The 56,089-nt window shown below is 63.6% G+C and carries 50 protein-coding genes and 1 tRNA gene (2 of these 51 cut by a window edge); 27 read left to right on the top strand and 24 right to left on the bottom strand.

Annotated features, from left to right (window positions below):
* The 5 genes in view from Q5H92_RS05955 to Q5H92_RS05935 are tightly spaced (at most 34 nt apart) and all read left to right on the top strand, a layout consistent with a single transcriptional unit that may run on beyond the window.
* Positions 1-2,041, top strand: the 3' portion of a protein-coding gene (locus Q5H92_RS05955; RefSeq protein ID WP_305010581.1) for a cytochrome P450. The gene continues 218 nt to the left of window position 1, outside the view; 2,041 of the gene's 2,259 nt are visible here — the last part of the coding sequence; its start codon lies beyond the left edge, outside the window; it ends in the stop codon at positions 2,039-2,041.
* A complete protein-coding gene (locus tag Q5H92_RS05950; protein ID WP_305010580.1) occupies positions 2,041-3,291 on the top strand; it encodes an ABC transporter ATP-binding protein in 1,251 nt (416 codons plus the stop codon). The genes Q5H92_RS05955 and Q5H92_RS05950 overlap by 1 nt, the downstream gene beginning before the upstream one ends.
* Positions 3,279-4,358: a hypothetical protein gene (locus tag Q5H92_RS05945; protein ID WP_305010579.1), complete on the top strand. Its 1,080-nt coding sequence runs from the start codon at positions 3,279-3,281 to the stop codon at positions 4,356-4,358. The genes Q5H92_RS05950 and Q5H92_RS05945 overlap by 13 nt, the downstream gene beginning before the upstream one ends.
* 13 nt (positions 4,359-4,371) lie before the next feature.
* Positions 4,372-5,442, top strand: coding sequence for an acyltransferase family protein (locus Q5H92_RS05940; RefSeq protein WP_305010578.1), 1,071 nt, complete (start codon positions 4,372-4,374; stop codon positions 5,440-5,442).
* Positions 5,443-5,476: 34 nt separating this feature from the next.
* On the top strand, positions 5,477-6,604 hold the full coding sequence (locus Q5H92_RS05935; protein WP_305010577.1) for an acyltransferase family protein: 1,128 nt from the start codon (positions 5,477-5,479) through the stop codon (positions 6,602-6,604).
* Here Q5H92_RS05935 and Q5H92_RS05930 read toward each other — a convergent pair.
* Entirely contained in the window at positions 6,593-7,066 is a 474-nt protein-coding gene (locus tag Q5H92_RS05930; RefSeq protein WP_305010576.1) for a type I restriction enzyme HsdR N-terminal domain-containing protein, read from the bottom strand. The genes Q5H92_RS05935 and Q5H92_RS05930 overlap by 12 nt on opposite strands.
* A gap of 120 nt (positions 7,067-7,186) precedes the next feature.
* Between Q5H92_RS05930 and Q5H92_RS05925 the strand changes: the two genes are divergently transcribed.
* Together Q5H92_RS05925 and Q5H92_RS05920 are read left to right on the top strand one after the other, a co-directional pair.
* Entirely contained in the window at positions 7,187-7,957 is a 771-nt protein-coding gene (locus Q5H92_RS05925) for an AMP nucleosidase (RefSeq protein WP_305010575.1), read from the top strand.
* Positions 7,958-8,151: 194 nt separating this feature from the next.
* Positions 8,152-9,819: an amidohydrolase gene (locus Q5H92_RS05920; RefSeq protein ID WP_305010574.1), complete on the top strand. Its 1,668-nt coding sequence runs from the start codon at positions 8,152-8,154 to the stop codon at positions 9,817-9,819.
* Between the two features lie 154 nt (positions 9,820-9,973).
* Here Q5H92_RS05920 and Q5H92_RS05915 read toward each other — a convergent pair whose 3' ends face one another.
* From Q5H92_RS05915 to Q5H92_RS26785, 5 genes are all read right to left on the bottom strand, one after another.
* Positions 9,974-10,483: a DinB family protein gene (locus Q5H92_RS05915; RefSeq protein WP_305010573.1), complete on the bottom strand. Its 510-nt coding sequence runs from the start codon at positions 10,481-10,483 to the stop codon at positions 9,974-9,976.
* A gap of 53 nt (positions 10,484-10,536) precedes the next feature.
* Complete coding sequence (locus tag Q5H92_RS05910) at positions 10,537-11,964, bottom strand: MFS transporter (RefSeq protein WP_305010572.1); 1,428 nt, start codon at positions 11,962-11,964, stop codon at positions 10,537-10,539.
* Between the two features lie 83 nt (positions 11,965-12,047).
* Positions 12,048-12,599, bottom strand: a complete 552-nt coding sequence (locus Q5H92_RS05905) for a GNAT family N-acetyltransferase (RefSeq protein WP_305010571.1) — start codon at positions 12,597-12,599, stop codon at positions 12,048-12,050.
* A gap of 49 nt (positions 12,600-12,648) precedes the next feature.
* Positions 12,649-13,470, bottom strand: coding sequence for an HNH endonuclease family protein (locus tag Q5H92_RS05900; protein ID WP_305010570.1), 822 nt, complete (start codon positions 13,468-13,470; stop codon positions 12,649-12,651).
* A 7-nt stretch (positions 13,471-13,477) separates the two neighbouring features.
* A complete protein-coding gene (locus Q5H92_RS26785; RefSeq protein WP_501991675.1) occupies positions 13,478-14,842 on the bottom strand; it encodes an AAA family ATPase in 1,365 nt (454 codons plus the stop codon).
* A 224-nt stretch (positions 14,843-15,066) separates the two neighbouring features.
* Between Q5H92_RS26785 and Q5H92_RS05890 the strand changes: the two genes are divergently transcribed.
* Positions 15,067-18,600, top strand: a complete 3,534-nt coding sequence (locus Q5H92_RS05890; RefSeq protein ID WP_305010568.1) for a DUF7948 domain-containing protein — start codon at positions 15,067-15,069, stop codon at positions 18,598-18,600.
* Between the two features lie 146 nt (positions 18,601-18,746).
* Positions 18,747-23,513: a choice-of-anchor D domain-containing protein gene (locus Q5H92_RS05885; protein ID WP_305010567.1), complete on the top strand. Its 4,767-nt coding sequence runs from the start codon at positions 18,747-18,749 to the stop codon at positions 23,511-23,513.
* 93 nt (positions 23,514-23,606) lie between these two features.
* Here Q5H92_RS05885 and Q5H92_RS05880 read toward each other — a convergent pair.
* Together Q5H92_RS05880 and Q5H92_RS05875 are read right to left on the bottom strand one after the other, a co-directional pair.
* Positions 23,607-23,694, bottom strand: a tRNA-Ser gene (locus tag Q5H92_RS05880).
* 119 nt (positions 23,695-23,813) lie between these two features.
* A complete protein-coding gene (locus Q5H92_RS05875) occupies positions 23,814-24,899 on the bottom strand; it encodes an asparaginase (protein ID WP_305010566.1) in 1,086 nt (361 codons plus the stop codon).
* A 122-nt stretch (positions 24,900-25,021) separates the two neighbouring features.
* On the opposite strand from Q5H92_RS05875, the gene mqo reads away from it, so the two are divergent.
* The 6 genes from mqo (at position 25,022) to Q5H92_RS05845 (ending at position 30,065) form a co-directional block, all read left to right on the top strand.
* A complete protein-coding gene (gene mqo, locus Q5H92_RS05870) occupies positions 25,022-26,527 on the top strand; it encodes a malate dehydrogenase (quinone) (protein WP_305010565.1) in 1,506 nt (501 codons plus the stop codon).
* Positions 26,528-26,752: 225 nt separating this feature from the next.
* Positions 26,753-27,202, top strand: a complete 450-nt coding sequence (locus Q5H92_RS05865; protein ID WP_305010564.1) for a MarR family winged helix-turn-helix transcriptional regulator — start codon at positions 26,753-26,755, stop codon at positions 27,200-27,202.
* Positions 27,203-27,251: 49 nt separating this feature from the next.
* Positions 27,252-27,683, top strand: coding sequence for an organic hydroperoxide resistance protein (locus tag Q5H92_RS05860; protein WP_305010563.1), 432 nt, complete (start codon positions 27,252-27,254; stop codon positions 27,681-27,683).
* Between the two features lie 140 nt (positions 27,684-27,823).
* The gene (locus tag Q5H92_RS05855) at positions 27,824-28,369 is read left to right on the top strand and encodes a GNAT family N-acetyltransferase (RefSeq protein ID WP_305010562.1); all 546 of its coding nucleotides are present in this window, start codon (positions 27,824-27,826) and stop codon (positions 28,367-28,369) included.
* Positions 28,370-28,495: 126 nt separating this feature from the next.
* Positions 28,496-29,221, top strand: a complete 726-nt coding sequence (locus Q5H92_RS05850) for a hypothetical protein (RefSeq protein ID WP_305010561.1) — start codon at positions 28,496-28,498, stop codon at positions 29,219-29,221.
* A gap of 70 nt (positions 29,222-29,291) precedes the next feature.
* Positions 29,292-30,065, top strand: coding sequence for a hypothetical protein (locus tag Q5H92_RS05845; RefSeq protein WP_305010560.1), 774 nt, complete (start codon positions 29,292-29,294; stop codon positions 30,063-30,065).
* Between the two features lie 81 nt (positions 30,066-30,146).
* Here Q5H92_RS05845 and Q5H92_RS05840 read toward each other — a convergent pair whose 3' ends face one another.
* On the bottom strand, positions 30,147-31,016 hold the full coding sequence (locus Q5H92_RS05840; protein ID WP_305010559.1) for an SDR family oxidoreductase: 870 nt from the start codon (positions 31,014-31,016) through the stop codon (positions 30,147-30,149).
* A gap of 93 nt (positions 31,017-31,109) precedes the next feature.
* On the opposite strand from Q5H92_RS05840, the gene pncA reads away from it, so the two are divergent.
* Positions 31,110-31,721, top strand: a complete 612-nt coding sequence (gene pncA / locus Q5H92_RS05835; protein WP_305010558.1) for a bifunctional nicotinamidase/pyrazinamidase — start codon at positions 31,110-31,112, stop codon at positions 31,719-31,721.
* A 91-nt stretch (positions 31,722-31,812) separates the two neighbouring features.
* Here the strand turns inward: pncA and Q5H92_RS05830 are convergent, their stop codons facing one another.
* Positions 31,813-34,740: an endo-beta-N-acetylglucosaminidase gene (locus Q5H92_RS05830; RefSeq protein WP_305010557.1), complete on the bottom strand. Its 2,928-nt coding sequence runs from the start codon at positions 34,738-34,740 to the stop codon at positions 31,813-31,815.
* A 142-nt stretch (positions 34,741-34,882) separates the two neighbouring features.
* Between Q5H92_RS05830 and Q5H92_RS05825 the strand changes: the two genes are divergently transcribed.
* From Q5H92_RS05825 to Q5H92_RS05815, 3 genes are all read left to right on the top strand, one after another.
* Positions 34,883-35,242, top strand: coding sequence for a hypothetical protein (locus Q5H92_RS05825; protein WP_305010556.1), 360 nt, complete (start codon positions 34,883-34,885; stop codon positions 35,240-35,242).
* A gap of 37 nt (positions 35,243-35,279) precedes the next feature.
* Positions 35,280-36,215 carry a helix-turn-helix domain-containing protein gene (locus Q5H92_RS05820; RefSeq protein ID WP_305010555.1) on the top strand — a complete coding sequence of 312 codons (936 nt, stop codon included), beginning with the start codon at positions 35,280-35,282 and terminating at the stop codon, positions 36,213-36,215.
* 102 nt (positions 36,216-36,317) lie between these two features.
* Positions 36,318-37,028 carry an SDR family oxidoreductase gene (locus Q5H92_RS05815; RefSeq protein ID WP_305010554.1) on the top strand — a complete coding sequence of 237 codons (711 nt, stop codon included), beginning with the start codon at positions 36,318-36,320 and terminating at the stop codon, positions 37,026-37,028.
* A 71-nt stretch (positions 37,029-37,099) separates the two neighbouring features.
* On the opposite strand, the gene Q5H92_RS05810 is transcribed toward Q5H92_RS05815, so the two are convergent.
* Positions 37,100-37,933, bottom strand: a complete 834-nt coding sequence (locus tag Q5H92_RS05810; RefSeq protein ID WP_305010553.1) for a phosphatase PAP2 family protein — start codon at positions 37,931-37,933, stop codon at positions 37,100-37,102.
* Positions 37,934-38,089: 156 nt separating this feature from the next.
* Complete coding sequence (locus Q5H92_RS05805) at positions 38,090-38,857, bottom strand: hypothetical protein (RefSeq protein ID WP_305010552.1); 768 nt, start codon at positions 38,855-38,857, stop codon at positions 38,090-38,092.
* A gap of 168 nt (positions 38,858-39,025) precedes the next feature.
* Here Q5H92_RS05805 and Q5H92_RS05800 point away from each other — a divergent pair, with 168 nt between their 5' ends.
* Positions 39,026-40,327, top strand: a complete 1,302-nt coding sequence (locus tag Q5H92_RS05800) for a zinc dependent phospholipase C family protein (RefSeq protein ID WP_305010551.1) — start codon at positions 39,026-39,028, stop codon at positions 40,325-40,327.
* A gap of 29 nt (positions 40,328-40,356) precedes the next feature.
* Here the strand turns inward: Q5H92_RS05800 and Q5H92_RS05795 are convergent, their stop codons facing one another.
* Positions 40,357-40,833, bottom strand: a complete 477-nt coding sequence (locus Q5H92_RS05795) for a hypothetical protein (protein ID WP_305010550.1) — start codon at positions 40,831-40,833, stop codon at positions 40,357-40,359.
* Positions 40,834-40,955: 122 nt separating this feature from the next.
* Between Q5H92_RS05795 and Q5H92_RS05790 the strand changes: the two genes are divergently transcribed.
* Complete coding sequence (locus Q5H92_RS05790) at positions 40,956-41,708, top strand: TPM domain-containing protein (protein WP_305010549.1); 753 nt, start codon at positions 40,956-40,958, stop codon at positions 41,706-41,708.
* A gap of 100 nt (positions 41,709-41,808) precedes the next feature.
* A complete protein-coding gene (locus tag Q5H92_RS05785) occupies positions 41,809-42,486 on the top strand; it encodes a TlpA family protein disulfide reductase (RefSeq protein WP_305010548.1) in 678 nt (225 codons plus the stop codon).
* Between the two features lie 34 nt (positions 42,487-42,520).
* On the opposite strand, the gene Q5H92_RS05780 is transcribed toward Q5H92_RS05785, so the two are convergent.
* From Q5H92_RS05780 to Q5H92_RS05770, 3 genes are all read right to left on the bottom strand, one after another.
* Complete coding sequence (locus Q5H92_RS05780; RefSeq protein ID WP_305010547.1) at positions 42,521-43,123, bottom strand: GrpB family protein; 603 nt, start codon at positions 43,121-43,123, stop codon at positions 42,521-42,523.
* A gap of 125 nt (positions 43,124-43,248) precedes the next feature.
* A complete protein-coding gene (locus tag Q5H92_RS05775) occupies positions 43,249-44,055 on the bottom strand; it encodes a serine aminopeptidase domain-containing protein (RefSeq protein WP_305010546.1) in 807 nt (268 codons plus the stop codon).
* Positions 44,056-44,324: 269 nt separating this feature from the next.
* Positions 44,325-46,958, bottom strand: a complete 2,634-nt coding sequence (locus Q5H92_RS05770) for an MGH1-like glycoside hydrolase domain-containing protein (RefSeq protein WP_305010545.1) — start codon at positions 46,956-46,958, stop codon at positions 44,325-44,327.
* 501 nt (positions 46,959-47,459) lie between these two features.
* On the opposite strand from Q5H92_RS05770, the gene Q5H92_RS05765 reads away from it, so the two are divergent.
* Both Q5H92_RS05765 and Q5H92_RS05760 read left to right on the top strand, forming a co-directional pair.
* Positions 47,460-47,705 (top strand): hypothetical protein, encoded by a 246-nt coding sequence (locus Q5H92_RS05765; protein ID WP_305010544.1) that lies wholly within the window; start codon positions 47,460-47,462, stop codon positions 47,703-47,705.
* On the top strand, positions 47,706-48,197 hold the full coding sequence (locus tag Q5H92_RS05760) for a hypothetical protein (protein WP_305010543.1): 492 nt from the start codon (positions 47,706-47,708) through the stop codon (positions 48,195-48,197). It begins immediately after the preceding gene.
* Positions 48,198-48,345: 148 nt separating this feature from the next.
* Here the strand turns inward: Q5H92_RS05760 and Q5H92_RS05755 are convergent, their stop codons facing one another.
* From Q5H92_RS05755 to hutU, 7 genes are all read right to left on the bottom strand, one after another.
* The gene (locus Q5H92_RS05755) at positions 48,346-48,945 is read right to left on the bottom strand and encodes a hypothetical protein (protein ID WP_305010542.1); all 600 of its coding nucleotides are present in this window, start codon (positions 48,943-48,945) and stop codon (positions 48,346-48,348) included.
* A gap of 183 nt (positions 48,946-49,128) precedes the next feature.
* Positions 49,129-49,347 carry a hypothetical protein gene (locus Q5H92_RS05750; RefSeq protein ID WP_305010541.1) on the bottom strand — a complete coding sequence of 73 codons (219 nt, stop codon included), beginning with the start codon at positions 49,345-49,347 and terminating at the stop codon, positions 49,129-49,131.
* 124 nt (positions 49,348-49,471) lie between these two features.
* Positions 49,472-49,873 (bottom strand): type II toxin-antitoxin system VapC family toxin, encoded by a 402-nt coding sequence (locus Q5H92_RS05745; RefSeq protein WP_305010540.1) that lies wholly within the window; start codon positions 49,871-49,873, stop codon positions 49,472-49,474.
* Positions 49,855-50,076: a hypothetical protein gene (locus Q5H92_RS05740; protein ID WP_305010539.1), complete on the bottom strand. Its 222-nt coding sequence runs from the start codon at positions 50,074-50,076 to the stop codon at positions 49,855-49,857. Before Q5H92_RS05740 ends, Q5H92_RS05745 begins: the two co-directional genes overlap by 19 nt.
* Positions 50,077-50,234: 158 nt before the next feature.
* Entirely contained in the window at positions 50,235-50,969 is a 735-nt protein-coding gene (locus Q5H92_RS05735) for an NADPH-dependent F420 reductase (protein ID WP_305010686.1), read from the bottom strand.
* A 118-nt stretch (positions 50,970-51,087) separates the two neighbouring features.
* The gene (locus Q5H92_RS05730) at positions 51,088-51,663 is read right to left on the bottom strand and encodes a DUF6985 domain-containing protein (protein WP_305010538.1); all 576 of its coding nucleotides are present in this window, start codon (positions 51,661-51,663) and stop codon (positions 51,088-51,090) included.
* A 174-nt stretch (positions 51,664-51,837) separates the two neighbouring features.
* Positions 51,838-53,607 carry a urocanate hydratase gene (gene hutU, locus Q5H92_RS05725; RefSeq protein WP_305010537.1) on the bottom strand — a complete coding sequence of 590 codons (1,770 nt, stop codon included), beginning with the start codon at positions 53,605-53,607 and terminating at the stop codon, positions 51,838-51,840.
* A gap of 140 nt (positions 53,608-53,747) precedes the next feature.
* On the opposite strand from hutU, the gene Q5H92_RS05720 reads away from it, so the two are divergent.
* Entirely contained in the window at positions 53,748-54,020 is a 273-nt protein-coding gene (locus tag Q5H92_RS05720) for a hypothetical protein (RefSeq protein ID WP_305010536.1), read from the top strand.
* Between the two features lie 129 nt (positions 54,021-54,149).
* On the opposite strand, the gene Q5H92_RS05715 is transcribed toward Q5H92_RS05720, so the two are convergent.
* A complete protein-coding gene (locus tag Q5H92_RS05715; RefSeq protein WP_305010535.1) occupies positions 54,150-54,968 on the bottom strand; it encodes a DUF4097 family beta strand repeat-containing protein in 819 nt (272 codons plus the stop codon).
* Between the two features lie 287 nt (positions 54,969-55,255).
* Here Q5H92_RS05715 and Q5H92_RS05710 point away from each other — a divergent pair, with 287 nt between their 5' ends.
* Together Q5H92_RS05710 and Q5H92_RS05705 are read left to right on the top strand one after the other, a co-directional pair.
* Positions 55,256-55,912: a DUF2975 domain-containing protein gene (locus tag Q5H92_RS05710; protein ID WP_305010534.1), complete on the top strand. Its 657-nt coding sequence runs from the start codon at positions 55,256-55,258 to the stop codon at positions 55,910-55,912.
* A 25-nt stretch (positions 55,913-55,937) separates the two neighbouring features.
* Positions 55,938-56,089: the 5' portion of a helix-turn-helix domain-containing protein gene (locus Q5H92_RS05705; RefSeq protein ID WP_305010533.1), read on the top strand. The gene runs 82 nt beyond the window's last position; 152 of the gene's 234 nt are visible here — the first part of the coding sequence; its start codon is at positions 55,938-55,940; its stop codon lies beyond the right edge, outside the window.

Genomic DNA, 56,089 nt, shown 5'->3' with positions numbered 1-56,089 from the left:
TGAGCGCATCAGCACGCAGCTGCTGGGGGGGCCGTCCATCATCGACAATTTCACCGGGCTGCCCGTGCCGGACTTCTTCGCCGATGAGGCCCGCCTCATGGTGACGAGTGTGGTGATGCAGATGGCCCTCGTGGACTTGTGGCTGGCCCAAGGGGTGCAGCCCACCGCCGTACTGGGCATTAGCGCGGGCGAAGCGGCGGCCGTATATGCCGCCGGAGGGCTGAGCCTGACGGATGCGATGCGCGTATGTCTGTGCTACTGCGCATTAGGCCAGGCAACTACCCGCAACTACGCGCTGCTGGTGGTGCAGGGCGACGCGGCGACGGTGGGCCGGCTGGCGGCGGGTTGCCCCACCGAGCTGTTCGTGGTTTTGGTGCTGAACGCCGGCAGCTGCCTGGCTTTTTGCCCCCAGCCAGCCGTGGAAGTGGCCCGGCAGTACCTGGCGGCCCACGCCATTGCCAGCACCGCCCCGCCGACCCGGCCCATCTGGCCCTACCATTCGCCGCACCTGGCCTGGCACCTCGACGCGCTGCGCGAGCCCCTGCTGGGGATGCAGCCCCAGCCCCTGGCCCTGCCCTGCTACCTGGGCGGGGCGGGCGGCCGGGTCCCCGTTGGCACGGTGCTGGGCATCGAGTACTGGCTGGCGGTGATTCAATATCCGGTGAATGCCCACGGCGCTTTAAATGCAGCGTTGACCGATGGCTTTTCGCTGTTCTTGCCCATCGGGGCCGACCCTTTCCCTTTCCTGACGGAGCCCGCGCAACGCGCCGTCCTCCAGGCGGTGCAGGTCCTGCCGGCGTTGCGGCCAGATGAGCCGGAGCGGAACACGCTGGCCGCCTGCCGGCAGCAACTGACTGAGCACAAGCTATTGGCTTCCAAAGCGCTGACCCGGCCGGTGCTCAGCCCCACCGATTTTGTGGGCCAGTTTTCGCTCCGGGCGCTGGCCTCCGCGGCCGACCCCTATCCTGCTTTTGCGCATTTGCAGCAGTTGGGCAGCCTGCATTTTGCGCCGAGCGAAGGCGGCTGGCTGGTGCTGAGCGTGGAGCTGGTGAATGCCGTGCTCCGCGAGCCGACGGTATTCTCAAGCACTATCAATTCGGATTTCGATACGGAGCTCATCGGGGCCGACCCGCCGCTGCACACCCTCAACCGGCAGCTGCTGCAATCCTTCTTCGCGCCTAAGGAGCTGGCCGCGCTTCGTGGCTTCACCGAGGGCATGGTGGCCGAGCTGGCGGCGGCAGCGCGGGGCCGGCCCTCCTTCGATTTTGTGACGGAACTGGTGATTCCGCTGACGCAGGCGGTGAGTGCCCGGCTGCTGGGGCTCGGCACCGCCGAACGCCAGCAGCTGCAAGCCAGTCTGCCCGGCCCCACCTATGCGCTGGGCTACGTGGCGGAGCTGAACAGCTATCTGGCTAATTACTTCGAGCAGAAGCAGCCGACGGACGCGCCCCTGCTCCTGAACTGCCTCCTGCTGCTTATCCGGGACGGCCAGACGACGGCCGCGGTGGCCGTGAGCCTGGCCCAAACCATGTGGATGGCCAGCATCACCACCACCAGCATGCTGATTAGCAACGTGGTGCACTACCTACTCACCCATCCCGTCGTAGCCGACCAGCTGCGCGCCCAGCCTGAGCTCATTGATGCGTTTATTGAGGAAATTCTGCGCCTGGAGCCGCCGCTCGGGGCCCTGTGGCGCACCGTCACCCAGCCCGTGACGCTGGGCGGCCAGGAAATTCCCGCCGGGGCCTCCGTGGTATGCAGCATCGTGGCCGCCAACCGCGACCCCGCCCGCTACGCCCGCCCTGATGAGCTGGACCTGCACCGCCGCCCCGCGCGGCACCTGTCGTTTGGGGGCGGCGTGCATGCCTGCCTGGGCGCCCACCTGGCCCGGCTGGAGGCGCGGGTGGTGGTGGAGTGGCTGCTGGCCCACGGCCCGGCCCTGCGCCTGACCAACGCCTCGGCCCCGCCCGAGTACTTCCCGACCCAGCATTTCCGGGCCCTGGCCACCCTGCCCCTCACCTTACAGACCACCACCGCCTGATGGCCGCCTCCACTACCCCGCCGGACGCCGTGGTTACGGTGCGTAACCTGTCCAAAAAATACTGCCGCCAGCTGCGCACCTCGCTCTGGTACGGGCTGCGCGACATCGCCGCGGAGGCCTGGCCGGGCGCCCGGCCGCCGGCCCGGCTGCGCCGCGACGAGTTCTGGAGCCTGCACGATTTGTCGTTTGAGCTGCGGCGGGGCGAAGCCCTGGCCATCATCGGGGCCAACGGGGCCGGCAAGAGCACCCTGCTCAAGTTGCTCAACGGCCTCATCAAGCCCGATGCCGGCAGCATCCGCCTGCGGGGCCGGGTGGGCGCCCTCATCGAGCTGGGCGCGGGCCTCGACCCGGTGCTGACCGGCCGCGAAAACATCTTTTTGCGGGCGGCGCTGCTGGGCGTGGGCCGGGCGCAGGCGCTGCCGCTGCTGCCGGCCATCATCGAGTTTACGGGCCTGGGCGAGGCCATTGAGATGCCCGTGCAGTTCTACAGCTCGGGCATGGTGGCGCGCCTGGCCTACGCCGTGGCCGCCCACCTGCACCCCGACGTGCTGCTGGTGGACGAGGTGCTGGCCGTGGGCGACTTCGACTTCCAGCGCAAGTGCATTCACCACATGATGAGCTATTTGGCGGCGGGCGGCTCGCTCATTCTGGTTTCGCACCAGCCCCACCACATTCAGGCCGTGTGCCGCCGCGGCCTGGTGCTGGAGAAGGGCCGGTGGGCGTTTGAAGGCACGGCCACCGAGGCGCTGGACTATTATTTTTCCCGGCAACTGGCTGAGGCTGACCGCGCCGCGCAGGCGCAGCCCGTGCCGGCGCTCGACGCGGCGCGGCCCGTGGTCATTGAGGAGCTGACGATAACGGGGGCCGGGCCGGCGGTGCTGGCCGGCGAAGGCACGACGGTGACCCTGACCTACCAGGCGCTGCAACCGCAGGAAAATACCTGCTGGGGGTTTTTCTTCTACACGCCCGATGGCAGCGTGTGCATCACCGGGGCGTCCTCCCCGTCGGCGCGGCTGGCGGCCGGGCGGCATGCGCTCACCTGCCACCTCCCGCGCCTGCCGCTCACGGCCGGCGAATACCTGGTAAAATCCATGATAGTCGAGCTGGCAGCCTTGCAGCCCCTGGCCATGCGGGGCTGGGAAGACGCGCCCACCCGCCTGCGGGTCGAAACCCCGGAGGCCAGCATGCAGGCCAACGCGCACCGCATGCTCCAACAACTCACCACTTTGGAAGTAGAATGGAACCACTAACCACGTCCTCCGTCGCGCCGGCACCACCCGCGGCCATCGCGCAGGCCCTTGCCCGGGGCGTGACCTATTTGGAGCAGCACCAGTACCCCAACGGCGAGTTTTGCAGCTACTTCGCGCCCGACGACGCCATCCAGGGCTGGTGCCTGCCCGACAGCGCCGTGTTTCCGGCGGCCCTGGTAGCGGGCTGCCTGCTGTGGCTGCCCCTGACGCCGCAGGTGGATGGCATCCTGACGCGCGCCACTACTTTTTTTGAGCACCAGATGAACCACGGCGGCTTGTGGAACCACTTCACGACGCTGCACCGCTGGCGCCACACCTGCCCGCTCGACGTGGACGACACCGCCTGCGTGTCGGCCATTCTGCGGGCCCGGGGGGTGGCCTGCCCGCGCCCCAGCAACGTGCCGCTGCTGCTCGCCAACCGCAACAAGCAGGGGCTATTCTATTCCTGGTTTTTGCTGCGGCTGCGCTGGAACCGCAACCGCACCTACTGGCGCGTGACGCTGCCGGAGCTGCTGCGGCCCGTGCAAAGCCTGCTGTTCTGGTTCAACGTAGAGGCCAGCCGCAACGACGTGGACGGCGTGGTGAATGCCAACGCCCTGTACTACCTCGGCCCCGGCCCCGAAACCCAGCCCATCGTGGACTTCCTGCTGCGCATCATTGCCGAAAAGCGGGAAGCCGACTGCGACCTCTGGTACCGCGACGCGCATTTCGTGTACTACTTTTTTACCCGGGCCTACCACAGCGGCGTGCCGGCGCTGGAGCCCCTGCGCCAGCCCATTATCGACCGCATCCGGGCCCGCGCCCGCCCCGACGGCCGCCTGGGCGACACCCTGGCCGACACCGCCTGGGCCGCCTGCAGCCTGCTCAACCTCGGCAGCCACCCGCCGGAGCTGGCCGCCGCCATCGCCTACCTGCTCCGGACCCAGGAAGCCGCCGGCAACTGGCCGCGCTGGCTGCTGTACTACGGCGGCCCCAAAAAGCGCATGGGCTGGGGCTCGGAGGAAATGACCACCGGCTTCTGCCTCGAAGCGCTGGCCCGCTACCAGGCCAGCCGGCCCACGACGTAACCCCTTCCGGCTGATGGAACCCCTTTCCCCGGTGCCCGCCAACCGCTATGCGGAGCTGGATTTGCTGCGCTTTCTGGCGAGCCTGGCCGTGGTGCTGCTGCACTTCACCTACAGCATGCCGCGGGTGGCGCACATCGGCCCGACCTTTCCGGTGCTGGGCGGCATTTTCCGCTACGGCTACCTGGCGGTCGACCTGTTCTTCATGATTAGCGGCTTTGTGGTGGTGAAATCGGCCCGCCCCAAAGCCCTCCCGCAGTTCGCCGTGGCGCGCATCACGCGGCTCTACCCGGCCTACTGGCTGAGCTGTGGGCTGACCTTTGTGGGCCTGCATGTCGTGGGCAGCGGCGCGGCCTCCTGGCGGCAGCTGCTGTTCAACCTGACCATGTTGCAGGAGTTTTTTGGCCAGCCTCACCTCAACGGGGTGTACTGGTCGCTCACCTACGAGCTGACGTTCTGCTTTTTGGTGGCCCTGCTCATTGCCGGCCGGCTCTGGCGGCTGCATTTCCCGGTGCTCCTCGGCTGGCTGGCCTACACGCTGGTAGCCGGGCCGCTGCCGCCGGCTCACTTGTTCAGCTACCTTTTCATTCCCAAGCACAGCGCCTATTTCATCGCGGGGATGCTGTTCTACGTGCTGCAATCGCGCCGGCACGCGGCCTGGCAGGTGCACCTGGCCTTATTTGCCGCCCTGGCGCTGGCCCTGCGGAGCGACCGCGCCGAGCGGCAGCTGGCCCAGCAGTTTTATCACGATGCCCCGCTCAATGGGGTGCTGACGGCCGGCCTCATCGTCCTGTTTTTTCTGGTGCTCTATTGCATTCTGGTGCGGCAGTGGCGCTTGCCGGCCCACCCGGTCTGGGGTTGGCTGGGCAGCCTCACCTACCCTTTGTACCTGCTGCATGGCACCGGGGCCGCCGTGCTGGGGCCGCTTGCGGGCCGGCTCAACAGCTACCTGCTGCTGGGGGGCGCCCTGGCCCTGGTGCTGCTGCTGGCCGGGGCCGCCCACGCGCTGGTAGAGCGCCCCCTGAGCCGGCGGCTGGGCCCTTGGCTCGCGCAACTGCTGGCGACTGCGCGCCTGCGATACATATAGCTGCATACTAATATTTTGCCACAAATTATTACTCATGCCCCAACACCTCGAAAAAATTAATGTGCTGCGCGGCGTGGCCATTATGCTCGTGTTTGGCTACCATTCCCTGCTGGTTGTCTTTGGGCAATACGAAATCTACGAGTACAGTCCGTCCGGGCTCTGGATTGATTTTGCCCGGTATGCCCCGGGTCGAATCGTGCTGGGCCTGACGCCTCCGGGCCTGGGCGCGCAGGGCGTGACGCTCTTTCTGGTTATTTCGGGCTTCCTCATCCACTGGGGCTTCCTGAAAAGTGGGGCCACTTTTCGATTCGGCGAGTTCTTCAACAAGCGCTTCTGGCGCATCTACCCGCCCTACCTGGTGGCGGTGGCCGTGTTCGGCCTCAGCCTCGGCACGGGCGGGCTGTTGAGTCTGCTCACCCACATCACGCTCACCCACAACCTGTTCGAGCGTACCTTTTTCACCATCAACCCTTCGTTCTGGTCGCTGGCTCTCGAAGCGCAGCTGTATGTCCTTTATCCGGTGTTTTTGCTGCTATGCCGCTGGTTGGGAGGCGTGGGCAAGGCCACGCTGGCTGTGGCGGCACTCACGGGGCTGGCCATGGCGTTAGAAGTCGGCTTACAAACCCGCTCCCCAACTCTTTGGCTTTCCGTAACCAATCTCTGGATTGTGTGGGTGCTCGGGGCGTATTTTGGCGAACGTTTTTTCTACGGCAAGCGCATTTTCACGCGCGGCGCCGGCTACCTGGCGGGCGCCTACGGGCTGCTTACCCTATCTGCACTCACGCCAGTATATGCGTTGCTGGGCCGGGTGCTGTTCAGCCTGTTTTTCATTTGCCTGATGGATTGGTACCTGTACCTACCCGCGCCGGCCACCTCGGCAATGGGCCAGGCGCTGACGCGCCTCACGGCACGGGTGGGCCTTTATAGCTACAGCATCTACCTGTTTCACCAGCCCTTTCTGGCCAACATCATTCAGTTCTTCAGCTTCGGGCAGAAGAGCAAGCCGGTGCTGGCCCTGGCCGTGGCCGCGGCGTTTGCGCTCCTATTCATCATTGCCCACTTCACCTACCGCTGGCTCGAGCTGCCGGCCATTCGCTGGGGCAAAACGCTGTACATCCGGTCGCACCGGCCCGTGCCTGCCGCAGCCGTTTCAAGGGGTTGATTTTAGCTTCACCGCGTCGGTAAAGGCGGGAATTTCGGCCAGCCGCTCGTTTGTGCGCGTCTCGAAATCGACGCGCCAGCAGTAGTGCACCAAGCCGTTGGTGAGCAGCAGCAGCGGCGCGCCGATGGTCTGGTTGTAAGTGGCCGCCTGCCGGGCCACGGCCGCATCGATGGCCACGCTGGGCGCCTTGCACTCCACCAGCAGCAGGGGTTGGCCTGCCGGGTTGAGGGCCAGCAGGTCGGTGCGTTTCTGGCGCTGGTTGTAGCGCAGGCCGCGCTCCAGGGCCAGCAGGCCGCGCGGGTAGCCAAGGTCGTTTATCAAATAATGGACGACGTGCTGGCGCACCCACTCCTCGGGCGTGAGCACGACGTGTTTGCGGCGGAGAATATCCCAGATAAGGGGTTGATTTGTGGCCGATTTCGTAAGTTTGGCCTCGAAAGGCGGCAGGTCCAGGGCTTGCATCACCTCCAAAGGTAGGGGTCTGACATCGAGTGACTGAGCAACTGAGTGGCTAAGTGACGCCGAAACGCATACCCTTTTCTCACTCCCGAACTTAGCCATTCAGCCACTCAAAACCCCTTTATGAAGACCAAAGAAGAAATCGTCAATAACTGGCTGCCACGCTACACCGGCGTGCCTCTGAACGAGTTTGGGCAGTACATCCTGCTCACCAACTTCAGCAACTACGTGTACATGTTTGCCGAGCAGTTTGGCACCGAAGTGCGTGGCACCGACAAGCCCATGCAAACGGCCACCGCTAACGGCATCACCATCATTAACTTCGGCATGGGCTCGCCCATGGCCGCCACGGTGATGGATTTGCTTTCGGCCATCAAGCCCAAGGCGGCGCTTTTCCTGGGCAAGTGCGGCGGCCTGAAAAAGACCAAGCTGGGTGATTTGGTGCTGCCCATCGCGGCCATTCGCGGCGACGGTACGTCGGACGACTACCTGCCCAAGGAAATTCCGGCTCTGCCCTCCTTCCGGCTGCAACGCGCTGTATCGTCGATGATTAAAAAGCACGAACTGGACTACTACACCGGCACCGTGTACACCACCAACCGCCGCGTGTGGGAGCACGACGCCGAGTTCAAGGACTACCTGCGCCGCGTGCGCGCCCTGGCCGTGGACATGGAAACGGCCACCATTTTCGTGTGCGGCTTTATGAACGACATCCCCCACGGCGCCCTGCTGCTGGTGAGCGACAATCCGATGACGCCCGAAGGCGTGAAAACCTCGGAATCGGACTCGAAAGTGACCACCAATTTCGTGAAGCAGCACCTGCAAATCGGTATCGAGTCGCTGCAGGAGCTGCAGTTCTCGGGCGAGTCGGTGAAGCACATGCGCTTTGAATAAGGACCGCAGATTTTAACGGATTTGACGGATTTCGCAGATTCGACGGTCTGCAATTAGCACGTCATGCTGAGCGCAGTCGAAGCATCTCGCGTGTGGTAGTAATTCTTTTCTGGCGATTGGATTTACTATTGCACGCGAGATGCTTCGACTGCGCTCAGCATGACGTTTTTTATTGCCATCACCAATCCCAGCTCATGAACTTTACTGCTTCTACTTTTCTTCCCAAACTCGCCGCGCCCATGCTGGCCCTGGCGCTGCTCAGCAGCTGCGGCACCAAGCGCGAAGCGGTGGATTTGCTCGTAACCAATGCCACGGTTTACACCGTCGATTCGACCTTCAGCAAGGTCGAAGCCTTTGCGGTGAAGGACGGCAAGTTTGTGGCGGTGGGCCCGGCCGCTGACCTCAAAGCGAAGTACCAGGCGGCGCAGGAAGTGGATGCGGGCGGCAAGTTCATCTACCCTGGCTTTTACGACGCGCACTGCCACTTTTACCGCTACTCCCTGGGCCTGAGTTACGCCGATTTGGTGGGCACCACTTCTTGGGAAGAGGTGCTGCAAAAGCTACAAATGCACCGCCAGAAGTATCCGCAGGCGACTTGGCTACTGGGCCGCGGCTGGGACCAGAACGACTGGCCCGACAAGCAGTTTCCGACCAAAGACAAGCTGGACCAACTGTTTCCCGACGTTCCGGTGGCCCTGATTCGGGTGGATGGCCACGCGGCCATTGTCAACCAGAAAGCCCTGGACCTGGCCGGTGTGACAACCCGCACGCCCATCAGCGGCGGCACCATCACACGGGACGCCCAGGGCCGCCTCACCGGGCTACTCGTTGACAATGCCCAGCGCCTGGTGGGCAAGGACATCGCCGAACCATCGCCGGCCGAAGCCACGCAGTTGCTGATGCAGGGCCAGCAAAACTGCCTGGCCGTGGGCCTCACCAGCCTTGCCGACGCCGGCCTCGATAAGGCCAACATCGACCAGATGGCCGCCCTCCAGCAGCAAAAGAAGCTCAAGCTGCGCCTCTACGCCATGCTGACTCCCACGCCCGAAAACCGCGCCCACTACCTCAAAAATGGCCCGGTGCTCACCGACAACCTCACCGTCGCGTCCTTTAAGGTGTACGCCGACGGGGCGCTGGGCTCGCGCGGGGCCTGCCTCGTGAAGCCGTATGCCGACCGGCCCAAGGAAACCGGCTTCCTGCTTTCCACCGTGAAAGAATACCGCACCCTGGCCAAGGAATTGGCCGCGTCGAAGTTCCAGATGAACACCCACGCCATCGGCGATTCGGCCAACCGCATCATCCTCAACATCTACGGCGAAGCCTTGAAGGGACAGAAGGACCGCCGCTGGCGCATCGAGCACGCCCAGGTCATCACCCCCGCCGACATGCCCAAGTTCGGGCAGTTCGGCATTGTGCCCTCGGTGCAGCCCACCCACGCCACCTCGGATATGTACTGGGCCGGCGAGCGCCTCGGAGCCGAACGCCTGAAAACGGCCTACGCCTACAAAGAATTGCTGAAGCAGTACGGCCAACTGGCCCTAGGCTCCGACTTTCCGGTGGAAAACATCAACCCGCTGTTCGGATTCCACGCCGCCGTGGCCCGGCAGGATGCCAAGAACTACCCCGCCACCGGCTTCCAGATGGAAAACGCCATTTCGCGCCCCGACGCCCTGCGCGGCATGACCACCTGGGCCGCCCACGCCGCCTTCGAGGAGAAGCGCAAAGGCCAGATAAAGCCCGGCATGCTGGCCGATTTCGTGGTGCTGGACACCGATTTGCTGACCGCGCCCAAGGAGCAGCTGCGCGGCGCGCAGGTGCTGCAAACGTGGATTGGCGGGGAGAAGGTTTTTGGGAGGAAGTAGCAGTTCCAACAAAAGCAAAAAAGAACGTCATGTTGAACAGAGCCAAAGCATCTCTACTGCAATAGTAACCCACCATTAGGATTAGTTACGCGGTAGAGATGCTTCGACTTCGCTCAGCATTACGTTCCTTTTGATGCCTTGCAAACCAGGCAGCCTATTTCTCGTCGGCGCTCGGCCCGTACAGGCCGGGCACCGGAATGTCGAGCAGCCGCAAATACACCGTGAGTTGACCGCGGTGATGGATGCTGTGGTTGAGGCCCATGATGCGGATGGCGGCGCCTTTGGGCATCTCCATGATGGTGTGCTCGCCGCGGTGCAGCTTGAAATTGTGAGTTAGCTTCTCGTCGTCAGTTTGCTGAAGCTCCTTTTTCAGCGTGGCGCTGTACTCATCGAAGCGGGCCAGTAGTTCCTCCAGGCTGGTGGGCGTGGGGCCGGGCTTGGGCGCGTTGGGTTCGAGGAAATCACGCGAGTCGTGCGTGACGAACAGCGTGTTGAAGGCCAGCAGGTTTACCACGTGCGTGGCCAGCTGCCACAAACTCATGCTCTTGGGGTGGGGCTTGTAGTCAGCCTTGTCGAAGGGCACACGCTCGATGGTTTTGCGGGTCTGGGCCAGCTCGTGGTCGAGCTCGGCGAGGATGTTTTTTTGGATGGAGGAGGTGTACATGGAGCGCTGAAATGGGTGAAAATTTCGCTGCGAAGTACGCCAAAAACCACCAGCTACCGCGCCATCGGCGCGCCCATCTCAGCCGCGGCCGAGGCGGGCGGCGGCCCAGGGAGGGAAATGGGGCCCAGCGAGTCTTCGCGCAGCTTCTTGCCGCGCAGCTGGAGCAGGAAAATCAGCCCCAGGATGAAGAACACAATCAGGGCCAGCAGGCTGTTGCGCATCGAACCCGTGATTTGATTGATGATGCCGAACGTGGCCGTGCCGATGACGATGCTCAGCTTCTCGGTCACGTCGAAAAAGCTGAAGAAAGCGGCCGAGTTGGGGGTGTTCTCCGGGATGATTTTGGAGTAGGTGCTACGGCTCAGACTCTGGATGGCACCCATCGTGAGTCCGATGACAGCAGCCAGCGCGTAGAAGCTCCAGCCGGCCTGCACGAAGTAGCCGGCGATGCAAATCAGCATCCAGATGAACACCGACCAGCTCAGGGCCCGCGTGTTGCCGATGCGCTCGGAGAGCTTGGCGAACAGGTAGGCGCCCGCGATGGCCACTACCTGCAGCAGCAGAATGGTGAGAATGAGCGCCCCCGATTCGAGGTGCAGCTCATCGGTGCCGAAGAGCGTGGCCACGTACATCACTGTTTGCACGCCCATGTTGTAGGTGAAGTAGGCGAGCAGGAATTTCTTCACGTTGGGCAGCTGCTTGAGCTGGTCCCACACCTTGCCCAGCTCGTGGAAACCGTTGAGCAACCAGCCACCTTTGGCTTCGGGGGCGTCGGCCGGGCGGCCGCGGTCGGGCGGCAGGGTGGCGAAGGGAATCTGGGCAAAACCGGCCCACCACAGGCCGGTGAGCAGGAAGGAAATCTGGGCGGCGCGCTCGGCATCAATGCCTATTTTGTCGTGAAACTGGTTTATCACCAGGCAAATGATGAGCAAAATTACCGAACCGATGTAGCCCATCGAAAAGCCCTTGGCCGAGAGCGAATCGAACTTCTCTTCGCTGCTGATTTCGGGCAAATACGAGTTATAGAACACGATGCTGCCCGAAAAGCCCACCGTGGCCGCCACAAAAATGAATGTGGAGAGCGTGAGCGTGGCCGGCGAGAAGAAGAACAGCCCCGCGCACGAGGCCGCCCCGATGTAGCAGAAGATTTGCAGAAACAGCTTTTTGCGCCCCGAAAAGTCGGCCAGCGACGTGAGGAAGGGGCTCACGATGGCAATGAGCAGAAACGACACCGAGATGGCGTAGTTCAGCAGCGACGAGCCCGGCACCATCATGCCCAGGAAGCTCACGGGGCTCTGGCCGCTGTCTGTGTGCGTAATCTCCTTGATGACGCTGGACCAATAGATGGGGAAAATCGAACTGGTAATCACCAACGGGTACACCGAGTTGGCCCAGTCGTAGAAGGTCCAGCCGGTGGTGATGCGCTTGTTGTCTTTCTCGAAGCCGGGATTGGCCGCGGCGGGAGTCGAAGTTGGGGTCATATCGGGTGGCGCGGGGTTTGGGGAGTGACGCCGGGAAGGTAACGGGTTTTTACGGTTGGGGTTGGCTGAGGCGGCGGCATGTCCTATTCTAGCACCCGAATCTGGGCCGGGTCGTAGCGCGCGGCCCACTCGCGCCGCAGGATGCCGTAGAGCCGCTCGTCCTCAAACTCACCCCGCTCGTTGCGGCCCGACTCGCGCGAAATGCCCTCGAACACGAAGCCCGGCGTCTTCTCGATGGAGCGCCGCGAGGCCACGTTCGAAACGAGGCAACCGGTCGCTACCCGGTGCAGGCCCAGCAGCTCGAAGGCCAGGTAGAACAGGTGCGGCTTGCTGCCCGGCGTGACGCCCCGCCCGCGCATGTGCCAGAACACATCGGCCCCGGTGGAGCCCTGCAACTCCTCCCAGCTGTCCACCGATAGCAGGCTCATGCCGGCCAGCTCGCCGTGCAGCAAGGTGTAGAAGCCGAAGTTGGTGCGCCGGCCCTGCCGGTCGTGTTGCGGGAGGTAGTTCTCGTGCAGCTCGGCCAGCATCTCATCGGTATCGGGGTGGCCCTGAAAAAGGGGGGTGATGCCGGGCAGGTTGTCGTCGTTGATGAGGACGAGGGTGAGGGCGTCGGACTGCAGGGCCTTGAACATGGGCGTAAAAGGTTGGTGGCTGGGGGCAGACGAGAGGCGGCAGGCGGCCTTACACTTGCTGCAAACTGGCTCGATTGGCCCGTACCATTCCGGCAAACTCAGCCGAATCCAGCACGGCATCCTCCCAGATGCGTTTTGCTTCGGCGACTATCAACAAGCCTTCATCATACGTCAGCTTCGACGCCTGTAAATAATCTGCAATAGCGGGGTTTAGTGGCAGGCTCATTGGCAAACCGGCAACAAACTCCGCTTGCTTCAAAGCCTTCAATCTTTCCACACGGCGCTTTATTAGTTCCGGCCGGTCGAGGCCAAACACCCAAATACAGCAAGCGCCACGTTCATCCAACGGCTGCGCCGCATCCGCTATAAAAGAAAGGTGCGCGGTTGGGTCTTCGGTGGCTGGGTCGGGTAACAAGGGCGCTTCGGTTGCTAAAGAATCAGTATGTGAGCAAGCCCGGCCGGCCGGGTCAGTTAGGGGGAAATAGTTGCCTTTGAACCGCTGGTTGCAAAGCTGGCAGGCAAAATAAAGGTTGCTCCAATCGTAGGCCAGCCAATAATAGCCGGGTTTGTGCAGGGCATCGGCGGCATCCTGCTGGTAGCCGCCTTTGGGCCGGAAGTGTTCTACATCGCCATAGCTGGTGCTGCTGAAGTACGATTCGCAATAGCAGCACTTGTCGTGCTGGTCAGCCCGCAGCCGCTCTTTCACGCGGGCGTCGTTGTAAATGCCATCTTTCGACTCCAACAATTTATTATCGGGTACCAGACAGGCGGGCGGGTCGGCTTCCTGAATTTTCTGAAGCTTCCTCAAATGCCGAAGGCCACTGGTCAGGAGAGGGGCCGGCGCAGGCTGGCTTTTGCTAATCCGAATCATGGTCGCGCTATTCCAGAATGTCGGCTTTGCCCAAGTTGCGAGCCAACTGAGCCAGCAGGTCTTCGGCCCGACGCTCCGGCGCGGTGGTGCCGATGGGGGGTGCGGTCAGGGCATCAGTTAGGTGGTCCAGCTCGGCTTTTTCTTTTGCAGTCAGTTTATTTTTCAGCAGCAACTCGTTGCGGCGTGTAAGGTCAGTTTCCGTTTCGGGCGAAAGTGGAGGCGTGTTATCAAACAGCTCGCTACTGAGGATTTGCTCCAGGCGCCAGTGGCGCACATCGGGAAGGTCGCGACCCTGGTACACTTTGGTCTGGTCGTCCTCACGCTTTAGCAGCACAATGTTGGCTTCCTCATCGCCGGCGGCCTGCACCACCAGCGGGCTGTGCGCCGTGGCAATGAACTGCGTGTTCTTGAAGATGCCGCTCAGGAATCCGATGAGCTTGCGTTGCCAGCTCGGGTGCAGGTGCAGGTCGATTTCATCGATGAGGACGATGGCGGGCTCTTCCAGCGGGTTCGGGCTGTCGGGGTAGCGGATGAAGAGCTTGCTGGCGAAGTCGGTGAGCCACACCACCAGGGTTTGGTAGCCCAGGCTCATGTCGCGCAGGCGCACCCAGGTGTTGAAGAGCAGGAATTGCAGGCTTATCTGCGGCTTCTGCGGCGTGCCAGTGGAAGCTATGCGTAGCTCCGTGACGCCGGGCAGCACTGTTTTTAGCATTTCCTCAACTAGAGCGCGGGCTTTATTTAATTGGCTGGCATTCTCGCCGGCAAGCTTGCTGCCGTAGTCAATGTTTAGGAACCATTCTTCGGGATTTAGAAGGTCGGCGCGGTCATCGAAGAGACTTATATTGGTATCAGCTATTTCTGGCACATCGCCTATTACAGAATTGCCAGTTGTCCTCCCAGCACCGTACCCATTACAAATCAGCCCTAAATCATCGAAGTTCGGCAGAGATGAATGTGTTGAAAGATTACCTTGCTCGTCAGCTCTAAAACTTATTTGAATAGGTGGAGCGGCTTCAAAGTTCATGGTAGGAACTAATCCTTTGCCTTTGCCGAAGTGGCTTACCATGCTGCCTTGCTGCACACCACTTGCTCGAAATGGAACCCATTTCCCTTGTGCTAAGGTGAAATAGTTTAGCTCATATACTGTTTCATTCTCTAGGTGCATGGGAATTTTAGATGGACTAATTGCCGCCAACGCCTTCAACACCGTCGTCTTCCCCACCCCGTTATCCCCGAGAATAATCGTCCACTGCGCGGGCCGGCCATCGGGCCGGGCGAAGGAAATCGTTTGCTTCTCCCCGAAGCTGCGCACGTTTTCCAGGCTCAGCGAGAGGAAGTAGGCGGGGGGTGGCGAGGTGGTTTTGTCAGTCATCAGGTGAGGAAACGGAGCGGGCACGAAGGCCCCAAAAGTAGCAGGGCTGCCGAGGTTTTACTGAGTACGGCTCAAAACGGCAAAATCCGCCATTACCAAATCACTAACCAGGACAATATATCCGGCAATTCGCCGGAACTTTGCTCCTGGAAAGCTAGGCCCTGCCCCCAGCAGGGCTTTTCTGTGTCCGTTTGCCCTTCTTTTTTCCTCCCTTCCCCCTTTTCATGCGTCGTACCCTTACGCGTTGGCTCTGCCTGGGCAGTGCCTTATTTACTCTTTCCAATGCCGTGGCCGCGCCGGCCCCGGTGGCCCCCATCCCGGCCGATGCCCACCCGCTGCGCTTCGTACCCAACCAGCGGCAGTGGGAACAGCCCATTTTGTTTGCGGCCGATGTGCCGGCCGGGCGGCTCTTCCTGGAGCGCGGCCGCCTGCTGGTGGCCCGCTACGACGCCCCCGCCGTGGACCGCGCCCACCACGCGCCCCGCGTGAAGGGCCAGCAGGTCCGCATCGGCGGGCACGCTTATTCGGTGAATTTCGAGGGCGCCAACGCCCGGCCCGAGGTGCGCGGCGAGCAGCCCACCGGCGAGCAGTTCAACTACTTCCTTGGCAACGACCAGAGCCGCTGGGCCACCCACGTGCCGGCCTACACCGACGTGCGCTACCAGCAGCTCTACCCCGGCACCGACCTGCGCTTCTACTCGCGCGGGGCAGTGATGGAGTACGATTTCGAACTGGCCGCCGGGGCCGACGCCGGCCGCATCCGGCTGCGCTACGAGGGCCAGGAGTCGCTGACGGTGGTGGACGGTGCCCTGCACATCGGCACCAGCGTGGGCCGCGTCACGGAGCAGAAGCCGTTTGCCTACCAAGTAATTGATGGGCGGCGCGTGGCCGTGCCCTGCCGGTACGTGCTGGGGCCGCGCCACACGGTGAGCTTCGGCCTGCCGAAGGGCTACGACCACAGCAAGCCGCTGGTCATCGACCCGGTGCTGGTGTATTCCACCTATTCCGGGGCCATAGCGCGCTTCAACTGGGGCTACACGGCCTGCCCCGACACGCTGGGCAACCTCTACGCGGCGGGCATCAACTTCACGGCCGGCTACCCCACCACCCAGGGCGCCTACCAGTTCAACTACCGCGCCGCCAAGGACATCGTCATCAGCAAGTACAACCCGGCCGCGCCGGTGGGCACCAGCAGCCTGGTGTACGCCACCTACCTGGGCGGCACCGACGACGAGTACCCCCACAGCCTGGTGGTGAACCGCGCCAACGAGCTGGTGATGCTCGGCAGCACCGAATCGACCAACTTCCCGATGCCCGCCACCACCTACCGCCGCACCCTGGCCGGCGGCATCGACCTGGTGCTGGCCAAGCTCTCGGCCAACGGCAGCAGCCTGCTGGGCGCCACCTACATGGGCGGCACCTCCGACGACGGCCGCCTGCCCACCACCAGCAACCTGTACAACAACTTCGGCGACGACTTCCGGGGCGATGTGATAACCGACCGCCAGAACAACGTGTACTTCACCTCGGGCACGCTTTCGGCCGCCTTCCCCACCAGCGCCGGCGCCTACCAGACCGCCCGGCGCGGCACCCAGGATGCGGTGGTGGTGAAGCTCAACGCCGGCCTCACCGGTATGCTGTGGAGCACCTACCTCGGCGGCACCGGCGACGACGCGGCCTACAGCATCCAGCTCGATAGCCTCAACGGCGTGTTTGTGGCCGGCGGCACCACCAGCACCAACTTCCCTGGCACGGCGGGCGGCCTGCGCGCCACCTCCGGCGGCGGCCCGGCCGATGGCTTCGTGGCCCACCTCTCGCCCACCGGCACCACGCTGGTGCAGGCCAGCTACCTGGGCACCAGCAGCTACGACCAGGCCTATTTCGTGCAGCTCGACCGCAAAGCCGCCGTGTACGTGCTGGGCCAGACCAACGGCGCCTACCCCGTAACGGCCGGCTCCTACCGCAATGCCAACAGCCGCCAGTTCATCCAAAAGCTGAATTACCAGCTCACGAGCAGCGTGTTTTCCACAGTCTTTGGCAACGGGCCGGGCACGGTGAGCACCGCTAATCCCTACCCGTCGAACCTCGCGCCCACGGCTTTCCTAGTCGATAACTGCGGGCAGATTCTGCTCTCGGGCTACGGCGCGGCCAGCATCGCGGGCATGCCCGTCACGCCCGACGCCCTGCGCCTGACGGCCACCAATAGCACGGCCAGCAGCGCCGCCCAGGCCAATACCGACACCTACGGCTACCTCTACATCATGCAGCTCTCGGCCAACGCGCGGCGGCTGGTGTACGGCACCTACTTCGGCACCGGCACTACGCACGTGGATGGCGGCACGTCGCGGTTCGATAAGCGCGGCATCATCTACCAGGCTATTTGTGTGCGCGCCCAGCCGAATGGCAACCCGCCGCCCGCCATCCTCACCACGCCCAATGCCGTGGCCCGCACCATGGTGGGCAATGGCGAAACCACCAGCGCCGCCCTCAAGCTCGACATCGTACGCCTCGACGCCAGCTTCGTGCCGTCGGCCAACGGCGTGGTAAACACCCGCACCGGCTGCGCGCCGCTCACCGTCACCTTCACCCGCGCCGCGCCCTCGAACAACGGCACCACCTGGAGCTTCGGCAACGGCCAGACGTCCACGCAGCCCAACAACGTAACCGTGACCTACGCCACGCCCGGCCGCTACCCCGTCACGCTCACCGCCTACGACTCGACCAGCTGCCAGGCCGCCGTCATCGGCCGCGACACCGTCACGGTCATCGGCCTGCCCCGCGCCGCCCTCGGCCCCGACGTTACGGTGTGCCCCGGCTCCTCGGCCACGCTCACGGTGGCCGGCGCCTCGCCCGTGCAGTCGGCTCTTTATACCTGGAGCCCGGCCACCGGCCTCAACACCACCAGCGGCCCCAGCGTCGTCGCCACGCCCACGGCCACCACGCAGTACATCGTGACGGCCACCACCTTTGGGAGCGGCTGCATCAGCCGCGACACCATCGTGGTGAATGTGCGCAGCGCCGTCAGCGTGAGCATTCCCACGGCGGCGGCCCTTTGCCCCGGCACCACGGCCACCCTCACCGCCAGCGACGCCGGCACCGGCGCCACCTATACCTGGAGTCCCGCCACCGGCCTGAGCGCCACCACCGGCCGCACCGTGACGGCCAACCCCACGGCCACCACCACCTACACCGTGCGCGTGACCACGGCCGCCGGCTGCACGGGCACGACCACCACCACCGTCACGCGCCTGGGCATCCCGCAGATTCTGCTGCGCGCCACCCCGCGCCTGCCGGTCGACGGCCAGCCCGTCGTGTTTGCCGATACCCTGCAAAGCGTGCTGCCGCTCAGCAACCGCCGCTGGGACTTTGGCGACGGCCAGACCGGCACCGGCCTCACGCCCACGCACACCTACGCCGCGCCCGGCACCTACACCGTGCGCCTCAACGCCGACGTGACGGCCACCGGCTGCCCCATCACCGCCACCCTGACGCTGGTAGTGGGCGAGTCTCGCGCCTTCACATCGCCCAACGTCATCACCCCCAACGGCGACAGCAAGAACGACGATTTCCAGCCCTACGTAACCAAAGAGCCGGTTTCGGTACAAATCTTCACCCGCTGGGGCCGCAAGGTGTTCGAGCAGGACAACTATACCCAGGGCTGGGGCAGCGCCCCCGACGTGGCGCCCGGCGTGTACTATTACCAGCTGCGCAGCGCCTCCGGCCAAACCTGGAAAGGCTGGCTGGAAGTGGTGAAGTAATTTTTATTCAGCTCATTAAAAAGTCCGTTTCCGCATTGGAAACGGACTTTTTAATTTTGCCTGGTTTCGATTTTGTATTCGCTCCCCTGGTTTTATTTAGTTGCTTTTATCTTTAAAGCTGCTCTCAAACTGCCATCTCCTACCTTATGACGAAACTTCTACGCGCCACCTCCTTTTGGTCTTTTCTGCTCGTGGCCCCGCTGTGGCTGCTGGCCTGGGCCGGGGCCCGGGCGCAGGCCCCGGCTTGGCAAATGGCCATCTCGGCCGGGGCATCCGCCATCAGTACCTCCTCGGTCACCGGCACGGCCACCGATGCCAGCGGCAACGTGTACCTCGTGGGCCGCATCAGCGGCACCGTCAGCTTCGGCAGCACCACACTCTCTTCTTTTGGCTACAACGATGCCTACGTGGCCAAATGGAGCCCGGCCACGGGAAGCTTCGTTTGGGCACGAAACGCCGGCGGAAGCGCGAACGACGAGGCCCTCGGGGTGGCTGTCAGCGGGACGAGCGTGTACGTGGTGGGGGATTTCGCAAGCCAGTCCATCAGCTTTGGCAGCACGGCGCTCCCGCTCTTGGGCCGGCAAAGCATCTTCGTAGCCAAGTTCACCGATGCTGGCAGCTTCGTGTGGGCGCAGCGGGCCGGAGGCGCCGCCAACGACAAGGCGACGGCCGTGGCCGTGAGCGGAAACAACATTTACCTGACGGGCACCTTCGACAGCCGCACGTCCGCTTTCGGCGCCACTACCCTAACCAACGCCTCCAACAGTTCCTCCGGCACCGTTTTCACCGACGTTTTCGTCGCCAAGCTCATCGACGCCGGCCCCAGTGCGGCCTTCGCCTGGTCCTACCGGGCCGGCAGCACGGAGCCGGACGAAGCCGTGGCCGTGGCCGTGAGCGGCACCAGTGTGTACGTGACGGGCGGTGTGCTGGGATTCAGCGCCGCCTTTGGGCCCCTCACCATACCCGTCGACGGCAGCGACAATATTTTTGTGGCCAAGCTCACCGATGCCGGCAGCAGCGCTGGCTTTACGTGGGTTAAAAAAGTGGAGGCTAGCTTGGCGACGAGCACGGCGCTGGCCGTGAACGGAACCAACGTGTACCTGGCCGGGTACTACCTCGACGCGTCGGCCCGCTTCGACGACCAGGTACTCGGCTACGATGCCAACCCCGACAACTGCTTCATAACCAAGATTGCCGACGCGGGCAGTAGCGCCACGTTTGTGTGGGCCCTGCCCGCCTACGGCATTTACAACGGGGAAATCAGGGGGTTGGCGGTGAGCGGCACCGCCGTGTACGTGAGCGGCGGCTTCACCCGCACGGGCACGTTTGGCACCATCAACCTTAGCGGCTCCAACCTTAGCACCAACGCCCCGGACGTGTTTCTGGCCAAGATTACCGACGCGGGCCCCACGGCCGGCTTCGTGTGGGCGCAGGCCGGCGGCGGGCCGGACATCGACGTGGCCACTTCCATGGTCATCAGCGGCACGAATCTGTACTGCGGGGGCGGCTCGGTGCCGCCGGCTACCTACAGCGGCCACCTCCTCACGGGGCCTTTCAGCAGCAATGGCGTGGCGATGCTGGTGGGTACGAGTGACCCCACGCTCGCGGCGCCCGCGCCGACGCTCACCGGCTTCAGCCCGGCCAGCGGGGTCAACGGCGACCTCCTCACCCTCACGGGGACCAACCTGACGGGCACTTCCCTCATCTGCTTCGGGGGCCGCGGCCGCAATCTGGTGACGAGCGGCTTCACCGTCAATGCCGCCGGCACCCAGATTACGGGGGTAGCCGTGCCCGCCGGGGCCGTTTCCGGGCCCATCAGCGTGACCACGGCCGGGGGCACCTCCACCAGCAGCACGCCCTTCACCGTGAACACCGCGCAGCTGTTGGTGGCTCAGAATGGCCTCGTCTATCCGCCGCAAAGCCGGGTATACGACTTTGGCAGTCAGGTCCTCAACACCGCTTCGGCCACCGTCGTGTTCACGCTGAGCAACCCGGGCGCCACGACGTTGCTGGTTTCCGGGGCCAGCACCACCGGCGATTTCAGCCTCGTGGGCACGCCCACCGCCTCGGTGGCGCCGGGCAGCACGGGCACGGTGGCGGTGGCGTTCCGGCCCACTGCCGCGGGCGCGCGCTTCGGTACGCTGGTCGTGAGCAGCTCGGCGGCCGGGTTTCCGGCCTACACCGTGAACCTCACCGGCACGGGCACGCTGCCCGTGCCGGCGGGGCTGAGCTTTTCGCCCGCCAGCGGCCTGGTGGGCGCCGTGGTGTCGCTCACGGGGACCGGGCTGGCCAATGCGAGCCGGCTCACGTTTTCCGGCGTGGTGAACAACGTGGTGACCGGGGGCTTTGTCGTGAACGCCGCCGGCACGCAGATTACCAACATCGTGGTGCCTGCCGGCGCGGTGACGGGCCCGGTGACGGTGACCACGCCCGGGGGCGTCAGCGCGGGCATTCCGTTCACGGTGCCGGTGCCCCAGCTGCCCGTCATTGCCAGCATCAACCCAGGCAACGGCCCGGCGGGCACGGCCGTCACCGTTGCGGGCACCGATTTGTCGGGCGCGCTCAGCCTGAATTTTTCGGGCGGCTTCAGCGCGGCCTGCACGGTGGTCAACAGCACCACGGTGCGGGCCGTGGTGCCGGTGGGCGCCGTGAGCGGCCCCGTCACGCTCACCACCCCGGTGGGCACGAGCAACGGCGTGGCGTTCGGGGTGCCGCCCGTCATCAGTTCACTCAGCCCGTTTTCGGGCAGCGTGGGGCAGGTGGTGAGCGTGCAGGCCGCGACAGGCACGTCCGCCGTCACGGCCGTGACCCTGAACGGCTTGAGCCTGCCCTTCACGGTGAGCAGTTCGGGGGCGCTGTCTTTCACGGTGCCCGCTGGGGCCAGCACCGGCTTCGTCACCATCACCACGGCGGACGGCACCAGCAACGGCGTGGCCTTTTCGGTGGTTTCGACCGTCTTCCTGACCAGCGTGGCCCCCGCCAGCGGCTTGCCCGGCAGCACCATCAGCCTGAATGGCAGCAACCTGGCCGGTGTCACGGCGGTTGTTTTTTCCGGCACTGGCCTCAATACGGTCACAAGCGGGTTTGTCATCAACGCGGCCGGCACCCAGATTACGGGCATCGTGGTGCCCAGCGGCGCCCAGACGGGCCCCGTTACCGTGCTGACCACCCGCGGCGCTGTCATTGCCAACGGCATCAGCTTCGCGGTGGGCGCCGCGCCGCTACCCTATGCGCCGGGCTGGCAAACGGCGGCCAGCATTTCGCCGTCCAGCTACGGCGGGGCTTCCGGCGTAACGGCCACGGCCACCGATGCCAGCGGCAACATCTTTGTGGCCGGCTACTTCGCGGGCACCCTTCGCCTGGGCGCAACCACATTGGTCAGCACCGGCGTCAGCAACGCATTTATCGCCAAATGGAACCCGGGCGGCAACCGGTTTGAGTGGGCGGTGGCCGCTGGCGGCGCCGGCACCAGCAGCTACACCTACATCAACGGCCTGGTGGTGCAGGGCAGTACGGTGTACGCCGCCGGGGCCATATCGGGCACTACCACGGTGTTTGGCAACCTCACCCTGACTAATGCCGGCCCGCCGCTTACGCAGGACGTTTTCGTGGCCAAACTCACCGACACCGGCACCACCGGCACCTTTGTGTGGGCGCAGCGAGCCGGCGGCCTGAACTCAGACATCGTGGCGAGCATGGCCGTTGAAGGGGCCAACATCTACCTGGCGGGAAGCTTTGGCTACAGCGTTTATTCCGCGGCGGCGAGCACGGCGACCTTCGGCAATGTGGTACTGACCAATCCCGGGAGCGGCACGGCCGATGCGTTTGTGGCCAAGCTCACCGATGCCGGGGCCTCCGGCACCTTCGCGTGGGCATTGCGGGCCGGTGGCATTCAGAACGATGCGGCCTCGGGCGTGGCCGTGAGCAATGGCAACGTATACCTGGCAGGCCGCTTCGAAGGCCAGGTGGCCAGCTTTGGCGGCCTGACGCTGGCCAGTCGGGGGTTGGCCGACGGCTTCATCGGCAAGGTGGTCGATGCCGGCTCCACGGCGGGCTTTGCGTGGGTGCAGCCGGTAAGCGGGCACGCGACCGACGGCGTACAGGCCGTGGCCGTGGCGGGGGCCAACGTGTACGTGACCGGGGTTTTCTCCGGGCCGGTGGCTTTCGGCAGCGCCCTGCTCACGTTCGAAACGGCCTACATCACGACGGACATCTTTGTGGCCAAGCTCACGGACAACGGCGGCACGGGCACCTTTGCCTGGGCCATTCCGGCCGCCAGCGCCGGCGACGACGAGGTATTTGCCCTGGCCCTGAGCGGAACGAGCATCTACATTACGGGTCGGTTTTCGGACCGGACCCGCTTCGGAAACCAGAGCCTGACCAGTGCCGGCAATCAGGATGCGTTCATCGCCAAAGTAACGGATGCCGGCAATACGGGGGCTTTTGCCTGGGCACAGCAAGGCGGCGGGCCGGGTGCCGACCAGGGCCAAACCTTGGCCACCACGAGCAGCAGCGTGTATATGGCCGGTTACGTGAACCCGCCCGCTAGCTTTGGCAGCCTGACCATCCCCAACCCAGCCGTTACTGCCGGGGCATTTATGGGCTTTCTGGCTTCCGTCTCGCTCGGGCCGCTGGCCACCAAAGCCCCTTTGGCCACGCGCCCGGGCCTGGAGCTTTTCCCCAACCCGGCCCGCGGCACCGTGCGTGTGCGCCTGCCCAATGTTGCGGGTCCGACACGGGCCCTTCTTTCCCTCACCGATGCCTTAGGGCGCACTGTGCGAACTCAAGATGTTGTTTTGGGCCGTGACGGCCAAACGGCCGACTTGAACATCCAAGGCGTGGCCAGCGGTGCTTACGTGGTGCAGCTCAAGACCAATACCCTTACGGCTGCGTGTCAGCTGATGGTAGAATAAGTTGCGCGGGGCGCCCGCCGGCCTCAGCCGCCAGCAAGGCCCTTTCGCTTGTAAAACAAAAGCCCCGTTTCTATTCAGAAACGGGGCTTTTAGCTGAGGGGATGGGATTCGAACCCACGATGAGCTTTTGACCCATACACACTTTCCAGGCGTGCTCCTTCGACCACTCGGACACCCCTCAAGGTTGGTGGTTCGTGGGGCAAAGATAGGGCGGCTTAGCTGGCCGGGCAAGTAGAATGAAGTAGCGCGGACTTTTAGTCCGCGAACAATTTGGTTGAACTCGCGGACTAAAAGTCCGCGCTATAGCGTGATTTCACCGCGTAAGTCCGTGGCCAGCAGCTCGCGGGTGCGGGCCTCCCCCAGCCCGAGGCCCAGCACGAACATGAGCTTGGTCACGGCCGCCTCGGTGGTGATGTCCTCGCCGCCCACGATGCCCATTTCCGCGAAGCGGGCGCTGGTTTCGTACTTGCCCTGCACCACGCGGCCTTCCTCGCACTGGCTCACATTCAAGAGCCACACGCCGCGCTGGCGGGCCTCGACCAGGCAGCGCAGGAACCACTCGGCCGTGGGCGCGTTGCCCGAGCCGTAGGTTTCGAGCACGCAGCCGCGCAGGCCCGGCACGCCCAGCACGGCCGCTACCACCGCCTCGGTGATGCCCGGAAACAAGGGCAGCACGGCCACGCCGGTTTCCAGGTTGGTGTGCACTTTGAGGCGGGCGCCGGGCAGCAGGCGGATGCTGTTGTCGTCGAACTCCAGGCCGATACCGGCGCGGGCCAGCGGCGGGTGGTTTTCGCTTTTGAAGGCGGCAAACTGCTGGCTTTCCACCTTTTTGGCCCGGGTGCCACGGATGAGGATGTCGTTGAAAAACACGCACACCTCCGGCACGCGCACGGTGTGAGCGCGGGGGTGGCGCGCCGCCGCAATTTCCAGGGCCGTGATGAGGTTGCGCTGGGCGTCGGAGCGGTTGGCGCCCACGGGCACCTGCGCCCCGGTGAACACCACCGGCTTACCTAGATGCTCCAGAATGTAGCTCAACGCCGCCGCCGAATAAGCCATGGTGTCGGTGCCGTGCAGCACCACGAAACCATCAAAATCGGCATAATGCCGGCCGATAAGCTGAGCCAGATACAGCCAGTCCTGCGGCGTCACGTTGCTGCTGTCGATGGGCGCGGGCAGGCTGAGCAGCTCCAGCCGGAAAGGCAGGCGCGTAAGCTCGGGCATCTTGCGGTCGAGGCGGCCGAACTTCATGGGCACCAGCCCGCCAGCGCGGTTCATGGCCATGCCCACGGTGCCGCCGGTGTAGATGATGAGTAGGCGCGGCGCGGCGGTATCGGTGGCATCGGCGCGGGTGGGCAGGGGGAGCAGCGGCAGGTCGAGGTCGGGCATGGATGGGGAAGCGTGAACCGGGCAATTGGCGCCGCAAGGTAGGGGCGGCGGTTTTTTCGGGCGCGGACAGCCCGACGCGGGCATCTGCCGTATTGCGGGAAGCTCTCCCCTCCTCTTTGGCTATGACCCCAACTTCCTCGAACCCTGACAAACCCGTTTCCGATGTGCTGGTGATTGGCGCCGGCATCATGAGCGCCACGCTGGGCGTGCTGCTCAAAACCCTCGACCCCAGCCTCACCCTCTCCGGCTACGAGCGCCTCGACGCCGTGGCCGCCGAAAGCTCCGACGCCTGGAACAACGCCGGCACCGGCCACTCGGCCTTCTGCGAGCTCAACTACACGCCCGAACGGCCCGACGGCTCCATCGACATCAGCAAGGCCGACAAGATTGCCGAACAGTTTGAGCTCAGCAAGCAGTTCTGGGCCTCGCTGGTGCTGGCCGGCCCGCTGCCCGACCCCACGTCCTTCATCCGCAGCATTCCGCACATGAGCTTCGTGTGGGGCGCGGCCAACGTGGAGTACCTGCGCAAGCGGCACGCCGCGCTGCTGCATTCGCCCCTGTTTCAAGGGATGGAATTCAGCGAAGACCCGGCCCGGATTGCCCAGTGGATTCCGCTGGTGATGGAGGGCCGCGACCCCGCCCAGCCGGTGGCTGCCACGCGCATGGCCCTGGGCACCGACGTCAATTTTGGCGCCCTCACCCGCAGCCTGTCCAATTACCTGAAGGGATTGCCGGGCGTCGATTTTCACCTGGGCCACGAGGTGGAGGACTTTCGGCAGAAAGATGACGGCATCTGGCGCCTGAAAATCCGCAATGTGGCCACCGGCGAAAAGGTGATTGCGCGGGCCCGCTTCGTGTTCATCGGGGCCGGCGGGGGCTCGCTCACGCTGCTCGAAAAATCAGGTATTCCCGAGGCCAACGGCTTCGGCGGCTTTCCTGTGAGCGGGCAGTGGCTGAAGTGCCAGAATCCCGCCATCATTGCCCGGCACGAGGCCAAGGTGTACGGCAAGCCGGCCGTGGGCTCGCCGCCCATGTCGATGCCCCACCTCGATACCCGTCAGATAAACGGGCGGCAGGAGCTGCTATTTGGCCCGTACGCGGGCTTCAGCACCAAGTTTTTGAAGAAGGGCTCCTACACCGATTTGTTCCGTTCCATTGAGCTGGGCAACATCCGGCCGCTGCTCTACGCCGGCGCCCGCAACCTGGGCCTCACCCGCTACCTCATCGGCCAAGTGCTGCAAACGCCACAGGAGCGCACGGCCGCCCTGCGCGAATACTACCCCGGCGCGAACCCCGCCGACTGGCAGCTCGAAGTGGCCGGCCAGCGCGTGCAGGTCATCAAGAAAGACAAGAAACAGGGTGGCGTACTCGAATTCGGCACCGAGATGGTGACTTCGGCCGACGGCTCCATCGCGGCGCTGCTGGGCGCGTCGCCGGGCGCCAGCACGGCCGTGGCCATCATGCTCGATTTGGTGCAGAAGTGCTTCCCGGAGCGGGCGAAGTCGCCCGAGTGGCAGGCCCGGTTCCGGCAGCTGGTGCCCTCCTTCGGCCAGCACCTCGCCGACGAGCCCGCTCTCACGGCCGCCGTGCGCGAGCGCAGCCGCGCGGCGCTAAAGCTGGACGCCTGAGGTTGGCTAGCTTATCCTAGACGTCATGCAGAGCGCAGCGAAGCATCTTGCCCGCCACCACTAATTCATTCGATTAGATTACTAGTGGCGGGCAAGATGCATCACTGCGCTCTGCATGACGTTCTTTTTTTAAACTGTAAATCAACTTAATAACACGTAAGCACGAATTAAATTGTGCACAATTAAAACCTAAACAACTAATTTTGTCTTGTCCTCTCGAAAGCCATGAAAACGCTCCCCGACTCGGCCTACAATCCCATTCTCAAGCTGGACAACCAGCTGTGCTTTTCGGTGTATGCGCTGTCGCGGCTCATCACCAAAGCCTACCAGCCGCTGCTCGAAAGCCTCGACGTGACCTACCCGCAATACCTCGTGCTGCTGCTGCTCTGGGAGCACGAGGAGCTGAGTGTGAAGCAGCTGGGCGAGCACCTGCTGCTCGACTCGGGCACCCTCACGCCCCTGCTCAAGCGCATGGAGCAGCGCCAGTGGCTCAGCCGCCGCCGTGATGCCCGCGACGAGCGGTCAGTGCTAGTGGCGCTGGCGCCGGCGGGCCGCGCGCTGCAGACGCAGGCCGCGCAGATTCCGGTGCGGCTGGCCGAGAAAATGCAGCTCACTGAGCCCGAAATCGCGGGGCTGCGCACGCAGCTGCGCCAGATTATGAACCTGTTATCCTAACGCCGTTTCGGCATTCTTTACCCCAATCCCCTTACCCAAACCACTCAAAATGAGCATCGAACGCCTGTATACCGCCAAAGCCAAAACCACCGGGGGCCGCGACGGCCGCGCCATCTCGTCCGACAACGTGATTGACCTGCCCCTGAGCACCCCCAAGGAAATGGGCGGCCCCGGCAAACCCAACACTACCAACCCCGAGCAGCTGTTCGCCGCCGGCTATTCGGCCTGCTTCGACGGCGCCCTGAACCTGGTGGCCCGCCTGAGCAAAACCCCCATCACCGGCAGCACCGTGGAGGCCGACGTGAGCTTCGGCAAAGACGGTGAGAACTACGGCATTGAGGTGGACCTGCTGGTGAACATCCCCGGCATGGACCAGCAGCAAGCCGAAGAGCTGGTGGCCAAAGCCCACCAGGTGTGCCCCTACTCGCGCGCCACCCGCGGCAACATCGTGGTGAACCTGAGCACGACAACCAACGCCTAAGCCGGCTGAAGTGCCCACCTAAAAAAATCCCGGCCGCGCCCTGCGGCTGGGATTTTTGGCTTTTAGACGGCTTTCCCAGGGCCGCGGTACGGCAGCGCTTACCTTGCAGGCCCATTTATTCGCTTTCGCCCGTTTTGACCATGATTGAACTGCAGCCCTTCACCGCCCACGATTTCACCCAACTCATGGAATGGGTCGACGACGAGCGTTTGATGAAGGAATGGAGCGGCTCCATGTTTTCCTTCCCGCTTTCCGAAGCCGGCCTGACCTGGTACGTGGAGGGCTCCAATGACATGAACGACCCGGACGTCTTCATTTATAAGGCCGTGGAAACCAAAACCGGCCTCACTGTGGGGCACATCTCGCTGGGCGGCATCAGCCAGCGCGACCGGGCCGGACGCATCACCCGCGTGCTGGTGGGCAAGAGCACCGAGCGCCGCCGTGGTATTTGCCAAGGCATGGTGCGGGCGCTGCTGCGCATCGGGTTCGAGGACCTGCAGCTGCACCGCATCAGCCTGGGCGTCTACGACTTCAACCACGCGGCCATCAATTGCTACCTCAAGTGCGGGTTCCAGCAGGAAGGCGTGCTGCGCGACGTGGTGCGCCACGGCGACGACTACTGGAGTTTGGTTGAAATGGGCATTCTGGAGGACGAGTGGCGGGCGCTGCAAACGCCCACGGCCTGAGCCGGTCCGGTGGGTGCCACCGGTCGTTGTGGGCATCCTTTTTGATAAGCCCACCGGAGCAGCCGGCGCCACTCCGAAAAAAAGAATAAATTGGACCGGCATTCGCCCCCTCTCCTTCGCTTCTTTATGAAAATCCACCATCTATCCCTGCTGGCACTCCTTTTCTCGGCTGGCGTGGCGCACGCCCAGCAGGACGCGGCCGCGCAAACCAACCTGAACGCGCTGGCGGCGGGTGCCCCCGCCGTGGTGCCCCGCGGCACCGCCGACGGCCTCAAGGGCTCGCCCTACGCCGACAACCGCTGGCTGCTGGCCCAGATTACCCTGGCCAATAACCTGCCCCTGGCCCCGGTGCCCCTCAAATACGACGTGCTGGACCACCGCCTGCTGATGCGGGCCCCCGCCCGGCCCAAAGACTCGCTACAGCTCGACGACGCCCGCGTGCTGCAATTCGTGCTCAACGAGCCGGCCACGCCACTGAGTCCCGCGCGCCAACGCACCTTCCGCCGCTTTGCCGAAGCCCCCGCCGAGAACCACAAGCGGGACTACGTGGAAGTGCTGCACCAGGGCCGCTACACGCTGCTAAAACACTACCTCAAAAAGCTTAACAAAGCCAACTACCAGGGCGCCTACAGCACCGACAGCCACTACGACGAAATCGAAGACAAATCGGTGTACTACCTGCTCACGCCCGACGCCCGACTCGTGCCGGTGAAGCTGGCTCTCAAGCCCTTGCAAGGAGCGGCTCCGGCATTGGCCGCCGCCCTCAAGACGGCCGCCGACGCCCAAAAGCCCAAAACGGACGCCGAATGGACCGCCGTGTTTGCCGCCGCCGACCCGGCCCCGGCCAAGTAAAGCCGGCGCGGGCTGAAAATTCAACGCAGCACCAACCGAGACAACCTCGCTTCTTATCAAATCTGTTTTTATGAAAGCTAAACTAGTGCTGGCGGGTGGGCTGATTTTTGCAGGCATTGGAGCGCGGGCGCAGGTTGGCGTGATTCAGAACAACCCGGTGATGCAGCGCGATTACAGCAAAGTAGGAGCCAACGAATACGGCAACCTGAACGACCTCACCAACGGCGCCCCGCACCTGCTCACGCGCAGCACCAAGCCCGGCACCCTGGGCTCGCCCTACGCCGACGGGCGCTGGCTGTCGGCCACCGTCACCCTGGCCAACAAGCTGCCCCTGAAGCCCATGCTGCTCAAGTACGACGTGCTGGAGCGCCGCCTCCTCATGTACCGCTCGGCGCCCGAGAACGACTCTATCGAGCTCGACGACCACCAGGTGGCGGCATTTGTGCTCAACGAGCCCGCGTCCAACCAGGGGCCGGCGCGGCAGCGGCTGTTTCGGCGCTTTGAGGAATCGGCGGTGGGCAGCCAACGGCTTGATTACGTGGAAGTGCTGCACGCCGGGCGCTACACACTGCTCAAGCACTACCTCAAAACCATCAAGCAGCCCAGCTTCGGTGGCATGTACAGCAACGGCGCCGCCCCCGATGAAATTGAGGATGCATCGGAGTATTTCCTCAAAGCCGCCGACGGCCCACTGACGCCCATCAAGCTGAACGCCAAATCGATGCAGGCGGCGGCCCCGGCGCTGAGTGCCGCCCTCAAAACCGCCATTTCGGCCCAAAAGCCCCGCACCGATGCCGACTGGACCGCCGTGCTCGACGCCGCCGACCCGGTGGCGGCTAAGTAGCGCGGCTTTAGTTCAGTGCGGATGGGGACAGAGTAACAAAAGAACGTCATGCTTCGCTGCGCGCTGCATGACGTTCTTTTCTCAATCCAGAAACGCTACCCCCGTGAGTTGCTCGCTGAGCTGCCACAACTGGCGGGCGTTTGCCTCAGTGTTGAAGGACGACTTCACGGCCACGGCTTTTTTCTTATCGAAAAAGCCGCCGCTGACAGCCGCGGCTTCGGGCGCTGAGGCCAGGAAAATGCTGGTTTCGGCGCCTTTTTCGACTGAAATCATGAACGGGCGGGCCAGCGCCGTGAGCTTGCCCAGCCAGCCGCCAGCGCTGTCGCCGAAGCTGGTGGCCACCACGCCGGGGTGCACGGCGTTGGTGGTCACGTTGGTGATGCTGTGGGCGCGCAGGCGGCGGGCCAGCTCCTGTGTGAACATGATGTTGTAGAGCTTGGTGTTGCCGTAGACGCGCATGGCGCCGTAGTGCCGCTCCGATTGGATATCCGCCAAATCAGGCTTGGCCACGCGGTAGGCCATCGACGCCAGGTTGACCACCCGAGCCGCCGGGCTGGCGCGCAGCTTGTCGAAAAGCAGGGCGGTGAGCAGAAACGGGCCAAGGTGGTTGGTGGCCAGGCCCAGCTCGTTGCCATCGGGCGAGAGCTGCCGCTCGGCCCCGAAGATGAGGCCCGCGTTGTTCACCAGCACGTCGAGGCGCGGGTAGCGGGCGCTGAACTCGGCGGCGGCGCGGCGCACCTGGCCCAGGTCGGCCAGGTCGGCGAGCAGGACGTCGACCCGGTCGTGGCCGGCGGCGGCTTTTATTTCCTGTTGGGTGGTGCGGGCTTTGGCGGCGTTGCGGGCCAGGATGACGACGTGGGCGCCCATGCGGGCCAGCTCGGTGGCCGTGACCTGGCCAATGCCGGACGTGGCGCCGGTGACGAGAACGATTTGCTGCTGAAGGTCGGGCATAGAAGAAACGGTTGACGTGTGTTTGTGCGCGTAAAGACGTAACTCGCGGCGCGATGCTTGGTTTATCAAGCAACACTCATAATCTTCGACCATATGAAAGCGCTACTGCTCATCGATATCCAAAACGATTTTTTGCCTGGGGGCCGGCTGGCCGTACCCGAGGGCGACGCCATCATTCCGCTGGTCAACGAATTGCAGCCGCAGTTCGAACTGGTGGTGGCCACCCAAGACTGGCACCCGGCGGGCCATGAGAGCTTTGCCAGCAGCCACGCCGGCCGCCAGCCGTTCGAGCAAATCGACCTGCACGGCCTGTCCCAGGTGCTCTGGCCCGACCACTGCACCCAAGCCGGCCCCGGCGCCGAACTGGCCCCGGCCCTGCGCACCGAGCGCATCGAGGCCATCTTCCGCAAAGGCACTTCGGTGGAAATCGACAGCTACAGCGCCTTTTTCGACAATGGCCACCGCAAAAGCACCGGCCTGGCCGATTACCTGCGCGGCCGGGGCGTGACCGAGGTCTTCGTGGCCGGCCTGGCCGCCGACTACTGCGTGTACTACTCCGCCCTGGATGCGCTAGAGGCCGGCTTCCAAACAATTGTCCTGACCGATGCCACCCGCGCCATTTCGGCCGACGGCTGGGCCGCCGCGCAGGCCGATTTGCGGGCCCGGGGCGCTACGCTGGTGGAAAGCACCGATTTGCTGGCTTAAATTGAGGCACGAAAAAGGGCGCCGGCTGGTTAGCCGGCGCCCTTTTTTACATTGGAGGTGTTCTAGAACGTGATGCCGAGCTAACAATCTGCTATTCACGCATCAGCTTCACGGAGGCCGACTGGGTGGCGGTGCGGGCGCGTAGCACGTACAGGCCCGCCGCCTGGGGCAACGCGATACTGGTGCGGCTGGTGCCCGCAGCCATTTGCTGCCGCCACACCACGGCGCCGAGCGAATTGCACAGGCTCAGCAACACGGGCTGGCCCTGGGCACCGCTGATGGCCACTTCGGCCTGGCTGCCGGGCACGGGGTTGCCGAGCACCTGCACCTGCAGCCCGGTGGCCGAGTGGCTGGGAATGAGCCCCGTGATGGTGGGGCACTGGGAGGGCACGTCGGTCGACCAGTCGCTAGGGCCCATGTTGGTTAGGGTGCCGGTGTGGCCGCGGCCGGAGGCATCGGCGGTGGTCAGGTTGGGCGAGTCGTTCAGTTTCCAGTAGCCGGCCAGGCCGGTGCTGGTGCCGGCCACACTGCAGGCGTTGGCCGCAATTTCGGCGGCCGTGAGGGCGCGGGTCCAGGCGCGGGCTTCGTCGAGGCGGCCGTCGAGGCCGCGCGGGGCGGCGTAGTTGCGGGCCAGCGTAAAGGCCGCATTGGCCACCACGTTGCCGGTAGCGGCCAGCGAATTATCGAGCACACCGTTCACGTAGAGCTTCAGCGAGGTGCCGTCGTAGGTGCCGGCCAGGTGCGTCCACTGCCCGGCCGTGAGGCGGGCCACCGACGTCACCTTGCGGGTAGTGGCGCCCACCTGCAGCACAAACTGTACCTGGCTGGGGTCGATGCCGGCGTCGCCGATGCGCAGCATGGCCGTGTTCGAGCCCCCGTCTTCCATGCCCAACAGGCTGGAAATGAAGGGCGAGGCGGCTTTGAACGTGGTCGGCTTCACCCAGCACTCCAGGCTCATGGCCGCGCCGCTGAGGTTGATGACGCCGGCATCGACGTACTTGCTCACGCCGTCGAAGCTGAGCGAGGTGTTGGCGCCTGCCGGCGGGGCCGTCACCACGGTGATGTAGCCGGTGCGGGTAAGCGTACTTCGACCGGCGCCGTCAAAGGCCGTAAGCTCCACCGTATAAGTGCCGGCCCTAAGGTAAGTGGCGGTGGCGTGCACGGCAGTACTGGTGATAACCGCAGCACCGGGCAGCGACCAGCTGAAGGTGTCGGCGTTGGTAGAGGAGTTGGCAAAGGTGACCGTTTGGCCGGTGAGCACCGTGGTGGCGTCGGCCGTGAAGTTGGCAATGCCTCCCACTAAGGGGGGGGCGCCGTTGTAGAGTTGTAGCTTGCCGAGGTTGAAGCGGTAGGCCGACAGGGCCGAGGCCGAGGTGGCCTGCACGCCGATGATGGCCAGCTCGCGGTTGGCGTAGGCGGCCAGCGACAGCGTGCTGCTGGTCCACAGCGTATCGGCCAGGGCGGGCACGTCGAGGTATTCGGGGGCGGCCAGGTTGTCGCTGAAATACAGGGCCAGGCGGGTGCTGCTGGCGCCGGCGGCCCGGCCCTTGTATACGAAATTGAGGCTGGTGGCGGCCGTGATGGGCAGCTTGGTTTGGAAGAGCTTGACCATAGTGCTGGCCCCGGCGGCCAGGCTGCCGCTCAGCTGCACGCTGGTGCCGCCGTACCAGGCCCGGCTGAAATCGAAGCGGGCGGCCACGCTGGTGGCCCCAGAGCGCGCCCACTGCCACGAGGGCAAAATGGCCTGCTTGGCCATGTCGGTCCAGCCCTTCACGGCCACGGCGCCGTTGTTGGCGAAAATCTTGCCCTGGCCCACGCAGAAATTGGTTTCGAAGGGCAGCGATGTGATGGCGCAACGCACCGGCTGGTAGTGGCCGAAGCCCTTCCAGGCGCCGGTGGCGTCGGCGGTGGTGATGTCGAGGTCGTCGCCGGCGAAGAGCCGCACTTCGCCGTTGTAGAAGCGGGCGTAGTCGGCCGGGTTGCTGTTGAAGCTGCTCAGGCCGCCGTTGTAGGTAATGTTGGGCGCAAACACGGCCAGCGAGGTCAGCGGCGAGGCCAGGTTGCCGCCGCTGTAGTAGTTGTCCATCCAGCCGCTGTTGGGCGTGCCCTGGTAGTTGTAGAAGGGAAACAGCTGCTGGGGGTTGCGGCCGGGCCAGATGTCGGCGCCGGTGTACACATCGTAGGGGCTGCGGCCCAGGGCGTTGGCCTGGTTCACGGCTGTGGTGAACGTGGAGCCGTAAATCCAGAAGTAGTTGGTGAAAATGGCATCCGTCACGCGGGTGTTGGTGGCGCTTTCCTGCACAAACGGCGCGTTGGTGGCGTTCAGCGTGTTCTGGTACGACACTGTGCCGCTGGAAATCAGCGCGTCGTACCAGTGCATTTCCATGCCGGCCGGCTTGAGCACCTGCAGCTGCTTGAGCAGGTTGCGCAGTTCCGTGACTTCGGCAAAGGTCATGGGCGACTCGGCGTTGAAAAACCAGCCGTCGAAGCCGTAGTAGGTGGCCACGGCAATCAGCTTCTGGGCCGCGAGGTAGTTGCCGCTGGCGTCTTTTTGTAGCAGCGTCTGGAAGCCGGCCCGGTCCGTAAACACGGTGCCAATCACTTTCACGCCGTTGCGGTGGGCGGCCTCCACCCACGGGCGGCACGGAATGCCCACCGGGCTGGCAAACCACGTCAGCACGTCGATATACTGCCAGTGGGTGAAGTTGTAGAGGTTGAACTGGGGCTGCTCGTTGAGGTAGCCCACGAAGTTGTTCATGCCGTCGGGGCACCAGTTCACCTTGGAGCTGAAGCTCTGGTTGGGGTTGAGCTGCGGGGCCAGCGAGTTTTGGCGGACGGCCAGCGGCACCCTGCTCACGTTGGCGGACACGGCAGTGGGCCCGTTGGCCACCCAGGCCATGAGTTGGGTTGGGGTGAGGGTAGTGTACTGCGCGGCGGGCTCAATCTGGGCCTGGGCCGCCTGCGCAAAACCGAGCAGCGTGAGCAAGAGCAGCCAAGGGCGTGCGTAAAAATGCCTCATGAAGAAGGGAAAATGGGTGGTGAACGGGTTTGAGAAGACAGGAAACCGGGTGGTTAAATTCGGTTCAATTTACATACCTAAACCGTTTCAGCAACTTCCCCGCCCCACATTTTCTTGCGGCTGGCGGCCGTAGCTTTGCCGCATGCCTTCTCCCCTCTCCTTCCTCGCCTTCGGCGCGGCCCTTCTGCTGGCCGGCTGCCAGCAAAACATGCCGGCCGACAACGTGCTGCGCGGCCCCGTCGAAACAACCCAGCCCGCCGATAAAACCGCGCCGCCGGCCGCAATGAAAACCGAAGCCGAGGCCCGTGCCCTCACGGCCGCCCACGTCAAAACCCTGCCCAACGCGGCGCTTTACGTAGTCGATTCGGCCCGCGTGAACGACAACGGGCCCACCTGGCAGGTGCTGGTGCCCCGCCGCGACTGGGCCCGCCGCATGCCCAACAGCGCCCGCTTCGAGGTGAACAAAGCCACCGGCGAAGTGAGCACCGGCGCGGTGAAATAAGGGACCATCCAAGGAGCCCGCATTCCGACTTACCCGCATGAAAACGAATTCCTTACCCGATTTTTACGCGGCGTGCGCCACCACTTCGGAATCGACGGCGGGCGTTTTGCCGCCGCCGGATATGGGGCAGGGAGTAGGGCATTTCAACGTGTTTCCGTTGGCCGACATCCCCCGGGAGCCCCCGATGGCGTTTGGCCGGCGCAGCTACTACAAAATCACGCTCTGCCGCGGGCGCAGCCAGGTGGCATGTGCCGACCAGCCCCCGCACGTGGGCACCAATACCTTGTTTCTGGTAACGCCGCGGGTGGCTTACCAGTGGCTGCCGCTCTCGGACACGTACGCGGGCCATTGCTGCCTCTTCGACGACGCCTTTCTGCTGCCCGCCCGCACCGGGGTGGTGCTGGCCGAGTTGCCAATTTTCCAGCCCGGAGCCTACCCGGTGTGGGAAGTGGCCGAGGCCGACTGCGCGGCGGTGGAAGCCATTTTCCGGAAGATGGCTCACGAGCTGCCGTCTCACTACGCCTACAAGCACGATTTGCTGCGCACCTACCTCTGGGAGCTGATTCACCTGGTGCAGAAGCTGCAGCCGGCCCCCGCCCCGCTGGCCACCCACAGCGCCGCCGAGCGGCTGGCCACCCAATTCGCAGAGCTGCTGGCGCGGCAGTTTCCGCGCCACAGCCCGCAGCCGCCGCTGCGCCTGCGCACCGCCACCGACTACGCCGACCAGCTGGCCGTGCATGTCAACCACCTCAACCGCGTGCTGAAAGAAACGACGGGCTTCACCACCACCGCCCTCATCAGCACCCGGCTGACGCAGGAAGCCAAACGCCTGCTCAAGCAAACCGCCTGGAGCGTTTCGGAAGTTGCCGACAGCCTGGGCTTTGCCGATGTGGCCCACTTCTGCACCTTTTTCAAGCGCCACACCAGCCAAACGCCGGGCGACTTCCGGCGGTTGGCTCTGTTTGAAATCTAAAACAAATGGGTTGATTGGCGAAGTTTGCCCTCCGCTTAGCCCCCGGACCTTTGTGGCATACTCACTCCCTCCCGGTTTCAGGAGGAAAAACCCACAGGCAACATGGCAAACAAGAAAATTGCGCTGGTAACCGGCGGCAACAAAGGCATCGGGTTCGAAATAGTGCGGGGGATGCTGCAGGCGGGCTGCCGGGTGTATCTGGGGGCCCGCGAGGCGGCCAGGGGCCAGCAAGCCGCAGCCGAGCTGGCCAGTGTCGGCGACGTGCGTTTCCTAGAATTAGACCTGAGCAACCCGGCCACGCTCGATGCAGCGGCCAGGCAGCTGCAACGCGAAGAAGGCCACCTTGACATTCTGGTGAACAATGCGGGCATCAATGTGCCCGGCGACGGGGCACCCGGCACGGCCGACGTGCGCAGCGTGGAGCAAGCGCTCCAAACCAATTTTGTGGGTACGCTGGCCGTTACGCAGGCGTTTTTGCCGCTGGTGAAGCAGGCCATGGCCGGGCGCATCGTCAACGTATCCAGCCCGTTGGGCTCGCTCACGCTCGTGGGCCAGCACGACTGGGGCCTGCTGGGGTACTCGGCCTCGAAAGCCGCGCTGAACATGCTCACCGTGCAGCTGGCTTATGAGCTGCGGGACACGGCCATCAAGGTGAACTCGGCCGCGCCCGGCTACACGGCCACCGACCTGAACGGCTTTGCCGGCACCGATACCCCGGCGCAGGGCGCGGCGGAGGCCATCCGCCTAGCCTTGCTGCCGGCCGATGGCCCCACCGGCACGGTTTCGTCTTCCGAAGGCCTTATCCCCTGGTAAAGTCCTGCCAATAAAGCGGTTTCAACAGGGCTCGCAGCAACCTGCTCAGCAATGCGGCTTACCTGACTGCCTTACAACTGCTTGCTCAGCGAGAAGCCGCTGTAGGCGTAGCCGTTCACATTCACGCCTTGCAGGGGCATGAGCGACACACCGGCCCGGCCGGCTTCCTTGTGCAGCTGCGGCACCACAATGCCCATCGTGGTGCCCACCGCGTAGCCCACAATGTTGTCGGTGAGGAAGTGCTTGCCAGCCTTGATGCGCGTGTAGGCCACGGCGGCCGGCACCACGGCCGCGGCGCCCCATACCAGGCCTTCGCCTTCGTAGCCGGGGTTGAAATCGTGCAATACCTTGGCGGCGAAGAAAGTAGCCGTGGCCGTGTGGGCCGTGTGGCCGGCAAAAAACGAGTTGGTGGCAATGGCGCCCGAGCGGCCTCCGCCGCCTTCGGGCCCGTAGAGGTAGGGCCGGTTGCGGTACACGTTGCCCACGGTGGAGGTAAATAGGGCGTCGGTGGCCAGCATGGTTTGCAGGTAGAGGCCCAGCACCTGGCCGTAGCGGCCGCGCACGTTGTCGTTGAGGGCCAGCAGGCCGGGGGCAATCACGAGCGTGGGGTAGCACAGCAGGTCGCCGGCCAGCTGGTAGTTTTCGCTGTACCAGCCCGCCGAAAACCGGTCGATGGCCAGCACGTCTTCCTTGCGCAGGGCGGCCAGTTCGGCGTCGGTACGGCCGCTTTTTTGCTGCACGCGGTAGAGGCCGAAGGCGCTCACGGCGCCCAAGCCCAGCACAATGGGGCCATCGACGGCGAAGCGGGTGTGGTAGGGCGAGGTGGCCTTGGTCTGAGCCACAGCGGCCGGGCCCGAACCGAGCAGCAAGGTGCCGGACAGCGCCAGCGAGAGTAGAGTCTTCATTTAATAGACTGAATTTTAAATGAGGCTCAAACGTGCGTTTTGTGCTTGAGGTTAGTTTTGGCGGTCAGGGGGTGCTTCTTCGGGCATTTCCTGGGGATGAAAGCGGTTTCAGACTCAGCGGATTGGGGCTTATGCTGGCTCCCTGTGCCGCTTTGCTTACTCCTTCACGGTGGCGCCGTGCACGGCCAGGGCCTCGCCCAGCAGCCAGCGGCGGAGGAAGGCGTCGTCGTCCGATACCTTGCCCACCACGCGGTATTTCGAGAAGATGGCCGCGCTGCTTTCGGCCGCCTCGCGCACCACCGTGCCGGGGCCCACGTACGACGAATGCACCATTTGCACGGCCCCGCCGTCGCGCACCCGCAGGAAAGCCACGTGGTAATCGAGGCCCAGCACGTAGAGCCCCGGCCCCAATGCCCGCACCTGCCGCACAAATCCGGCCCGGTCCACGCCCCAGTAGCGGGTGATGTGGGCTTCCGAGGTCAGGTTTTTGATGATGCACTCCGACGTTTGCTTGGCCAGCACGGTACGCTGCAGGCGCAGGCCGGCATCGTGCAGCGAGGTGGTCACGAAGTAGCCGCAGGCGATGCTGCCGCGCCGGGGTTCCCAGGTGGTGCCGTAGAATGCCCACGGCGTGCCCTCCCAGGCCGGAAACACGGTGCTGTCGAGGGCGGTGAGCAGCAGCTGGCGCGCCTCGGCGAGGCGGGCGGTGCGGGCGGCGCGGGTGGTTGCCTGCCGGTAGCGGGCCGCCAGCCGCAGGCGGCGGGCCGTGAAGCGGCGCAGCGTGGCCCGGTAGGCGGGCCCGGAATAAGTGATGGAAGCGGCAGCGGGTCGGGGACTTTGAGCGGCGCTGTCGGGAGCGGCGGTTTGGGCAAAGCAGCCCCGCAAGCCGGCCAGCAGGAGCGCGGCCAGTGCATTGATTTTCATACGAATAAAGGTGCCGGCTGCGACAGGCTCCGGCTTGGGCGCACAACGGCCGGCTGCCGGTAGATTATTGTGACAGGCGGCTTTTTAATCAAGCGGCCGCCTCCGCGACAACGCCCCTGCCCCTTTCCACGTTGCCGAGGTTACTTTTTGCTTAGCGCCCGCTTTTTCATGTTGTTTCGCCTGCTGTTGTTTTTCCTGCTGGCCGCGCCGGTGGCGCCGGCCGCGGCCTACTCGGTGCTCACCCACCAGGCCATCGTCGATACCACCTGGGCCGACTGCATTGCCCCGCTGCTTGAATCCCACTACCCCGGCGGCACCCTCAAGGAAATGAACCGGGCCAAAAGCTACGCCTACGGCGGGGCCATTTTGCAGGACATGGGCTATTACCCGCTGGGCTCCACGCTCTTCACCAACCTCACGCACTACGTGCGCTCCGGCGATTTCGTGCGCAACCTGCTGCGCCAGGCGCGCAACCGCAACGAGTACGCCTTTGCCCTGGGCGCGCTGGCCCACTACGCCGCCGACAACACCGGCCACCCCGAGGGCACCAACGTTATTATTCCGATGGTGTACCCCGATTTGAAGGCGAAATTCGGGCCGGTGGTGACGTATGAGCAGTCGCGGGTGCGGCACACCGAGATGGAGTTTTCCTTCGACGTGGTGCAGGTGGCGGCCGGGCGCTACCGCAGCCAGGAGTACCACAAGTCCATCGGTTTCCGGGTGAGCAAGCCGGTGATGGAGCGGGCCTTCCGCCAAACTTACGGCATCGAGATGAAGCAGATTTTTCTGAGCGTGGACGCCAGCGTGGCCATGTTCCGCTTCGCCGTGAACCAGCTGCTGCCGGCGGCGGCGCGGGCCGCCTGGCACCACAAGCACGACGAAATCCGGGAGCTGAGCCCCCGCGCCCGGCGCGGCGACTCGCTCTACCATTTCAACCGCCGGCTGTACCGCCGCGAGTTCGGGCACGACTACGAGCGGCCCGGCTTCGGGGCGCGCCTGATGGCGGGCGTGCTCAGCGTGCTACCCAAAATCGGGCCGCTCAAGCCTTACGCCTTCACCCTGCCCGACGTGCCGGGCGCCCTGCAGTTCCACCGCAGCTACCAGGCGTCGGTGGCGCAGTTTTGCACGCTCACCCACGGCCAGCCCGCCGATACCACCCGCACCCTGAAGCTGGCCGATACCAACCTCGACACCGGCCAGCCCACCCACCCCACCGACTACGTACTGGCCGACCGCACCTACGACGAGCTGTTGCTCAGGCTGCACAAGCACAAGTTCAAGCATCTCACGCCAGCCCTGCGCAATTCCCTCCTCGACTACTTCGCCAACGGCGTGCCCGTGCCCGACCGCGAAACCGACCGCGACGACGACAACGCCCGCGAGGCCCGCAAATCCCGGCGCAAAACCGAGGAGGCCCTGACCGCGCTCCGGACCATGCCCAAGCCCCCCAAACCGCCCAAGCAGTATTAGTCCAATCGGGTCGTAGCCCCGCTAGGGCGTTAGTAGCGGGTGAGGCCGGCGGGGGGCGGGCCGGCGGTTTGGCGCCAGGCTTCGATGTCACGGGCCAGCTGGTCGCGGCTGAAGGTGAAGCGCACGGTACCGCCGCCGCTGGTGCTAATTTCGGTGGCGTAGGTGGTGGTCCAGAGGAATTTTTCGGTGCGCACCGGCCCAATGGCTGCCCACGGAATGAGCAAGGGCGGGTGGCCCACCCGAAACAGGAATAATACTTCAAGCGTGAGCCCTTCGGCCTGGGCACCGGCCGAAAGCACGTTTTTGTAGCTGATGCCGCCCACCGTGGCTCGGCCAATGGTGCGGGTGGGCCAGCCCAGCGGGCGCGGCAGCCGGTACTGCGCCAGCCGCTGCCAGCCCACCAGCGACAGCATTTTCACCACCAGGCACCAGAATGCCACGAAGCCGCCGATGCCGCCGATGCCGCCGATAATGGCCACCGGCACCAGAAAGTAAACCTTGCTCATGCGGCGCAAGTACGGGCCCCGCCGCCAAATGCCGCGCCGGTGGCGCCGCCCGTCGCAAATGCCTGCCCAACCACTCACTTGCGGGTGCGTACAAGTCAGCAGTCTCCTGCTACACGGCGCTTATGCACAGGCTTTCCCGCTGGCTATTCAGCTTCTTGCTGCTGCTCTTTGCTGCTGGTGCGCACGCCACCGTGCCGCCTTCGGCCCTGCCCCCGCGCCCCGAGCCGGCGCGCTTCGTCAACGATTTAGCCGGGGTGCTCACTGTGGAGCAACGCTTGGCCCTGGAGCAAAAGCTGCAGGCTTATAACGACTCGACCACCACCCAGATTGCCGTGGTGCTACTGAAAAAGGTGGCCCCCTACGAGGTGGCCGAGTATGCCCAGCAGTTGGGCCAGGCCTGGGGCGTGGGCCAGAAAGGCCGCGACAACGGCATCGTCATCTTGGCTGCCATTGAGGAGCGGAGCGTGACCATTCAGACGGGCTACGGCATGGAGGCGCGGGTGCCAGACTATGTGACGTCCCAGATTATTCAGCAGCAGTTCCAGCCCGATTTCCGGTTGAAGCGCTACTACGAAGGGCTCGACCACGGCATCGACGTGATTATTCACCGGGCGGCGGGCGAGTTTTCGCCCATGACGCCGCACCCGGCCCCGTGGTCGGAGCAGCCGTGGTGGGTGTGGGTAATATTGCTGACGCTGGTCCCTCTAGGGCTGGGGGTGATGTACATCATGTTTTTCAAGGTGGGATTGTCGGGGCGTAGCACGGGCTCGGGCCCGCGCTCCACCCTGAGCAGCTCGTCGGGCGGCGGGTCGTCGTCAAGTAGCAGCTTTGGCGGCGGCAGTTTCGGGGGTGGGGGCAGCAGCGGGCGCTGGTAAGCTTGTTTTTTGGCAGGCTTATATTGTTCGGCTTCTCGTCGGCGTTTTGCCTCGGGGTGGCGTGCTGCTGATTTACCCTTTTCTTCCCAATTTGCCCCTCATGATGCGTACCTACCTCTGGGCGGCCTTGCTGCTGACCACTCTTCCTGCCGCCGCCCAGCGGCCCAAAGTCACCAAAGCCACCGTGTTCAAGGACGTGGACGGCCACGTTATTTCCAAAGATGCATTCATGGGCAAGCTGCGCACCGGCCAGTTTGCCGTGTACGACTACCAGGCCCAGGGCCGCGCCTTCACCTCCATCTCGCTGCGCAAAGCCGACACGCCCGACGCCGTGCGCACCCAAGCCCTGAGCCCGGCGCGCGCCTTCGGCACGCCCGCGCCCGCCTTCAGCGGCGTGGACGTGCGCACGGGCCAGCCGGTGGCGCTGGCCGATTTGCGGGGCAAGGTGGTGGTGGTGAATTTCTGGTTCATCCGCTGCCCGTACTGCATCGAGGAAATGCCGAACTTCAAGCAGCTCACCGCCGGCTACCGCGACAACCCGAACGTAGTATTCGTATCGCTGGCGCGCGACAAGCCCGAGGCGCTCCGCAAGTTTCTGGCCACGCGCGGCGACTTCGGCTTCGCGGTGCTGCCCGAGGCCAGCGAAACCGCCCGGCAATTTGGCGTGCTGGGCTACACCACCACCACCGTCATCGACCGCCAGGGAAATTTCGTCTACGACCAGGAATATTCTGACAACACGGCCCGGCTGCGCGAGGCCATCGGGCGGGCGCTGTGAGGGCGCGCGGTGGCCCCGCACGCTTTACCGGCACTCAACGGGCTTCCGGCGCCGGTTTCCAGCGCACTTTGCCCGCCCAGAGCTCGGCGGCCTGGTAGATGAGGTGGAAAACCGGCTCCTTCAGAAAGAGGTAGCCGTCGATGCTTTCGGGAAACACCGTGGCGGCGCGGGTTTTCAGCAGTTCGTACTCCGCGCGGGCCGGGGCATTGGCGCGCAGGTAATCGCGAAACAGCAGCGCAAACCGGGCATTGAACCGCCCCGCCTCCCGCACGTGAATGTGGGTACGGCGCCCGCCTAGGGGCTCGCGCAGGTAGAGCTTGCGCAGCTCCGGCGACTGCTCGGGCAGGCCGTGGTAGAGGTCATACTCGAAAGCGCCCTGCCGGAAGCCGGCCTGCCAAAGCGGATGCGTGAGCTCCGCCACGTCGTCGAGCGTGGCCACGGTTATCTGAATGTCAATAACATCCTTGGCGGCCAGGTCGGGCACGGCCGTGGAGCCGATGTGGTCGATGCGCTCCAGGGCAGGCCCCGCCGCCGCCCGAATGCGCCGGGCTATTTCGGCGTACTCCGTGGCCCAGGTGGCCTGATACGGCATCAGCACCACCGGCCTCGATTTCTGGAATTCCTGCGCGGAAATCATTTGTTTATGTTAATCTTCAAATTTATTAATAACTGCTAAAAAACAGTCATCCGTCCAGGCAAATTAACGGTTGTAGAAGTCGCGGCGCGCGGCCGAAAGTTCCGGCCCGGGCGTTCTGTCGCCACTCAATTAGCCAGGAAGCGTGATACGGCCTCGTTCATTTCGGCCTTCTGGGCCTCGGTGCCGCCGTCCCACATGTCATTATGGATGGTGTGCGGCAAGGGCACGATGACGGTTCCGTATTGCTGCTGCTCGGCTGGGGTGGGCAGCACGCCAGGGTCGGCCACCTGGTCGCTGGAGCGCAGCGACAGCACCCGCGGCCGGCGCGCCCTAGGGAACGGCACCCGCCGGTTGTCGAGCGAAATGACGCGGTCGACCTGGCCGGGGTGTTCGGCCACGTAGAGCATCGACACGTCGCCGCCGTTGGAATGGCCGGCCAGCAGCAGGTGTTTGAAATCAATTTTGGGGTAGCGCTGGCTCAACTCCTGGCGAACAAACTCAATGTTTTGCGCGCCCCGCTCCCACATGGGCCGGCGCACCAGGCTGATAACGCCCGTGGTGGGCATGGGCGCATCGGTGGGCAGCTCCTGTTGAATGCTGGCCACCAGGTAGCCGTGGGCAACCAAGTTGCGGGCCAGGAACGTGTAGCCGGTACAGTTGCCGCCGTAGCCGTGGCTGAAAATAGCGGCCTTCCGGGCCGGGTGCGGGCCGGGGTGGGCGGGCTCGTACACCATCACGGGCACGGCCCGCTGGCGGGCGGCATCAAATAATTCGAGGCGGGTGCTGAGCAGGCTGTCGGTGCGGACGGGGGCGGCCATGCGTCTGGCGGCTGACTGCTGGGCGGTCGGGCTGCCACTCATACAGCCGCCGGCCAGCAGGGCAAGGCCCACGAAAAAAGGCCGGATGGCGCCAGAAAAAAACGTTGGGGGCATGCAGCAGAAAACGTACGAAACAAGGGCCCGCCGCTGGCTAGTCGCCGGTTGGGCCCGGCAATTTAAGGAAGCGGCAACGAAGGCGGGCAGCCCCGCAATCGTTGCCGGCAAGAATGGAGCGAAAAAGTAGCCTTTGAGTCTGTCCGATGCCGAATTCTGCTGGCATTGCGGCGAGAAGCAGTAGCGCGAACTTTCAGTTCGCGTCCCCGCGCCATTCGTAATCGTTGGAACGGCGCGGGGACGCGAACTGAAAGTTCGCGCTACATGCGCTACTGGGGTTTTTGCAGCAGGCGCACTACCAGGCCGGTCCAGCCGGTTTGGTGGCTGGCGCCGAGGCCGTGGCCGTCGTCGCCGTGGAAGTACTCGTGGAAGAGCAGGTGGTCGCGGAAATGCTCGTCGGTCTGGTGGATTTCGGTGGTGCCGTGGGCGGGGCGGCGGCCGTTTTCGTCCTTGAGAAACAGGCGGGCGAGGCGGGCCGAGAGGGCATCGGCCACCTGGGCCAGGGTGTGCTGCTGGCCCGAGCCGGTGGGGTACTCGATGGTGAAGCCGTCTCCGTAGTAGCTGTGGAAGCGCTGCAACGACTCAATGATTAGGTAGTTGACTGGGAACCACACGGGGCCGCGCCAGTTGGAGTTGCCGCCGAACATATCAGACTCGGCCTCGCCCGCCACGTAGCCCACCGAGAAGCTGTCCTTCTCGCCCAGGTGGTACCAGTACGGGTTATCGAAGTGGTAGCGCGAGAGGGAGCGGATGCCGTAGTCGGAGAGGAATTCGGTTTCGTCGAGCATGCGGGTGAGGACGTGGCGCAGGCGGCTGCGGCGCATCAGGCCCATGAGGTGGCGGGTGCTGTGGCCGGGCTCCTGCCAGCGGCTCACCAGCTCGGCCAGCAGCGGGCGGCGCTGGATGAGGGCCAGGGCGCGGGCGTAGAACTCGGGCACGGTGGCCAGCAACTCGTCATCAATGACTTCGACGGCGAAGAGCGGAATCAGGCCCACCATGCTGCGGATGCGCAGGCGGGTGCGGGTGTCGTCGGGGGCGTGGAGGACATCGTAGTAGAACTGGTCTTGCTCGTCCCAGAGGTTGAATTTGCCGCCGCCGCCGCGCGTCATGGCCTCGGCGATGTGCAGGAAGTGCTCGAAGAACTTGGTGGCCATTTCCTGGTACACGGGCCGGGTCTGGGCCAGCTCCAGGGCCATGCGCATGAGGTTGAGGGCGAACATGGCCATCCAGGAGGTGCCGTCGGACTGCTCGATTTTGCCGCCGGTGGGCAGCGGGGCCGAGCGGTCGAACACGCCGATGTTGTCCATGCCCAGAAAGCCGCCTTCGAAGATGTTGCGCTCGTCGCGGTCCTTGCGGTTCACCCACCAGGTGAAGGTCATGACCAGCTTCTGGAACACGGCTTCGAGAAATTCGGTGTCGGGCTGGCCGTGCAGCTTGCGGTCCATCTGGTACACGCGCCAGGTGGCCCAGGCGTGCACGGGCGCGTTCACGTCGCTGAAATGCCACTCGTAGGCGGGCATCTGGCCGTTGGGGTGCAGGTAGCCGTCCTGGCATAGCAGGCGCAGCTGGTGCTTGGCGAAGGTGCTGTCCACCATGGCCAGGGGCAGGCAGTGGAAGGCCAGGTCCCAGGCCGCGTACCAGGGGTATTCCCACTTGTCGGGCATGGAAATGATGTCGGCGTTGTGGAGGTGGCGCCAGGTGTGGTTGCGGCCGGTGAGGCGCTTGGCCGGCGGCACGGGGCGGCCGGGGTCGCCGTCGAGCCACTGGTTGACGTCGTAGTAATAGTACTGCTTGCTCCAGAGCATGCCGGCGAAGGCCTGGCGCTGCACGTTGCGGGCGTCGGCGCTGGCGAGGCCTTCCTGAATGCAGGCGTAGAACTCGTCGGCGTCCTGCCGGCGGGCCTGAAAAAGTGGGTCGAAATCGGCAAACGGCGTGTCGTGCGCGGGCTGGCTCAGGCGCAGGCGCACGGTTTGGGGCTGGCCGGGCTCGATGGTGAGCTGGTAGCGGGCGGCGGCCTTGGTGCCGTGCTCCTGGGGGTTCACGGCGGTGGCCTGGCCGTTCACCACGTATTCGTTGATGCCGTCTTTGAAGTAGCGGCCGGCCTTGTTTTTCTTCTTGCGCTTCTTGCCGAAGACGGTGGGGCTGGTTTCGTTTTCGCAAAACAGCAGCTCGGCGGGCTGGTCGCAGTAGAGCTGGTAGGCGCCCAGGTCGCGGTGCTCGGCGACGAGGCCGGCGGGGCCGGCGCGGCGGATGTCGGGGCGGTGGTCGTCGTAGCCCAGCGTCCAGGTGTTGCGGAACCAGAGCTGCGGCAGCACCGTGAGCGGCGCGGCTTCGGGGCCGCGGTTGTGGATGGTGAGCTGGATGAGCAGGTCCTGCGGGCCGGCCTTGGCGTATTCGATGAAGACGTCGAAGTAGCGGCTTTCGGCGAAGATGCCGGTATCTATTAGCTCAAATTCGGGCTCCAGGCGGGTGCGCTGGGCGTTTTGGGCGCGCAGCTCGTCGTAGGGGAAGGCGGCCTGCGGGTACTTGTACAGCATCCGCATGTAGGAGTGCGTGGGGGTGCTGTCGAGGTAGTAGTACTGCTCCTTCACGTCTTCGCCGTGGTTGCCTTCGGGGTTGGTGAGGCCGAAGAGGCGCTCCTTGAGCTGGTTGTCGCGGCCGTTCCAGAGGCCGACGGCGAAGCAGAGGCGCTGCTGGTCGTCGGAGATGCCGCCGAGGCCTTCCTCGCCCCAGCGGTAGGCGTAGGCGCGGGCCATGTCGTGGCTGATGTAGTTCCAGGCGTCGCCGTGGGCCGAGTAGTCTTCGCGCACGGTGCCCCACTGGCGCTCGGTGAGGTAGGGGCCGAACTGCTTCCAGGGGGCATTTTTGGTGCGGGCTTCGGCGAGGCGGGTTTGTTCTTGCATGTGGGGGATTGGGGCGGGCCTGAGCGCACGCTTACGCAGAGACTGGGGGCAAAGGTCGGCCGGGAGGGCCGTAGCGCGAACTTTGTAGTTCGCGTGCCCCGCGCCATTCGCAACGTTCGGGTATCGTTCTGCCACGCGAACTACAAAGTTCGCGCTACGGCCCACGCGGCCTACATGGGCCTGCGCGGGGTGTTTGGGCCCAAACGGGGCCCACGAGCGGGTTTGCGGGGCCCATAAATGGGTTTGCGGGGTCCACGAACGGATTTGCGGGGCCCACGGACGGATTTGCGGGCCCAATGGCCCGATTTGCGGCATCCCGGAACGGGTTTGCGGGGTCCGGGCGCGGATTCGCGGGGCCCGTGAGCGGTTTTGCGGCCCCCGTGCGCGGATTTGCGGGGCCCGGGCGGCGGGCGGAGGCGGCGGGCTTGCGCAGTGTCGGGCTTTTGTTACATTTGGCGCGGCCAGGCTACGGTGGCCCGGCCGCTAACACTCAGTGGAATAATGGCAACAACTACCCCCCAAACAACCCGGCAGTTCCGGACCCGCCTCGAAGAGCTCGGGCCCCTCGACGACATGGTGCAGGCCATGTTCAAAACCGACCAACCGGACTTCGGCAAGGCTTCGCCTGACTACGCCGCCCCGGACTACCTGCAGGACTGGCAGGCCCGGCGGGCCGCTTTCAGCAAGCTGGTGCCCTCGGGGGCGCGGCGCGCCACGGCCAAGGAAACCACCAAAACGATGGGCTAGGTGGCCAAAAGCCTGCGCGACCCGCTGAACTGGCTGAACATCCGCCTGAACCGGGCCGCCAGAAAAGGCGGCCTCACGGTGGCCGTGGAGAATTTTGGGCTGAGCAAGGTGCGCAGCGAAATCACGACCAAGGACATGGAAGGCCTCGACGGCGCCCTGGGCTACCTACTGAAACTACTCGCCACCCCCGCCAACCAGCAGGCCCTCGCGGCCCAGGGCCACACCGCGGCCGACACGAAAGCCTTCGCCGACGCGCAACAGCAGCTCAGCACCTTCAACACCTCCCAGAACACCGACCAGAACGCCACCCTCGAACTCACCGACGAGAACATCGCGGCCGGCAACGACCTCTGGGAATACATCACGGATGTGCTGGGCACCGGCGCGCTGATGTACAAGGAAACCAATCCGAAAAAAGCCAAAACGTACACGCTGGCCACGCTGCTCAAGCGCATGCGGCAAGAGCACGGCGGCGGGGCGGAGGGGGTGTAGGGTTTCGGTTGGGATGGAAAAGGGACGGCCCCGCTGCGGTTTGCAGCGGGGCCGTTTTTATTTATCTAAGATAGAATGTTAAACTTGTGTCTAGAGCGGTAGGACAAATATCAATGCCTTATGCTAATGCGATTCTAGTTTAACGTATCTAATCTATTGAATCTTCATTCTGAACCTCTTCACCCTTACTCATTGATTCCTCTACATGCTTTGCATATGCGATAAGGCCAAGTTTTTTCCACCCTTTTGGCAATGCACCGTGTTTATCAATGCACCAAAGGGAAAAGCTTTTCAAAAACTCATTCTTCCTTCCTTGAACAACTTCATTAATTAACTTTTTCCTTGTCTTTAGCCAAAGGTCATCGGGTACAAGTGTAATTCTAGTTGGGTTCGCATTAACGTTATAGAATTCTTTTCTATTTACTCTTTCAAGTAGTCCAAACCAATCCTCATGGTTTTTTGAAGATGTACCAAAGTAAATCAGGCTATCACCAATCATTATATTGTAAGGGTTTGACAAAAGAGGATAAAAAAGAATGAATCCATCAGTTGTCTCTGTCGAAACATTTTCAGGCGATACAACGACAAATGGATAGGCAAATTTTTCAGCCTGTCCTTCAAGTTCAGTAAACCATTTTTTTTTATCGTACACCACTCCACGGTAACCTTCACTAGCTGGAATAACCGCATGTAGCACTTCCCTCAGCGCTTCTTGTAATGTATCAGTTATTTGAAAGGACTTTGTCAATCCTTGACTTGAAATACTAGCTCGCCATACCAATGAATAAATAAATGACTGATAGGCAAAAGGATTTACCCTCCTGCATTCTACTAAAGTGACTCGCTTTTTTTCTTTGGTTTCCGGAAAATTAACTTTAAAATTTTCTTTTCGAAATTTGCCAGATAATTCTTCCGCAATTACTGTTTCAACCTAAGAAAATCTTTTTTCACAACCTGGGCAGAGAATTTCATCCTCTTTTATCGGCTCTGCTTTTTTATTTTCTTTGTAATCTTGAAACGGGTTTTTTGTAATCAAAAAACTTTTTTCCTTATCTCTCAAACCGATTACTGGTTTAATGTAGAATGCAGACACTATATGCGAGCCAGTTTGAGTAGCTTCTTTCTCTAGGCAAAGTTTACAGGTTTCCATTTTTAACCACTGTTAATAAATCAATTACTAAACCTAATGGATGAGTGATAATGAATCACACTCCCATACGGGCACGGCCCTAAGCTACACCCGTTTCTTCAAGAAGTAGCTAGGGGCGGGGGCGTTAGGGTAGCGGCAGGGGCTCGTGGGGGTTGATAGCGGTTAGGCCGGGCAGGGCCTGGAAGTCGCTCACGTTGCGCGTCAGGAGTGGGAGGCCGTAGGCGAGGGCGGTGGCGGCAATGATGGCGTCGGGCAGCTTGATGCGGTGCTGCTGGCGCAGGCGGATGGTTTCTTGCGTAACAAGCTCATCGAGGGGCAGCACGGCCACGCTTTGCACAAAAGATTGGAGGAAAGCAGACTCTGGTACGGGCACCACTTTGCCAAGCAACTCGATGCGGGTGATAATCGAAATGGCCACTCTTTGCGCAGCCAGTTGGGTATCGAGCCAAACGGCACTCGCAGATGGGAGCCTGCCCAGCACCAAGTCGATGATGACGTTGGTATCGACTAAATATCCCGCTCCCATTCGTTGCGAATTTCGTGCAGGTGTTTATCCCATTCCTCGGCCGGGGTGGTGGAGATGGCAGCAAGGGCACCGGCCCATTTTCGGGGGGCTGGTGGGGTGGCTTCGGCGGCAGGCTTCACTACCCGCAGAATATTCAGGGCTTCGAGCTGCTGCAGGAGTTCGTAGGCTTTCTCGCTTAGGGGTTCAATGAGGACAGGGGCCATCGCAGGAAGGGGTTAGCGGTTCTCTAAAGATACGGAGGTAACAACAGCGGCGATGGAAACAGTGCGTCTCTAATCCCGGCGCACTCAGATTAAACGGCACAAAAAAACGCCCTGCCGGGCGGCAGGGCGTTTTCTATTCAACGATTTTCGGCAACCGCTTATTTCAGCTTGATGCCTTGCGCGGCCATGGCCTGCTCCGTCTTGGCGTGGTTGGCCAGGTACTCGGCGTGCTGGGTTTCGGTGCGCTTGGGGCCGAGGCTGGCAAAGTGCTCGCGCAGCTTGTCGGCGGGCAGGTCGGCGCCGTAGGACGGGGTGCCGGGCTGCTGGCGCCACGACTCGGGCAGGGTGCCGTCGTCCACGGCGTCGAAGCCCAGCTCTTCCACTAGGGCCATTACTTTTTGCTTGGCGGCGGCATCGTCGGAGGCCACGGGCAGGGCGATGCGGCCGGGGGTGCCGGCGGGCAGTCCCTTGTTCTGGAGGTGGTCGGCGTAGATGTTGTTGAACACCTTCACCACCGGGCGGCCCAGGTGCTGCTGCACCCACCCGCTTTCGGTGAGGTCGCCGGTTTCGAGCTCCGCGATTTGGCCGTCGCGCAGCAGGGGGTAATAGTTGCTGGTGTCGATGATGGGCACCTCGGCCGGCACGCCCGCGAACAGGTCTTGGGGCAGGTCGGGGATGTTTTTCAGCGGGATGGTGACGACGATGAGGTCGGCGCCCTGGGCGGCTTCTTCGGCCGTGACGGGGGTGGCGCCGGTTTTCTGGGCCACGTCTCCCAGGGTTTCGGGGCCGCGCGAGTTGGCGATTTTAACCGAGTGGCCGAGGCTGGTGAGGCGCACGGCGAGGGCGCTGCCGATGTGGCCGGCGCCGATGATTCCAATGTTCATACTGCGAATGTTTAAGCGGGTGATGCGGCAGCGAATTGCGGCCGCAGGGGTTTAAACAGCGGTGGGGGCAGTTTTGCTTTTTTCGGCGGCCAGTTACCGGATGGCCGCGCAATGTCTCAGGGCTGTTCTATTGCTCCTGCCCTTCTAAGTCCTTAGTCGCAATCCACTCCAGAATGGCGGTATCGGCCCCGCCTATTTCCACCACGCGGCTGCCGTGCAGCATGGCGCCCAGGCCGTGTTCGTCTTCCCAGGTGCAAACGAAGGTGTAGCCGGTGTAGCTGAGCCCGGCTTTGGCCGTTGGGAAAATGGTGATGGAGGTGAGGGTGATGAGGGCTTTGAGGTCGGCGGGTTGCCGGAGGGCGGGCAGGAATTCTTCCGCTTCGGCCTCGTCGTAGCCGTTCTCCTCGCGCCAGACCAGATAATTCTCAGCGTATAGCGCAAATACGGCCTGCAGAATGGCGTCGCGCACCGACTCCTGCCGGGCCAGCAAGTCCTCGAAGGCCGCGGCTTGGCTGGGCAGCGGCGGCGCCGGCTCGTCGCCTTCGGTGTTGACGTGGATTTCTATGGTGTCGTTGGCCGAGTCGGCACCGAGCTGCCAGGGGCGCTGGCCGGCCCAGGCCGGCAGCTTCACCGCGCCGTCCCAGTAATAGCCGTCCCATTCAAACGGTGGGAATGGCGGGGATAGGGTGTCGTCGGCAGTCATAATGGTTACAATGGTGTGAAGCGGAGGGCAAATGCAGCCAAAAGAACGTCATGCAGAGCGCAGCGAAGCATCTTTACCTCAATACTAATCCTGTCGATTGGATTGCATTGAGCGGTAAAGATGCTTCGCTGCGCTCTGCATGACGTGCTAAAGGGGCACAAGCTGAAGCTTATGCTACATGGGCAGCCCCGGAATCTTGGCGCCGCGCTCGCGGGCCACGTCCTGGGCCAGCTCGTAGCCGGCGTCGGCGTGGCGGAAGATGCCCATGCCGGGGTCGGTGGTGAGGACGCGGCGCAGGCGTTCGGCTTTTTCGGGGGTGCCGGTGGCTACTATCACCATGCCGGAGTGGGTGCTGTTGCCGATGCCCACGCCGCCGCCGTTGTGCAGGCTCACCCAGTCGGCGCCGCTGGCGCAGTTGGCCAGGGCGTTGAGCAGGGGCCAGTCGGCCACGGCGTCGGAGCCGTCCTTCATGCCTTCGGTTTCGCGGTTGGGCGAGGCCACCGAGCCGCAGTCGAGGTGGTCGCGGCCGATGACGATGGGAGCCGAGACCTCGCCCCGCGCCACGAGGTCGTTGATAACTAGGCCGAACTTCTCGCGCTCGCCGTAGCCCAGCCAGCACACGCGGGCCGGCAGGCCGATGAAGGGTACTTTGGCCTGGGCCTTCTCAATCCAGCGGGCCAGGAGCTTGTTGTCGGGGAAGGTTTCGAGCAGGGCGCGGTCGATGCGCAGGATGTCCTGCGGGTCGCCTGAGAGGGCGGCCCAGCGGAAGGGGCCTTTGCCCTCGCAAAACAGCGGGCGGATGTAGCCGGGCACGAAGCCTGGGTACAGGAACTGGCCCGCTTCGTCGCGCACGTTCAGGCCGCCTTTTTCGGCCTGGCCGCGCAGGTTGTTGCCGTAGTCCACGGCGATGGTGCCGCGCTTTTGCATTTCCAGAATGGCCTCCACGTGCTTCACAATGGAAGCCAGGGCTTGCTTCTTGAACTCCTCGGGGTTGGCCGTTTTCAGGGCCAGCACCTCTCCTATCTCGCCTTCGGGAATGTAGTCCATCAGGTCGTGGGCCGAGGTTTGGTCGGTCACGATTTCGGCGTCGAAGCCCAGCTCTAGCAGGCGCGGCAGCACGGTCGCCGCGTTGCCGGTGAGGCCCACGGACCAGCCTTTGCCATCGGCCTTAGCCTGCTCGCACAGCTCCAGGGCGTGGGTGAGGTCGCGGGCCTGCTCGTCCACGTAGCCCTCGCGCACCTTCTGCTTCACCCGCTCGTCAATGGGCTCGATGACGAGACACACGCCGTCGTTCATGGTCACGGCCAAGGGCTGGGCGCCGCTCATGCCGCCCAGGCCGGCCGTGAGGGTGATGGTGCCGCGCAGACTGCCGCCGAAATGCTTATCCGCCATAGCGGCAAACGTCTCATACGTGCCCTGCAAAATGCCTTGGGTGGCAATGTAAATCCAGGAGCCGGCCGTCATCTGGCCGTACATCATCAGGCCCATTTTGTCGAGTTCATCGAAGTACTCCTGGGTGCTCCACGCGGGCACGATGTTGGAGTTGGCGATGAGGACGCGGGGCGCGTGGGGCCAGGTTTTGAGCACGCCCACGGCCTTGCCCGATTGCACGAGCATGGTTTCGTCGGCTTCCAGCTCCTTGAGGGTTTTGACGATGGTTTGATATTCCTTCCAGTTGCGGGCGGCGCGGCCGGCACCGCCGTACACAATCAGCTCATCGTAAACCAGCGAAACGGCGGGGTCGAGGTTGTTTTCCAGCATGCGCAGGGCGGCTTCGGCTTCCCAAGTTTTGCAGCGCAGCTCGGTGCCGTGCTTGGCCTTGATGGTTTCTTCAGGCTTGAACTCGTAGAACATTGGGCGCTTGCCTTCGGGCTTGGGCGGAGTGTTCGAGAGGGAATTGGCTTCGAGATTGAGCTCAGCGGTCTGGTCGGTGGTGGGCGTCATGGGCGGGTGGTTTGGGTGGTGCGGCGAAGATAGGAAAATGTAGCGTGGACTCTGCGAGTCCGCGCATGCCCGTTTCTTGTGAGCTTTCCGTACAATTCCAAATACGCGCGGACTCGCAGAGTCCACGCTACATTTCCCCCATGAGCACCGACTATAAACCCATCGACTGCAACTACTACGACGAGCTGGAAGCCGCTGCCACCCAGCGCCGGCGCGTCGACCTGCAATATTTCAACGACCTGCGCCAGCTTTGCCTGGGCTCAGGCGTGATTGAAACACTGTTTATCCGCGACAAAGTGGAGTACATGCGCCTGAAATCGGGCGAGGAAATCCGGCTTGACCATCTTATCCGGCTCGATGACAAGCAGGCGCCCGGCTACGCCGATTATCCCGATTTCAGCTGCGGCTGCTGAGATTATACTGGACAAAAATGAACGTCATGCTGAGCGCAGCCGAAGCATCTCTACCGCAGCAGTAAAATCAATTACATGCGCGGTAGAGATGCTTCGGCTGCGCTCAGCAGGACGTTCTATTATGCAAGGTCAGTCCTGCCCCTCCTGCCGGAGTGTCACGCCGCCGTTGGTGGTGATGGCGCGCACCGGGGCGCCGCCCTTGCCCAGGGTGATGGCCATCTCGCGCCGCAAAAAGCCCGTCCGGGTCACCGGCATATTTGCGCGGATGTTGCCCATGTTGGTGCTGGTAAAAAGCTGGGCCGAATAGTCTTTAGGAAGCTTCCAGGAGATACCGCCGTTGGTGGTTTCTATGTCGAGGCCTTTACCGTCCCATTGGGTACCAGTGAGTGCAATGCTCAGGCCGCCGTTCACGGTTTGGCCCGTCACCTGGCCGCCCAGGCCCCGGAGCGACACGCCGCCGTTGGTGGCGTGGAATTTCACGTCGCCCAACAGGTTATCGAGGCTGATGCCGCCGTTCATCGTGTTCAGAGCCAGAGTAGTTCGGCGCGGCACAAACACCTCGTAGCTCACAGCATACTGCTCGTTTTTCTCCGTGGAGGTGGCTCGCAGCTCGCTGTTGGCGGTGGCAATGCTCACGGTTTTTACGCGGGCCTGGGCTTCGGCTTCGGTAGGTGCCCAACTCGTCACCTTAGCCCGGATGCGCACGTTGGGGCCGTCCCAGCCGTGCACCGTGATGCCGCCGTTGGCGCCGCCTTCAATGCGCAGGGGCTGGCCGGCGGGCGCGGGCATGGTCAAGTCGCGGGTTTCGCAGAACTGCTGGTTTTCGCCGCCGTTGCGCCAGCCGCCGCCTTCCTGGCAGGTGCTGGTGAATTGAGGCTCGGAAACGGTTTGGGCTGAGGCCACGAGAGCCAGGCAGTTGAGGGCGAGTGCAGAAAAAAGGGCTTTCATGGATATTGGGAAATATGATTGGAGAGTTGAAGCAACGGGTGACTGCGCCGGGCCGGCGGTAAGCGGCAAAAGGGGTACCGGGCGCCCGCCGATTCGTTACACGGCCCTCCTCATTTTTTCACCGCTTAGGTGCGGCGCCACCTGCTGCCGCCGGCCGTTGCCTCATTATGCGAAATACAATGGCAACCGATTAGCAAAAAATATTTTCCTTATAACAGTAATTTTTTATTGTTTATCAATAAATATCTTGTTCATTTGTCTCACTCTATCACCAACCCTTCTCGCTCATGAACCGCTTCACCACTGGCATCATCACCGGCTTGCGCTACCTGTTTCTGGTGGCGAGCGTGGCCGGCGCGCTGGCCCTGACCTTTTATCTCTACCGGGCCTTTTTCGTGCCCGAGCAGCCCGCCGATGTCATCACCCTCAACGTGCGCCAGCGCCCGGCCCTGGATTGGGAAACCGAATTAGGCCAAATGCAGGACGCGCGGCAGCAGCTCGCCGGGCGCGACTCCGCGCTGCTGCTGCCGCGCAGCCGCTCCTTCGTGCTGGTGCAACACGAGGCCAGCGCCGCCCGCCGGCTAGCGTTGCGCCTCGTCAACGCCGAGCCGCAGTCGGTGCCGCGGGTGGTGGCGGCCCTGCTGTTCTGCTGGCTCGTGTACCGAATTCTGCGCGACCTGCGGCCCGGCCAACCCTTCGCGCCGGCCAACGTGCGGCGCCTGCGCTGGCTGGGCGTCCTGCTCATCGGCTGCGACGTGTACTACTGGCTGGCACATTGGTGGCTGAGCGCCTACCTGGCCGATGCGGCGGCCGGCCTCACCCCGGTGATGGATTTCGGCTCCTCGCTGGTGGCCAACTGGCTGATTGGCGTGCTGTTGCTGCTCGTCGCTACCGGCTACCAGCGCGGCGTGGAGCTGGCCGAAGATGCCGAATTCACCGTCTGAGTTACGTTTTTATCGCTCCTCTTCTATGCCCATCATCGTTCGCCTCGATGTGATGCTGGCCCGACGCAAGATGTCGCTCAGCACCCTGGCCGCCGCCGTCGATATCACGCTGGCCAACCTGTCCATTCTCAAAAGCGACAAGGCCAAGGCCGTGCGCTTTTCCACCCTCGAAGCCAT

The sequence above is a fragment of the Hymenobacter mellowenesis genome (assembly GCF_030581005.1).
Lineage (GTDB): Bacteria > Bacteroidota > Bacteroidia > Cytophagales > Hymenobacteraceae > Hymenobacter > Hymenobacter mellowenesis.
The sequence above is the reverse complement of the archived record's forward strand: the minus strand, read 5'-3'. Positions and strand labels throughout refer to the sequence as shown.

What these genes read in the sequence shown, in the direction of transcription:
- Q5H92_RS05950 (WP_305010580.1), top strand. Translation starts at nt 2,041, where the DNA reads ATGGCCGCCTCCACTACCCCGCCGGACGCCGTGGTTACGGTGCGTAAC.
- Q5H92_RS05945 (WP_305010579.1), top strand. Translation starts at nt 3,279, where the DNA reads ATGGAACCACTAACCACGTCCTCCGTCGCGCCGGCACCACCCGCGGCC.
- Q5H92_RS05940 (WP_305010578.1), top strand. Translation starts at nt 4,372, where the DNA reads ATGGAACCCCTTTCCCCGGTGCCCGCCAACCGCTATGCGGAGCTGGAT.
- Q5H92_RS05935 (WP_305010577.1), top strand. Translation starts at nt 5,477, where the DNA reads ATGCCCCAACACCTCGAAAAAATTAATGTGCTGCGCGGCGTGGCCATT.
- Q5H92_RS05930 (WP_305010576.1), bottom strand. Translation starts at nt 7,066, where the DNA reads ATGCAAGCCCTGGACCTGCCGCCTTTCGAGGCCAAACTTACGAAATCG.
- Q5H92_RS05925 (WP_305010575.1), top strand. Translation starts at nt 7,187, where the DNA reads ATGAAGACCAAAGAAGAAATCGTCAATAACTGGCTGCCACGCTACACC.
- Q5H92_RS05920 (WP_305010574.1), top strand. Translation starts at nt 8,152, where the DNA reads ATGAACTTTACTGCTTCTACTTTTCTTCCCAAACTCGCCGCGCCCATG.
- Q5H92_RS05915 (WP_305010573.1), bottom strand. Translation starts at nt 10,483, where the DNA reads ATGTACACCTCCTCCATCCAAAAAAACATCCTCGCCGAGCTCGACCAC.
- Q5H92_RS05910 (WP_305010572.1), bottom strand. Translation starts at nt 11,964, where the DNA reads ATGACCCCAACTTCGACTCCCGCCGCGGCCAATCCCGGCTTCGAGAAA.
- Q5H92_RS05905 (WP_305010571.1), bottom strand. Translation starts at nt 12,599, where the DNA reads ATGTTCAAGGCCCTGCAGTCCGACGCCCTCACCCTCGTCCTCATCAAC.
- Q5H92_RS05900 (WP_305010570.1), bottom strand. Translation starts at nt 13,470, where the DNA reads ATGATTCGGATTAGCAAAAGCCAGCCTGCGCCGGCCCCTCTCCTGACC.
- Q5H92_RS26785 (WP_501991675.1), bottom strand. Translation starts at nt 14,842, where the DNA reads ATGACTGACAAAACCACCTCGCCACCCCCCGCCTACTTCCTCTCGCTG.
- Q5H92_RS05890 (WP_305010568.1), top strand. Translation starts at nt 15,067, where the DNA reads ATGCGTCGTACCCTTACGCGTTGGCTCTGCCTGGGCAGTGCCTTATTT.
- Q5H92_RS05885 (WP_305010567.1), top strand. Translation starts at nt 18,747, where the DNA reads ATGACGAAACTTCTACGCGCCACCTCCTTTTGGTCTTTTCTGCTCGTG.
- Q5H92_RS05875 (WP_305010566.1), bottom strand. Translation starts at nt 24,899, where the DNA reads ATGCCCGACCTCGACCTGCCGCTGCTCCCCCTGCCCACCCGCGCCGAT.
- mqo (WP_305010565.1), top strand. Translation starts at nt 25,022, where the DNA reads ATGACCCCAACTTCCTCGAACCCTGACAAACCCGTTTCCGATGTGCTG.
- Q5H92_RS05865 (WP_305010564.1), top strand. Translation starts at nt 26,753, where the DNA reads ATGAAAACGCTCCCCGACTCGGCCTACAATCCCATTCTCAAGCTGGAC.
- Q5H92_RS05860 (WP_305010563.1), top strand. Translation starts at nt 27,252, where the DNA reads ATGAGCATCGAACGCCTGTATACCGCCAAAGCCAAAACCACCGGGGGC.
- Q5H92_RS05855 (WP_305010562.1), top strand. Translation starts at nt 27,824, where the DNA reads ATGATTGAACTGCAGCCCTTCACCGCCCACGATTTCACCCAACTCATG.
- Q5H92_RS05850 (WP_305010561.1), top strand. Translation starts at nt 28,496, where the DNA reads ATGAAAATCCACCATCTATCCCTGCTGGCACTCCTTTTCTCGGCTGGC.
- Q5H92_RS05845 (WP_305010560.1), top strand. Translation starts at nt 29,292, where the DNA reads ATGAAAGCTAAACTAGTGCTGGCGGGTGGGCTGATTTTTGCAGGCATT.
- Q5H92_RS05840 (WP_305010559.1), bottom strand. Translation starts at nt 31,016, where the DNA reads ATGCCCGACCTTCAGCAGCAAATCGTTCTCGTCACCGGCGCCACGTCC.
- pncA (WP_305010558.1), top strand. Translation starts at nt 31,110, where the DNA reads ATGAAAGCGCTACTGCTCATCGATATCCAAAACGATTTTTTGCCTGGG.
- Q5H92_RS05830 (WP_305010557.1), bottom strand. Translation starts at nt 34,740, where the DNA reads ATGAGGCATTTTTACGCACGCCCTTGGCTGCTCTTGCTCACGCTGCTC.
- Q5H92_RS05825 (WP_305010556.1), top strand. Translation starts at nt 34,883, where the DNA reads ATGCCTTCTCCCCTCTCCTTCCTCGCCTTCGGCGCGGCCCTTCTGCTG.
- Q5H92_RS05820 (WP_305010555.1), top strand. Translation starts at nt 35,280, where the DNA reads ATGAAAACGAATTCCTTACCCGATTTTTACGCGGCGTGCGCCACCACT.
- Q5H92_RS05815 (WP_305010554.1), top strand. Translation starts at nt 36,318, where the DNA reads ATGGCAAACAAGAAAATTGCGCTGGTAACCGGCGGCAACAAAGGCATC.
- Q5H92_RS05810 (WP_305010553.1), bottom strand. Translation starts at nt 37,933, where the DNA reads ATGAAGACTCTACTCTCGCTGGCGCTGTCCGGCACCTTGCTGCTCGGT.
- Q5H92_RS05805 (WP_305010552.1), bottom strand. Translation starts at nt 38,857, where the DNA reads ATGAAAATCAATGCACTGGCCGCGCTCCTGCTGGCCGGCTTGCGGGGC.
- Q5H92_RS05800 (WP_305010551.1), top strand. Translation starts at nt 39,026, where the DNA reads ATGTTGTTTCGCCTGCTGTTGTTTTTCCTGCTGGCCGCGCCGGTGGCG.
- Q5H92_RS05795 (WP_305010550.1), bottom strand. Translation starts at nt 40,833, where the DNA reads ATGAGCAAGGTTTACTTTCTGGTGCCGGTGGCCATTATCGGCGGCATC.
- Q5H92_RS05790 (WP_305010549.1), top strand. Translation starts at nt 40,956, where the DNA reads ATGCACAGGCTTTCCCGCTGGCTATTCAGCTTCTTGCTGCTGCTCTTT.
- Q5H92_RS05785 (WP_305010548.1), top strand. Translation starts at nt 41,809, where the DNA reads ATGATGCGTACCTACCTCTGGGCGGCCTTGCTGCTGACCACTCTTCCT.
- Q5H92_RS05780 (WP_305010547.1), bottom strand. Translation starts at nt 43,123, where the DNA reads ATGATTTCCGCGCAGGAATTCCAGAAATCGAGGCCGGTGGTGCTGATG.
- Q5H92_RS05775 (WP_305010546.1), bottom strand. Translation starts at nt 44,055, where the DNA reads ATGCCCCCAACGTTTTTTTCTGGCGCCATCCGGCCTTTTTTCGTGGGC.
- Q5H92_RS05770 (WP_305010545.1), bottom strand. Translation starts at nt 46,958, where the DNA reads ATGCAAGAACAAACCCGCCTCGCCGAAGCCCGCACCAAAAATGCCCCC.
- Q5H92_RS05765 (WP_305010544.1), top strand. Translation starts at nt 47,460, where the DNA reads ATGGCAACAACTACCCCCCAAACAACCCGGCAGTTCCGGACCCGCCTC.
- Q5H92_RS05750 (WP_305010541.1), bottom strand. Translation starts at nt 49,347, where the DNA reads ATGGAAACCTGTAAACTTTGCCTAGAGAAAGAAGCTACTCAAACTGGC.
- Q5H92_RS05745 (WP_305010540.1), bottom strand. Translation starts at nt 49,873, where the DNA reads ATGGGAGCGGGATATTTAGTCGATACCAACGTCATCATCGACTTGGTG.
- Q5H92_RS05740 (WP_305010539.1), bottom strand. Translation starts at nt 50,076, where the DNA reads ATGGCCCCTGTCCTCATTGAACCCCTAAGCGAGAAAGCCTACGAACTC.
- Q5H92_RS05730 (WP_305010538.1), bottom strand. Translation starts at nt 51,663, where the DNA reads ATGACTGCCGACGACACCCTATCCCCGCCATTCCCACCGTTTGAATGG.
- hutU (WP_305010537.1), bottom strand. Translation starts at nt 53,607, where the DNA reads ATGACGCCCACCACCGACCAGACCGCTGAGCTCAATCTCGAAGCCAAT.
- Q5H92_RS05720 (WP_305010536.1), top strand. Translation starts at nt 53,748, where the DNA reads ATGAGCACCGACTATAAACCCATCGACTGCAACTACTACGACGAGCTG.
- Q5H92_RS05715 (WP_305010535.1), bottom strand. Translation starts at nt 54,968, where the DNA reads ATGAAAGCCCTTTTTTCTGCACTCGCCCTCAACTGCCTGGCTCTCGTG.
- Q5H92_RS05710 (WP_305010534.1), top strand. Translation starts at nt 55,256, where the DNA reads ATGAACCGCTTCACCACTGGCATCATCACCGGCTTGCGCTACCTGTTT.